The following is a 57,671-nucleotide window of genomic DNA, read 5'->3' as shown; positions in this document are numbered from 1 at the left end:
ACCCCATTGGTGTCGCCAACTGGCAACAGACGATGACCCAACAGTTACCTGAAAACCTGCGATCCAGTTTGCCCACCATTGAAGAGCTGGAGCAAGAGTTATCCGCCGTTTTGGAGGCATCAAGTCATGATGAATAAAAATGGTGCGACACTGTTGCACCTTTCTTTTCTGCCGGTTTATTTTGTGCAACGCAGCGTTGCACAATTGGTATGGTGTTGTGGCGTGTTGTTATCTGAGCGGGTGGATTTGGAAGTGGAAATGGCGGGCTACCTGAAGGAGTTGGGTTATGGCGCCTGAAGATTGGATTGATGGTCGTGTTGGTGATTTGATTCAAGGCTTAGAATCGGGAGTCAGTGTCAACGGGGAAGACCGTGCTCTTAAAAATGCTGAGAAAGGTGTGCTGAAAGTCAGCGCTGTTTCTTACGGTTACTTTGACCCTAGTGCTGTTAAGGCAATTACTTCAAGCACTGAGCTAGAGAGAGCCAAGACCGTCCCTCAAAAAGGGCAAATAATAATTAGTCGTAGCAATACCGAAGCGTTAGTGGGTGCAAGTGCATATATAGCTGAAGATTACTTTGATCTCTTTTTGCCGGATAAGCTTTGGCAGACAGTCCCTAAACAAAATACCGATATGAAATGGCTAAGCTACATCCTTGCTTCAGACCATTCACGGTATGTGTTATCGAACCTTTCCACTGGTACAAGTGGTTCGATGAAAAACATCACCAAGGGTGAGCTTTTAGGACTGAAAATTGCTATTCCCCCACTCCCAGAACAGCGAAAAATCGCCAAAATCCTTGGCACTTGGGATAAAGCCATTGCGACCACAGAAAATCTGATCGAAGCCAGCAAGCAGCAGAAAAAAGCCCTGATGCAGCAGTTGCTGACAGGGAAGAAGCGCTTTGCTGGGTTTGAGGGAGAATGGGAAGAGATACCTTTGGGAAAAATTTCTGAGTCAGTAACCAGCGGCTCTAGAGATTGGGCGAAGTATTATTCTAATTCTGGGAGTAAATTCATTCGTATGACCAACTTGCCACGAGATAATATTAACTTAAAGCTGGATGACCTTAAGTTTGTTGATGTTCAGTGTGGTTCCTCTGATGGAAGACGTACTTCTCTACAATATGGCGACATCTTAATTTCCATTACTGCTGAACTTGGTAAGATTGGTTGGGTGCCAGATGATTTAGGTGAGGCATATATCAACCAGCATGTCGCCTTAGTTCGCATAAGGCATGAGCTCTCATACTCCAAATTTATTGCGTTTCAATTATCATCCAAAGCGATGAACTATCGCATTAATCGTTTGAATGATTCTGGTGCCAAGGCTGGATTAAACCTGTCAACGATTAGATCTATTTATATAAAAATACCAGAAATAGCCGAACAGAAAAAAGTATCAACAGTTCTGGTTGCTGCTGACTTAGAAATCAAAAAACACCAAACCAAACTCACCCATCTCAAACAAGAAAAAAAAGCCCTGATGCAACAACTGCTAACAGGCAAACGCCGAGTCAAAGTGGAACCCAAGGAAGCCGCCTGATGAGCGAAATCGAGACGCACTGCGTCTCAAATTAAAGTGAGACTCTGTGTCACGAATTATCATGGAGTCACAGTGCCATCGCCAACCCGCGAAGCAAACAACGGAACAGAAGAGGCGCGACTAATGACAGATAATATCCCCATGGCTCCCCAGGGCGAATTTGTCCTTTTCCAGAGTGAAGATGGCAGAACCCGTGTGGAATGTCGTTTTGAAGCGGAAACCCTGTGGCTGTCTCAGGCCATGATCTGTGACCTGTACGGTAAGGCCAAAGCCACCATCAGCGAACACATCAGTAATATCCTGATGGAAGGGGAGCTGGAGGAAGATTCAGTTGTTCGGTTTTACCGAACAACTGCCTCAGACGGCAAACCCTACAATGTTAAATACTTCAGCCTGCCCATGGTGATTGCTGTTGGCTATCGAGTGCGTTCTTCACGTGGCACCCAGTTTCGCAAGTGGGCAACACAGACCCTGCAGGAGTATCTGATCAAGGGTTTTGCCATGGACGATGAGCGTCTGAAAAACCCTCCTGTGGGCGATTCACAGGTGCCAGACTATTTCTCGGAAATGCTGGAACGTATCCGGGACATTCGTGCAAGCGAACGCCGGGTTTATCTGCGAGTCAAAGAGATTTTTGTGATGGCGGCAGACTATGAACCCTCCAACCGGGAAACCAACCGTTTTTTCCAAACTATACAAAACAAACTCCACTTTGCCTGCACCCACATGACGGCAGCTGAGTTGATTGCCAGTCGTGCGGATGCCTCTCTGTTGAATATGGGGCTGACCAGCTTTAAAGGTGAGAGTGTCCGCAAAACTGATGTCACCATCGCCAAAAACTATTTGAAAGAAGATGAGATCAAAGAACTGAATCGTATTATCAATATGTGGCTGGATTTTGCAGAAGATCAGGCATTGCGGCGCAAGCAGGTTTTCTTGCAGGACTGGTCAGAAAAACTCGATCAGTTTTTAAGTTTCAATGATCGTGATGTATTGGATAACGCTGGAAAAATAACAAAAAAAGCAGCGGACGAAAAAGCAAAGCAGATGTTTGATCAGTTTGCAGAACAACGCCGCCGGTTGAAAGAAGCAGAAGGTGCTCAAGCCAATATCGAAGCGCTGCATGCCCTGATAAAGGATAAAGAAGAGTGATCGATGTATTACCCAGCTTCAAGGAAGAGCAAAGTGCAAAAATCCCTGCCCTGACTCTGCTCACTAACCTGGGCTATCAGTTTATTCCACCCAGTGAATGCCTGGCACAAAGAGGCAACCCCTCCACAGTTTTACTGCCTGAAGTGCTGCGAAGCCTGCTAGCCAAAAAGACGTTCCCTTTTATGGGCAAAGAACACCCATTATCAACAGCAGCTATCGACAAAATCGTCCATGAGCTTTCCAACCCTGCTATGAATGAGGGCTTGAGAGCCGCTAATGAAAAGCTCTACAACGCCCTGACCTACGGTATTGGTGTGACTGAGTTTGTGGATGGGAAAAAAGCGAACCCTACCATCCAGATTATTGATTGGGGAACCCCGGAGAATAACGTTTTCCACTTCACCGAAGAGCTGGAAGTGGAGAATAGCCAGGGCACAGGCAAACGGATTCCCGATATTGTCTGCTTTGTGAATGGTCTGCCTTGGGTGGTGATTGAAGCGAAACGGCCTGACTCTTCAACGGAAGGAAAACCTACGGTCTCAGAAGGCATTTCCCAGAATATTCGCAATCAGAAAGTGGATGAGATTCCCCATCTATTCGCCTATAGCCAGCTTTTGCTTTCGATAAACGGAAATGATGGTCTGTACGGTACCTGCGGTACACGAGACAAGTTCTGGGCGAAATGGAAAGAAGAAGAGATTACCGATACAACGTTTTCTCGCTTAAAGAACACACCACTCACAGACGAAAAACTTGATGCCATTTTTAATCATCGCCCCAAGGCTATGGGTAAGGAGTATCAGTCGCTGATGTCTGGTGGTGATTTGGTGGTAACAGACCAGGATCGTTTACTGGTGTCCCTTCTCCGCCCTGATCGTTTGCTGGAAATGACTCGTCTGTTTACCCTGTTCGACAACAAAGCAGGCAAAATTGTTGCCCGTTACCAGCAAGTATTTGGCATTAAAGCTTTGGTTGAACGGATCACGTCTTTTGATGATAAGGGCGCTCGAAATGGTGGTGTCATCTGGCATACCACTGGCTCTGGCAAGTCCTTCACCATGGTATTTCTGTCGAAAGCCCTGATCTGGTTGAAAGAACTCGCTAAGTGTCGGGTGGTGGTTGTGACGGACAGGGTCGATCTGGAAGATCAGCTTGCCAGAACTTTTGCCTCTGGTGGCGCATTGTCCAGTAAGGATAAGAAAGATGCCATGGCAACCACAGGCAAACGATTGGCTGAACAGATAGGCAAAGGTAATGAACGGATTATCTTTTCCATCATCAATAAGTTCGGTACAGCAGTAAATCTGCCTGAATGTTACAACGATAGCCCGGATATGATTGTTCTCGTAGATGAAGGGCATCGTAGCCAAAATGGTGAGAACAATGTCCGTATGCAGCAAGCTCTACCCAGGGCTGCTTTTATCGCCTTTACCGGTACACCTTTACTGCAAGGCGACAAGACAGAGAATAAGTTCGGCAAAATCATACACTCCTACACTATGCAGCAGGCTGTAGAAGATAAAACTGTTACTCCTCTGTTGTATGAAGAGCGAATTCCTGAACTCAGTACCAACGATAAAGCCATTGATGCCTGGTTTGATCGCATTACCGACAAACTGACGGAAAAACAGCGTACCGACCTGAAGAAGAAATTTGCCCAAAAAGGCCAGATTTACCAGACCGAAGGGCGCTTGGAGCTTATCGCTCATGATATTTCCGATCACTTTCAGAACTTCAAACAGCAAGGCTTGAAGGGACAACTGGCATGTGACTCTAAAGCCTCGGCTATTCAGTATAAAAAGTTACTGGACGACATTGGCAAAGTGACATCAGTGGTTGCCATGTCTCCACCTGACACCCGTGAAGGACATGATTCGGTTGATAAGGAAAGCACCGATATTGTCCAGAACTGGTGGAAGGAGAATGTTGCTGATGCGGGGTACGGACAGGACGAAAAAGGTTATACCAAGCATATCATTGCAGAGTTTGGCAAGGATGAAGGCCCTGATCTGATGATCGTGGTTGATAAACTGCTGACCGGATTTGATGAGCCAAAAAATACCGTGCTCTATATCGATAAACCTTTGAAGCAGCATAACCTGATTCAGGCTATTGCACGGGTTAACCGCCTCCATAACAAGAAACAGTTTGGCTACCTGATCGATTACCGGGGCATTCTGAAAGAGCTGGATGCAACCATTGAGAAGTATCAGGACCTGGCTGAACGTACCCAGGGCGGGTTTGATATTGATGACCTGAAAGGTCTCTATAACCGGATGGATACGGAATATAAAAAGCTTCCCGGTCTTTACGCTGAGTTGTGGGCTATTTTTGATGGCGTGAAAAACAAACAGGATGGGCAGGCGTTACGTCAGGTTCTTGCACCAAAAATCGATACTGTGGATGGTCAACTCGCAGATACCAATTTGAAAAAACGGGATGAGTTCTATGCAGCTCTCACTGATTACACCAACTGCCTGAAGGTTGCCCTGCAATCTGCCACATACTTTGAAGACAAGAGCTTCGATGACAAGCGTCAGCTCTATAAGAACACTTTGAAAATGATGTCTCAGCTGCGTAAACAAGTGAAGGAAGATGCAGAGGAGACTGTTGACTACGATGAGTACTCTGACGACATCCGAGCGCTGTTGGATAAGCATATTGGTGGTGTTGAGGTTAAGGAGTCACAGGGAGCATATCTGGTTGGCAATATGGGAAAAGAGGCCAAACCGGAGCAGATGACCGACGATGAAGCGCGAAACAAAAAAGACAAGATTACAGGTCGAGTCACTAAAATGATCGAACAGGATCTGGCTGACGATCCTTACGCTCAGGAATACTTCTCAAAGCTTCTCAAGCAAGCCATCGAAAAAACCAAAGAGATGTTTGATGCACCCGTTAAACAGTACATGCTGTTTGCGGACTTTGAAGAGCAGGTGAAAGAGCGAAAGGTGGAAGGTATCCCTACAGATCGCTTTAATGAGCTTGACCCCAAGATCAAACACCATGTGCAGGCTTACTATGGGTTATTCCTGAAACATCTCGGTGAACCTCTTCCCTCTGAAGAGCAAGGAACACTGACAGAGGAGCAATGCTTCAACTATGCCATTAAGATTGATGCTGTGGTGAGAAAGTCAGTGGCTGAGTTCTCCATTAACCCTCAGGAAATCGAGAACCAGATTACTATTGGTCTGCTGCCCTTGTTATTTGGAGACTTGGGTATTGAAAAAGCACAGGCTGTTATTACAGATATTGTTCAAATTACCCGTTTGGGTTTGTCGAGCTTGAATAAATAATGGCATCAGTGAGTTCAAACGAGCACACGAAAGAAGGGTGCACGAAAGAAGAGTACAGCTTTGTCTATGGTGACGAAGCTGTCTCTTATGAGGTTGTTCGAAAACATTTGCCTGAAGGTAAGGCAAAGAAAATCACTATACGAGTACACCCTGACTGCGAAGTTGTTGTCACCGCTCCAGATGATGCTGAGAATACCGATATTCACGAAGCTGTGATGAAGCGAGCTAAATGGGTTTGGGATGCCATTGTCGATTTCCGTAGCCATCAGAAATATGTTCAGAGCAAGAACTACGTCAGCGGCGAGATGCAGTTTTATCTTGGCAGGCGTTATGTTCTGAAAGTTGTTGAAAACAAGGAATCTACCGCCTCTGTGAAAATGGACAGAGGCAAAATTCTCGTCACGCTTCCAAGGTTCGACAAGCGAAAAACCAGTTTAACCAAGGGACTGGTGAACGACTGGTACAAGTATCGTTCCGAACGTATTTTCCATGAGCGGCTGCAATACCTACTGCCTCAAGCCTCATGGGTGAAAGGGATTCCCAGCTTCCGAATTCTTCCCATGCAAAAGCAGTGGGGGAGTTGTTCAGCCAAGGGAACCCTGATGCTTAACCCTCACTTGGTGAAAGCCCCGAAAGAATGTATCGATTACGTAATACTTCATGAGCTTTGTCATATTGCTGAGCATAATCACAGTGAACGATTCTGGCGTTTGCTGACTCAGGTTATGCCCCACTGGAAAGAAGTGAAGAGTCGCTTGGATGGCATGGCTGAGTTGTATTTGAACGAATAACCTTCAAAAAATTCTGACCAAAAGTAACCCTGTAGGTAATGTGCTGGAGAGGTTTACCTGTAGGGTGTTGTCACTTTTGTAGTACTCCTCTTGGAGAGGGGAAAGCTGTTTGGGTTGACCCGGATCAGCGGTCACAAATGGTGGAAGATTTAATGTTGTTCTCGATTAGGCACCCTGATCTTTTAGAGGCTCACTTCTCCCTGGATTCGAGTATTGAGGGGGAGAGTTCTGGTTGATTGAGTGAACCAGAATTAAAGGATTCTATTGATAGCGATGTGGGTGATTTATGAAACTCATGTCGCGTACATGTCAATCGAGTGTCACAGAGTCGTACAAAAAAGAGGGAGTCTAAAACCAAAAAAAACAGCCCTAAGTGGCTGTTTTTAAAGTGGTACCAGTGGTCGGACTCGAACCGACACGCCCGTGAAGGCAACGGATTTTGAATCCGTCATGTCTACCAATTCCATCACACTGGCGACTCAAGATGGGCGCAGTATAACATTTGCGAATAAGCATGCAAGATCCTTCCGTTCTGGCCGATAAAAAATACAATTGTTATTGATTTCAGAGGGTTGGCTATGAAACCTACGGAAGGCAACGGAGCAGTGCAACCTCCCGAACCTCCACCGCTACCTTCTCCTCTAACAGAAGAGGAGAAGAAGCAGGGAATTACAAACATTTTTGATAGGAAGAGGAGTTGTAATGCCAAGCTGGCACCTTCTGCTGCTGTTTCCCACCCTTCTGGCCGTGATGTCTCCACGAAGGAGGGTGTTGACTCTCATCTAAACCGGCTGGCAGAGTCAGATTCTGGAGACCATTCACTGACTGAATCACACCCTTTACAGCGCAGTCGCTCTGAAAGTGAGGATTCAGTTTCTTCGGGATATTCCGGTTCCCACGGCAGTGTGGAGTTTGAGCCTCCGTCCCTTGAGGAGCGCACAGTAGAAACTGTGGATGGGTTTGATCCAACAGTTACAAAAATGACTGACGAAGGTGTCAATCTGGAGCAAAGGCGCAAGACCTTACAAGTGCGTGAAAACATCATCCAAGGCATCCGTAAAGACAAAGCTGAACTGTGGATGCATGAAAACGTTAATAAAATGCTGCGCTGGATTGGTGATGAAGGTTTTGCGGAAGAAGAGGAGGTAAAAGTTATTTTGGTTGTGGGAGGGAAGTCGGTTCAGATTGTGCCACCACTACTGGGGCAGGGGGTATCTGACGAAAAAATAAAGCTTTACACCGATTACGTTTATTCCTCGGTCGCCAATGCTAGAAAAGATTTGAAGCCAGTAAAAGAGCTCAAACAGAGAGTGAAAACTTCTGAAAAGCAGCTAGAGAAAGTTAATAAAAAACTGACCAAAGAATACGGCATGGCTATTAATGGTAAAGCCGAGAAAAAGTGGATACAAAACACCCGTATTCTCCTGATCTTGGAAAATGGTACCGGCAGGGTAGAAGGTGGGCGCCAGCGTTCTTCTTATATCCCTGAGGAAGCGACTCACCAAAAACAGCCGCACCATCTCAAGCCGGACGCGCTGGTTGTTCACACCGATGCGGATTCTTTCGGAGAGTTGCCTGACCCGACAGGACAAAGAAAGCCACGTTATGCAGACAAGTATTTGAACCGTGATGATAGTGATCCAGGGTATTCAGATAACAATGAGAGTGTTTATCCACATTCTTTAAGCAGCCTTTCTGAAAGCGCAGGCAAAAAATGGATGCTCAATCGCTTTCAGGCCTCAAGCTCCTTGAGCTCCTCAGAGGAAGACAGTAACTGGAGCGACGATGAGGAACCACCTTTCCACCAGAACCCTCATCGCCGTCTTTCCAGTGTGGATGAATCACTGGCTTCCTCGACAGCTACTGGTAATACGGTGGTGACCAATCAAGATTATCATGACGTGGATGATGCAAGCTCTACATCAACCTTAAGACACGACTCCGACCATGATGCTGACTCGGAAATGGGCGATGATGACGATATAACAGACCCGTAAACATAAAACCTCTCAGGTTGTTCTGTTAGGTTGTTCTGTTTCCCTCTGAACAACCTGACATTTCTCCTGTCTTTCGGTATCCTTCCCGCCCATTTTCATGCTGTGTGAGGCTGTAGCGGCAAATGCGCGTCAGCGATTTTCATTTTGACCTTCCCGATGAACTGATTGCCCGTTATCCCATGCCGGAGCGGAGCGCCAGCCGTTTGCTGGTGGTTAATGGTGAAAGCGGCAAGCCGGAACACAAAACATTTCGGGATGTTGTTGACTATCTGGAGCCTGGTGATCTTCTGGTTCTGAATAACACTCAGGTTATTCCTGCGCGGGTTTTCGGCCAGAAAGAAACGGGCGGAAAAATTGAAGTTCTGGTAGAGCGTGTACTGGATGAGCGAATGGTTTTGGCGCAGGTTCGGGCCAGTAAATCTCCCAAGCCAGGTGCCCGGCTGTTGCTGGAAGGTGGTATGGAGGCAGAAATGGTTGAGCGTCAGGACGCGATGTTCCTGTTGCGCTTTGCCGGTGAAGAGCCTGTGGTGCAAATGCTGGAAAAGCATGGCCATATGCCACTGCCACCCTATATTACCCGTGAAGATGAGCTGGAAGACCGAGAGCGTTATCAGACCGTTTATGGTTCCAGAAAAGGGGCTGTTGCAGCTCCTACTGCGGGTTTGCACTTTGATGATGAGTTGTTTGCTGCGATTGAAGCCAAGGGCATCGAAAAAGTATTCGTAACCCTGCATGTGGGTGCCGGAACTTATCAGCCTGTCCGGGTTGATCGTATCGAAGATCACCACATGCATTCTGAATATCTGGAAGTTCCTCAGGATGTTGTGGATGCGGTGAATCGTACCCGCGCTCGAGGTGGAAGGATTGTGGCGGTAGGTACAACATCTGTTCGCAGTCTGGAAACAGCTGCCCGGGATGGTGAACTCAAACCGTTTGCTGGTGAAACGGATATTTTTATCTTCCCCGGCTTTAAATATCAGATTGTGGATGCGCTGATTACCAACTTCCATCTGCCAGAATCAACCCTGTTGATGATGGTATCTGCCTTTGCCGGCTTCGAAGAAGTAATGAATGCATACCGGGAAGCGATTGACGAACGCTATCGTTTTTTCAGTTACGGCGACTCTATGCTGCTTACCCGGAAAGCCCCTTAAAGCTCTTATAAAGAGCATTAAGACGAAAACATCATTGAGATAACTATTTTGGGCAGCCATCAGGCTGCCCAAGCTATTCAGGAGACTGCGCCATGCGTCAGGAATGTTTCATGTCATTCGACAAGCTGGGCGAAGATGGCTTGGCCCGCCGTGGTCGGGTGACTTTCCCACGTGGCACTATTGAAACCCCCTGCTTTATGCCAGTGGGAACCTACGGCACTGTGAAAGGTATGCTGCCGCGGGATATTCACGAAATCGGTGCCGAAATTATTCTGGGGAATACGTTTCATCTGATGCTGCGTCCGGGTACAGAGGTCATCAAAGAACATGGCACTTTGCACGATTTTAATGGTTGGAATAAGCCGATCTTGACTGACTCTGGCGGTTTCCAGGTATTTAGTCTGGGTGAAATGCGCAAGATTACAGAAGAAGGAGTTGCCTTCCGTTCACCCGTTGATGGTTCCAAGGTTTTCATGAGCCCGGAATCTTCCATGCAGGTTCAGCGTGATCTGGGTTCCGATATCGTCATGATCTTCGATGAGTGCACCCCCGGTGATGCCGACGGAGAGCGGGCTCGCACTTCCATGGAAATGTCTTTGCGCTGGGCCAAGCGCAGCCGTGAAGCCCATGGCGATAGCCCATCTTCCCTGTTCGGTATTATTCAGGGTGGCATGTTTGAAGATCAGCGTGCCCGTTCTCTGGACGGTCTTCTGGAAATTGGTTTTGATGGCTATGCCATTGGCGGGCTGTCTGTTGGTGAATCCAAAGACGATATGTACCGGATTCTTTCCCACACGCCTCGTCGCATCCCTGAAGAATACCCTCGTTATCTGATGGGTGTTGGTACTCCGGAAGATATTGTTGAAGCTGTTCGTCGTGGTGTGGACATGTTCGACTGTGTGATGCCAACCCGAAATGCCCGGAACGGACATCTGTTTACGGCTGCGGGCACTGTAAAGATTCGTAACGCCAAGCATCGTCATGCAGAAGAGCCTCTTGAGCCGGGTTGTGACTGCTACACTTGCCGCAATTTCACACGAGCGTACCTGCATCATTTGGATAAATGTAACGAGATGCTTGGCTCAATGCTGAATACGATTCATAACCTTCGTTACTACCAGCGTTTGATGGCTGGATTGCGGCAGGCTATTGAACAGGGTAAATTGAGCGACTTTGTTGACGAGTTCTACGCAGCGCGTGGTCAGATTGCCACTCCGTTGAGCATCTGATCAAAAGTTGAACAGAAACCGGGCTAAAGCCCGGCTTTTGTATGTAGTGAATGTTCTGGATTTTGTTACTCATTAATAGGGAGTATGGATATGAGCTTGATCAGTCAGGCTTTTGCAGCTGGTGAGACAGCAGGTGCGGCTGGCCCAGGTATGGTAGGGCAGTTGGTAATGCTGGGCGGTTTTGTTTTGATTTTCTGGCTGCTGATCTGGCGTCCACAGAGCAAGCGCGCCAAGGAGCACAAAACCCTGCTGGAAAGCATCAGTAAAGGTGATGAAGTGGTAACCACCGGCGGTATTGTCGGAAAGGTTGTTGGTGTTGCTGACGACTTTGTTACTCTCCAGGTAAGCAGTAATGTTGAGTTGAAATTCCAGAAAAGCTCTGTTGCAGCCACTCTGCCTAAGGGCACGATGAAGGCAATTAACTGAACGGGATTACAAATGGCCTGTCTCTTTGAGAAACAGGCCATTTTTATTTAAGAGGAACCTGAGGGTCCCATGAATCGATACCCTTTGTGGAAGTATTTTTCAATCTTTCTGTTTGTGGCGATAGGTGCATTCTATGCCCTGCCTAACCTTTATCCGGATGACCCGGCTATTCAGATTTCTGGTGCCAGCACATCTACCCGTGTTGGTGAGCCTCTTCTGAAAAAAGCCGTTGGTGCTCTGAAGGCAGCAGGGATTGCAGTGAAATCCTCGGAAGCTGGTGAGAAAGGTGATTCCGTACTTATCCGGCTGACAGATAATGAAGATCAGTTGCCGGCTAAGGCGATTGTCAAGGAATTGCTTGGCTACGACTATGTAGTGGCACTGAATCTGGCGCCTACAACTCCAGAGTGGCTGACTTCCATGGGGGCAAAGCCCATGAAGCTTGGTCTTGACCTGTCTGGTGGTGTTCACTTCCTGCTGGAAGTTGATAGCCTGAAGGCTGTTGAGACACGCATGGATGTTTATGCTGGTGAAATGCGTACGGCTCTGCGTAAAGAGCGTCTGCGTTATCGCACAGTTCAGAGCGGCAACCCCATTGTTCGTGAACTGGCCTTCGTTGATGAGGCAACACGTGACAAGGCTCGTAGCCTGATTATTAAAGAATTCCCCGATTTAACAGTGACAGACCGTGAAGTGAATGGCCGCTTTATTGTGTCTACCACTCTTGGTGAGCAGCAGATTCGTGATCTGGAAGATTACGCGATCAAACAGAACCTCACCACTGTCCGCAATCGTGTGAACGAGCTGGGTGTGTCCGAGCCTCTGGTTCAGCGTCAGGGCAGAAAGCATATTGTTGTAGAACTGCCTGGTGTTCAGGATACCGCAGAAGCCAAACGTATTCTTGGTAAGACTGCGAACCTGGAATTCCGTTTGGCAGCCGGTTTCGATGCGGCTCCCGGCACCTATGAAACTTTCGAATTCCGTTCCAATACCGGCCGTACTGCAAACCTGCAACGTGACATCATCATGACAGGTGATCAGGTTGCTAATGCCCGCTCCAATGTTGATATCCAGACAGGTAGCCCTGAAGTAAATATCAGCCTTGATAATCGTGGTGGCGAGCTGATGAAGCGCGCAACCCGAAATAATGTTGGTCAGGGTATGGCGGTTCTGTTCATTGAGCAGAAGTTTATGGGCAACCGCACGGAAACCCGTACCGTGAAAGGTGAGCAGGTAGAAGTCAGCGTTCCGGTTTACCGTGAAGAGAAGCGCATTATCAGCCTGGCAACCATTCAGGCGGTATTGGGCAGTAACTTCCGGATTACCGGTTTGGATTCCCGTGCGGAATCTTCTGAACTGGCATTGCTTCTACGTGCAGGCTCTCTGGCCGCACCTATGCACTTTGTTGAAGAGCGAACGGTTGGTCCAAGCCTGGGTAAAGAAAATATCCGCATGGGTATTAATTCCACTCTGGTAGGTCTGGCTCTGATCGTTCTGTTTATGCTGGTGGTTTACCGGTTCTTTGGTGTAGTGGCAAATATTGCCCTGGCCCTGAACCTGTTGCTATTGCTGGGGATGATGTCCATTCTTGGAGCAACTCTGACTATGCCGGGTATTGCCGGTATTGTGTTGACACTGGGTATGGCGGTAGATGCCAATGTGCTGATTTTCTCCCGTATTCGTGAGGAAATTAAGAGCGGTAAGTTGCCTCATAAAGCCATTGCCGAAGGTTTTGATCGGGCATTTGTATCGATCTTTGATGCTAACATCACCACGCTGATTGTGGGTGTGATTCTGTACGCTATTGGTACCGGACCAGTGAAAGGCTTTGCCGTAACACTGTCTCTGGGTATCCTGACGTCCATGTTTACCGCGGTGTTGGTCAGCCGGGCTATTGTTAATCTGACGTACGGTCGCCGTCGTCAACTTAAGAAGCTTTCTATCTAAGCCGAGGAGGATTGAGCTATGTCTAATGATGGTTCAAAACCAGAAGCGGCTTCCAGCGTGAATGCTTCTGGCAAGAAAATGTTTGGCCATACCCGGGTCATAGATTTCATGAGGCTCCGGACCATGGCAACAGTGTTGTCTGTGCTGTTGCTATTGGGTTCTGTGGGTACGCTGGCTGTTAATGGTATTAACTTTGGTCTCGACTTTACCGGCGGTACACTGGTTGAGCTGTCTTACGATAGCCCTGCCAATGTAGCAGGAGTGCGTAACCAGTTGGATGAGATGGGTTATGGTGAGGCTATTGCTCAGGAGTATGGTTCAGCCAACGATGTGCTGATTCGTATACCTGGCGGCGAAACTGACGTGACCCTTGGGGATCGTGTAGCTCGCCAGCTGGGCGCAGCCTACGAAGGTGAAATCAAGGTTAAGCGGGTTGAGTTTGTTGGGCCGCAGGTAGGTGAACAGCTCCGTGATCAGGGTGGCCTGGGAATGATGCTGGCATTGGCTCTGGTTATGCTCTACATCGCTTTCCGGTTCCAGTATAAGTTCTCTCTGGGGGCGGTTGTTGCCCTGGCACACGACAGCTTGATTGTTCTGGGTGTGTTCTCACTGTTTAACCTGCAGTTTGACCTTACTGTGCTGGCAGCCATTCTGGCGGTTGTGGGTTACTCCCTGAACGACACCATCATTGTTTATGACCGTGTGCGGGAAAACTTCCGTAAGGTTCGCCGTGGTACGCCTGCTGAGATTATCAATATCTCCCTGAGTCAGACCCTTGGTCGTACTTTGGCAACATCGGGTACAACGATCATGGTGCTGTTGTCTCTGTTCTTCCTTGGCGGAGACATGATTCATGGTTTTGCAACAGCGTTGCTGGTGGGTGTGGGTGTGGGTACTTACTCATCTATCTACATCGCTTCTAATATGCTGCTGTACATGAATGTAAATCGCGAAGACTTGATTGTTCCGGTTCGTGAAGACGAAGTTGACGATATGCCTTAAGAGCTAATTGTAAACTTAATAAAAAGCCCGGACTTATTGTGAGTTCGGGCTTTTTTGTTGGAACTACTTTTAGGCTCTTGGAAAGTTAATTGAGAGTGGGGCATATTGTGAGAGTGCGTATAGCGAAGCAGTCAGATTTGCCCAAGCTAGTTGAGACTCTTGTTCAAACTTTTGCCTCGGAACCATTGTTTCGCTGGATGTACCCGGACGATAGTGATTACTTCCGTATTGTTCCTGGCCTGTTTCGAGCCACTGTTAAACCAGCTTTGGGGCAGGGAACTGTTTATGTCTCAGCTGGTTGTCGGGTTGTATCTGTCTGGGTGCCGGATTTCGACCCGTCAGTTGAGGTTGGCTTGATGTCGGATGAGAAGCTGCAATGGCATAGGGAATATATTCCATCGGTGATGTTGCGTGAGCCTGATTGCCGGGCAGGGCTGAGCGGGTAATTCTCACTTCTGTTCAGGTTAAGGTGGGGTGAGAAATTTACTGGCGATGAAGTAGGCGATCTATTAAGGAGCGTTTAGTGTGGTGAGTCCTTATGCCTTTCTTGATCATATGGGGTGCGTAAGCCATATCGTCTTCAAGAATATGGTGGGTTAACCAGTTTTTAAGAAAGTGCAGTAGTTCAACGCTGATGGGCGTGCCGTTGACAACTTTTTCCTGAAATTCATTCAGTTGATCTGCCAGTAGCTTGTGCTGGTATTTGTGTTTTTCGTATTCGGGATAGCCCGTGATGCTCATCAGACTTTCTTCAACAGTAAAATGTATGCGGGTATAGGTGGCAAGTTCACAAAGCGTGTTTGTTGCTTCCTTGTTGCCATGATGTTCCCGAATGGCTACATAAAGATTGTTCAGCAGGTCGACAAGGGTTTTGTGCTGCTCATCTATCTCCTGAATGCCAACGCTGAATTCGTCGGTCCAGGTGATCAGTTCTCTGTTGTTGTTTGAAAGCACTTAAGTGGCCGTATGACTGTTTTGCAGCTTTCTTATCGCATATCTGCTGGTGTTGGGAGAGTGTGGCAAGTACGTAATCGTAAAGGAGTATAGTGTGCGTAAGGAGGGGCGGCGCCCGGGGTTGCCGGGCGCAACATTATTTACTTTATTTACTTTATTTACTTCATGTCTTCAGTCAGGAAAGGCTGAATCTTAGTCAGAACCTCCTTGAAAACTCGTGGTGCGCCACAAACAATCTGACCTTTTTCCAGATGCTTGTTACCACCGCGGAAGTCGGCAACCAGACCACCGGCTTCTGTAACCAATAGGCTGCCAGCAGCCATATCCCATTCCTTCAGGCCGAACTCCCAGAAGCCATCGTAACGTCCGGCAGCAACATAGGCCAGGTCCAGGGCGGCTGCGCCAGGGCGGCGAATACCGGCAGTTTCACCAACCAGGCTGCGGAACATGCTCATATAGTTATTCATGTGGGCCAGTTGACCTTCACGGAACGGGAATCCGGTACCAAGCAGGGCGCCTTGCAGACCCGTGCGGCTGGTTACGCGGAGGCGTCGGCCATTCAGGGCTGCGCCATGACCGCGACTGGCCGTAAATTCTTCGAGGCGCATGGGGTCGAATACAACGGCGTGTTCAATGCGGCCACGATACTGGCAGGCAATGGATACTGCAAACTGAGGCAGGCCGTGAATGAAGTTAGTGGTGCCGTCCAGTGGATCAATGATCCACAGATAGTCTTCGCCTTCACCGGAGCCAGGCTGGTGGCCAGACTCTTCTCCGAGGAAACCGTGATCTGGATAGGCCTTTTTCAAGGTGGAGATAATGGCGCGTTCAGCGGCTTTGTCGATTTCTGTAACGTAATCATTGGCTTCTTTCTTCTGAACCTTGATGACGTCCAGCTGCTCGTAGCCCTGAACAATAATCTCGCCAGCCGTACGCGCAGCGCGCAGGGCAATAGTAACCATCGGTTGCATATCGGGATGTGTATTCTGTGAGGTAAAAGAACATTATTAACCGGCGGATTATATCAGCTGTTTGTGGTTTGCGCAGTGTGTTCGGTGTGAAATAGGTGTATTGACGGTTTTATACAGGGCTGGGGTAGGTGATGGTGCTTGGCTGGTTATGGGTTGGCAATGGATTTTGGCAGAATTTTCACTCACGCATTCTGATAGAATGCGTACATCTTTTTACTTGATGGGCCTTTCTTTCGAAAGGGTGACTGGTTGTTATTGATGTCTTCTGAACAAAATCCCTGCAAAAATATTCGGGTCGTGCTTGTTAATACCACTCATCCCGGCAATATTGGGTCGGCGGCCAGAGCCATGAAAACCATGGGGCAGTCCTCTCTGTATCTTGTTGATCCGGTTGATTTTCCTTCTGGTGAGGCAAGGGCTTTGTCATCCGGTGCTACTGACCTTCTCGAAAATGCCGTTGTCACCAGTACTCTTGAAGAGGCTATTGCCGATTGTGAACTGGTTGTTGGTGCCAGTGCCAGGGTAAGAGGGATTTCTCTTTCTCTGACTGATCCGCGGGATACGGCTCAAGATGTTGTGGCAGAGGCGAAAGACGGTGCAAAAGTGGCGCTGGTTTTTGGTCGTGAAGATCGTGGTTTGACTAATGAAGAGTTGCGTTTGTGTCACCGTCAGGTGCATATTCCATCTGTTGCGGAATTCAGTTCCCTGAATCTCGCCGCGTCTGTTCAGGTTTTGAGTTATGAGTTGCGAATGGCTGTTCTGGCTCAGGAAGGCTCCAGTAAGGTGCCTGAGGTAAGAGAGCATGCGCCAGCATCCTCTGAGCAGATGGAGGGGTATTACAAGCACCTGAGAGAAACTCTGGAAGATGTTGGTTTCTTTAAGAGTTGTAATCCAGAAAAAATCATGACGAAGCTGCGTCGCCTCTATGCCCGCAGCCGTCCAGATCGGGTTGAGTACAATATTCTTCGGGGTATTCTCTCCGAGACGCAGGTGGCCCTTCGTAGTCTGCGTAAATAGTTGTTGGTGCGCAAAGAACTGTGCAAAAGTGGGTCTTGCGCAACTTATCTACTTTAAATAAAACGTTACTCTACTTTAAATAAAACGTTACTTTGGAAATAGAGTCTGGCGCCATTCGGTAAGATGGTGTCGTACAACAATAGGAATGTGTAGTCATGTTTGAAAGAATTCGTGAAGATGTTCGCAGTGTGTTGGATAGGGATCCCGCAGCGCGTAACACTTTTGAAGTTCTGACCAACTATCCGGGGCTGCATGCACTGTTATTACATCGTTTTGCCCACCCTCTCTGGTGTAGAGACTGGAAGTGGCTGGCGAGGGTGATATCGACATTCTCTCGCTGGTTTACTGGGATTGAGATTCATCCGGGAGCAACCATTGGGCGACGCTTTTTTATCGACCACGGTATGGGAGTGGTTATCGGGGAGACTTCCGAGATTGGTGATGATGTCACTCTTTATCAAGGGGTGACTCTCGGTGGTACCAGTCTTGATGGTGGTAAGCGTCACCCAACTTTGGGAAATGGTGTCGTTGTTGGTGCTGGAGCTAAAGTGCTGGGGCCGTTCACTGTGGGTGAGGGGGCTAAAATCGGCTCTAACGCGGTAGCGGTAAAAGAGGTGCCGCCGGGTGCAACGGTTGTTGGTGTTCCTGGTCGCATTGTCAGACGCCAGTCTCCAGTAGGGGAAGAGCATCAGGCCATGGCGGAAAAGATTGGCTTCGATGCTTACGCAATCACTAAAGAAATGCCTGACCCGACTGTGCATGCTATCAACGCCATGCTTGAGCATATTCAGGTTGTAGATTCTCGTTTCGAGGCGCTTTGCTGTGCGCTGAAAGACAAGGGGATAGATTGCGGCGATATATCCTTGCCAGAGTTGAATGCAGAAGATTTTGCTGTGATGGCGGAAGAAGATACTCCCGATAATGTTAAGGCTTCTTAGCAATCAGTTATGCCCTTTAACTTTTGAGAAGCCGCCTTGTGCGGCTTTTCTGTTTCAGTCGAACTTTCCTCTGTGTTTGGAGACTAAGTAAGGGAAGTTGTGTGATGAACTTAAACTGATTCAGGTGACAAGGAGTTTGCTATGAGTATGGGAGTTGGGGTATACGGTGTTAATGGTGGCAAAGATGTTCCAGGGGCGGATGCTGCCTCTAACTCTAGAGGGGGATCGCAGTTTTCAGGGTTTGGGGGATATCTCGTAAGGGGTTGTTTTGCTTCAGTGCAATCTTTTGTTCATTACCAAACAAGAAACTTCTTTCGTTCTTTTGAGGAGCTCTTTAATGCAGTTGGCCATCTGTCATTGCGTCAGCGTGAAGTTGATCCCTTGCATGTTGAGTTTCTTCAGTTCAAACGTGGAACTGTTAAAAGCGCACCAGAGCTGGTTGGTGCGGTAAAGCCTCATGTTAATGCGCTTGTGTTGATACTTTGGGGATGCAGTAGCCAGGTTGAAGGGGTGGAGCGGGGTAAAAAGGTGAAAGAGCTCCTGTTACTAATGAAAAATCTAGAAAACCGTCCTGATGCTTATTTTGCTTTGTTGAAAGAGGTGGTCTCAGAGGCGGTAAATCGTGCAGGAACGGAGGGTGAATTTCTGCGTGAGAGTTTGAGGATGTTGCATAGTGTTTGTTCGCAATTGACCTCCGGAGAAGGGCAGTATGATAGGAATGCAGTTTCCTCGAATGTAAGCTCATCTCTTGATTTCATAGTGGCGAATGCAGATAAGTTTAGAAACCCACAAGACGTTTAAGTGAGGAGGGTAAGGGATTTTCTTCTCTTCGGTTTCGACCTTCTGTCTCCGGTTTCGACTTTCTGATTGTGGTGCTTGATCTTTGCCGGCAAGCGCTGCAATCAAATCACAACCCCCTAGTAACCTTCGGTTATTTCTCCCTTGTTTGTTATACTCCCCGGCACTAAATACATGTCAGGCATAGCTGTTCTATTAGTTGACTAAAATGGTCGGTTATTAGATAATTCAGCTCATGCGCCCAAATACCACCTTTCATAAGAAAAAAGGTGTTTTGAACCGGTGGTTTGAGGCTTCTTTCTTTTTGTGCTGAGTAAGCGCTTCCGGGTAGGTTAAGCGGTATGCGTCTGACTACAAAAGGCCGTTATGCGGTCACTGCCATGCTTGATCTGGTGCTGCATTCCAATAGCGGCCCTGTGGCGTTGGCCGACATTTCTGAGCGTCAGGGGATTTCCCTGTCCTACCTTGAGCAGCTGTTTGCCAAGCTGCGTCGTAGAAATCTTGTAACCAGTGTTCGTGGCCCCGGTGGCGGCTACCGCCTCGGCGATGCCGGTGAGAACGTTGGTATCGCAGAAGTGATTGATGCAGTGGATGAATCCGTTGATGCGACTCGCTGTCATGGAACTGAAGGCTGCCAACAGGGTGATGTGTGCCTGACCCATCATCTCTGGTGTGATCTCAGTCAACAGATACATGGATTCTTGAGTGGTATCACTCTTGCTGATCTGGTGAAGCGGAAGGAAGTCCGCTCCGTTGCCGAACGACAAGATCGGGAGCAGGAAGAATCCCGATTGCTGGAAACTGAGGAAAAAGGGCGTCGCATAGTTGTTGAGTCGCTCTGACCTGTTGTCCCCGTGTTTAAAATAAGGTTGCCACAAATCAAGGCGCTTTAAACGACGGGCTGAAAATACTTGGGAGAAAACAGAACATGAAACTGCCGATTTATCTCGATTACGCCGCGACAGCGCCGGTTGATGCACGAGTGGCAGAAAAAATGGTGCAGTGTCTGACTACTGAAGGTAACTTCGGAAATCCTGCATCTCGCTCCCATGTATTCGGCTGGAAAGCAGAAGAAGCGGCTGAGAATGCCCGTCTGCAAGTGGCTGAGCTGATTAATGCCGATTCCCGTGAGATTGTCTGGACTTCTGGCGCTACAGAGTCTGACAATCTGGCTATCAAGGGTGTTGCCCACTTCTATAAAAAGAATGGTAAGCACATCATTACTTCCAAGCTGGAACACAAGGCTGTTCTCGACACTTGTCGTCAGCTGGAGCGTGAAGGTTACGAGGTGACTTACCTTGAGCCAGGTTCTGATGGCATCATTACGCCAGAGCTGGTTGAAAGCGCGATGCGTGAAGACACAATCCTTGTGTCCCTGATGCATGTAAACAATGAAATTGGCACAGTGACAGACATCGCAGCTATTGGTGAGCTGACCCGTTCCCGCAAGATTATTTTCCACGTTGACGCTGCCCAAAGTCTGGCACGCCTGCCAATCGACATGCAGGAAATGAAGGTGGATCTGATGTCCTTCTCCGGGCATAAAATCTATGGTCCTAAAGGTATTGGTGCTCTGTTTGTACGCCGTAAGCCACGTATTCGTCTGGAAGCCCAGATGCACGGTGGCGGTCATGAACGCGGCATGCGCTCCGGTACTCTGGCAACTCACCAGATTGTTGGTATGGGTGAAGCCTGCGCAATTATTAAAAATGAGCTTCAGGCCAACACAGATCATGCAGAAAGCTTGAAGCAACGTTTCATGTCTCATTTTGCTGATATGGAAGAAGTCCACGTAAATGGTTCCGCTACTCAGCGCGTACCTGGTGTTCTTAATGTCAGCTTTGCCTTTGTAGAAGGCGAATCTCTGATTATGTCTCTGAGGGATATTGCTGTTTCCTCAGGTTCTGCCTGCACATCTGCCAGCCTTGAGCCTTCTTATGTTCTGCGGGCTCTTGGCTTGAATGATGAGCTGGCTCACAGCTCCCTGCGTTTCAGCTTTGGTCGCTTCACCACAGAAGAAGAAGTTGACCATGCCGCTGATCAGGTGAAAGCAGCGGTAGAAAAGCTGCGTGAACTCTCTCCGCTTTGGGATATGTACAAAGACGGAGTTGATCTCAATAAGGTTGAATGGGTTGCCCACTGATCTGTTGAGTCAGGCAAATATGTACACGTTCTCTGAAAGCAGAGACGCCGCTGAATAGAGAATGCCTGTTGTTGAGTGCAGCGGGCAGGAGGAATGAGTCATGGCTTACAGTGAAAAAGTAATCGACCACTACGAGAATCCTCGTAACGTTGGCAAGATGGACGACGAAGACCCATCTGTTGGCACCGGTATGGTGGGGGCGCCCGCCTGTGGTGATGTTATGCGCCTGCAGATCAAGGTTGATGGTGAAGGCGTTATTGAAGACGCCAAGTTTAAAACCTATGGTTGCGGCTCTGCGATTGCCTCCAGCTCTCTGGCTACAGAGTGGATGAAAGGACGCACTCTTGATGAGGCGGCTGAAATCCGTAATACCGAAATCGCGCAGGAGCTGGCTCTGCCTCCGGTAAAAATCCACTGCTCAGTATTGGCAGAGGATGCTATCAAGGCGGCTATCGAAGACTATCGCACCAAGCAAAACGATAGTGCAGCCTGAGTGAAATTACTCAAGGCAGTTAACGTTTAATATTTACGGCAGGTATTTATTGAAATGATAATGCCTGCCGAGACATGTCATCAGGATTATTCATGGCAGTAACAATGACTGAAGCCGCTGCAGGCCACATTCGTCGGCAGCTAAATGGACGGGGCAAGGGCTTGGGTATTCGTCTCGGTGTAAAAACCAGCGGTTGCTCCGGTATGGCGTATGTTCTGGAATTTGTGGATGAGGCGAACCCTGAAGACCAGGAGTTTGAGTTCCACGGCGAAAAAGTCTTTGTTGATCCCAAAAGTCTTGTTTACCTCGATGGCACTGAACTGGACTTCGTGAAAGAAGGCTTGAATGAAGGCTTCCAGTTCAACAATCCAAACATTTCCAGTGAATGTGGCTGCGGCGAAAGTTTTAATGTCTGATCACGCCTCTTTGCAGGGTCTTCTCGAAGGGGTTGATCTGCGAGCCAGTTATTTTGAGTTGTTTGGCATTGAGGCTGGCTACGATGTTGATTTAAATGCCATTCAAGGGCGCTACCTTGACCTTCAGCGTGTAGTGCATCCAGATCGCTTTGCTGGAATGGGCGAGCGGGGGCAACGTATGGCTGTACAATGCGCGGCCTTCGTGAATGAAGCCTATGATACCCTGCGCTCTCCACTGAAGCGCGCACTCTATTTGCTTGAATATTCCGGCCACCCTGTAGATATCGAAACCAATACGGTGATGGATGCTGGCTTCTTAATGGAGCAGATGTCTCTGAGAGAAGATCTGGGCGATGTGCGTGAAAGCAGTGATTCGGAAGCTGCTGTAGCTGAAGTTGTGGAGCGTGCGGAAGCTCTGATGAGCAACATGCAGCAGGGTTTTGTTTCTGCGTGGCAGGAGCAAACCGAAGGTGGTTATAAAAAGGCTGCCGATTTTGCCCGCAAAATGCATTTTGTTGAAAAGTTGATCTCTGAAGCTGAACAGCTGGAAGAAGAGCTTCTCGACGATTGACTTTCATTTTCAGGATAAGTCAGCCCTTAATATCAGCATCAAGCAGCCATGAGCCGACAGCGCGAACAACAGGCTGATAGAATGCGGATGATGCAGATTAACCGGCTGTTTAGGACAAATCATGTTACTGCAGATATCCGAGCCTGGGCAAAGCCCTGACCCTCATCAGCGAAAGCTGGCTGTTGGTATTGATCTTGGAACAACCAACTCTTTAGTTGCTACTGTACGCAGTGGTAGTGCAGAAACTCTCCCCGATGCTGGCGGAGAGCATATCCTTCCTTCTGTTGTTCATTATGGTGCCGAATGCACTATGACCGGTGTTGAGGCGCGCCGCCTTGCTGCGGAAGATCCTCTCAATACTATTATTTCCGTAAAACGCTTTATGGGGCGTGGTGTCGATGATATTCGTGCACTGGGCGATGTGCTGCCTTATCGTTTTACCCGTGCAGATCAGGGGATGCCGTTTATTGAAACGGTTCAGGGAGAAAAGAGCCCTGTTCAGGTTTCAGCAGAAATCCTGAAGTCCCTGCGTCGCCGCGCAGAGGAATCCCTGGGGGGGGATCTTCTCGGTGCTGTGATCACAGTGCCTGCCTACTTTGATGATGCCCAACGTCAGGCGACAAAAGATGCTGCCCGCCTTGCAGGGCTTGAGGTTCTTCGTCTTCTGAATGAGCCAACTGCGGCAGCTGTCGCCTATGGTCTGGATCAGCAGGGTGAAGGGATTATCGCTGTTTATGATCTGGGTGGTGGTACTTTCGATATTTCCATACTTCGTCTGCACCGTGGTGTTTTTGAAGTGCTGGCCACTGGTGGTGATACTGCTCTGGGTGGCGATGATTTTGATCAGGTGGTCGCGGGCTGGATTCTGGAGCAGGCAGGAATGGAAATGTCTGCCCTGACACCGGAGCAGCAACGAAAGCTTCTTGATTCTGCCTGCGCTGCCAAAGAATCTCTGACTGATGCAGACTCAACTGAAGTGAGCTTCGAAGGCTGGGTTGGAACAATTGGCCGTGAAACCTTTGATGCTTTGGTTGATCCACTGATTGACCGCACACTTAAGAGTGTTAAGAAATCCCTGCGCGATGCCAAACTGAAAGCGGCAGATGTTCAGGAGGTGGTCATGGTAGGTGGTTCCACCCGTGTGCCAAGAGTGCGTGAACGTGTAGCGGAACTGATTGGTAAACAACCAATGACGGGTATCGACCCTGATCGTGTCGTTGCTGTTGGCGCTGCTTTACAGGCGGATGTGTTGGCAGGAAATAAGCCTGCCGATGATCTCCTGCTTCTGGATGTTATTCCGCTGTCTCTTGGTTTGGAAACCATGGGTGGGCTGATGGAAAAGGTTATCCACCGGAACACAACTATTCCTGTTGCCAGAGCTCAGGAGTTCACTACCTTCAAAGATGGCCAGACAGCTATGGCTATCCATGTTCTCCAAGGTGAGCGAGAAGTTATTGATGTGAACCGCTCATTGGCTCGCTTTGTTCTTAATGGTATTCCTCCAATGCCTGCTGGCATGGCCCGGATTCGGGTAACATTTCAGGTGGATGCGGACGGTTTGCTGAGTGTCAGTGCTACCGAACAGTCTACCGGTGTTGCTGCCAGTATAGAGATCAAGCCTTCTTATGGTCTTTCTGAAGGTCAGATTACCGATATGTTGCAGTCTTCTTATACCCATGCTCAGGAAGACCGCGAAGCCCGTAAGCTTCTGGAAGCACGGGTTGAAGCCGAACGTATTTTTGAAGCTCTTGAGAGTGCGTTGCGTAAGGATGGTGATATTCTTCTCAGCAAAGAAGAGCAGGTGCATCTTGCTGGAGAGGCTCGCCGCCTTGCAGAAGCAACCAAGAGTACAGATTCGGCATTTGTTGTGAAGGTGACCGAAGAGGTGGCCAAAGCATCAGAAGTATTTGCTGCACGCCGTATGAATGAAGGTATCCGGGCGGCCTTGTCCGGACAGGCGGTGGAATATTTTGAGCCTGATAATAGTCAGAATGACAGGCCTGAGGAGTAAACATGTCTGAGAAAACCCGGGTTGTCTTTCTACCCAATGAAGAGTTGTGCCCAGAGGGGGCGGTGGTTGAAGTAGAGCCCGGCACCACTGTTTTGGACGCAGCTCTGTCTGAAGGGATAGAGATTGAGCATGCCTGCGAGAAATCCTGTGCCTGCACAACTTGTCATGTCATTGTCCGCGAAGGGTTTGACTCGTTAGGAGAGTCTGACGAACTGGAAGATGACATGCTGGATAAGGCCTGGGGTCTTGAGCCCGAGTCCCGTCTCGGGTGTCAGGCGGTAGTGGGCAACGAAGAACTGGTTGTAGAGGTTCCTCGTTATACCATTAACCAGGTGTCGGAGAAGCACTGATGAGATGGTCTGATATTCAGGATATCGCTATAGAATTGGCTGACGGAAAGCAGGATGTTGATCCCCGTTACGTAAACTTTGTTGATTTGCGTAAATGGGTAATAGATTTGGAAGGCTTTGATGATGATCCAGATCGCTGTGGTGAGAAGGTTCTGGAAGCTATTCAGGCTGCCTGGATTGAAGAAGTGGATTGATTTTCCTGGCCTTGCGTTTCAAGTCTCAAATAACCCCTTGCAGTAATCTGTGAGGGGTTTTCTCTCTAGGGTGTATTCACCGACTCGGTGGCACTCAGAGCCACCGGGGGCAACCCTCAAGGCTAGATGATTCGATCGTCTTATGATGCCAGCGGTGGTGTTTATGGTTCCCTCGTGTTTTTCTGGATTTAAGGGTTCGTCCACTGAATCGTGGGCAGTCCATCAGTCATGTAGATAACGAAACTCTGATACAGGCACAAAAACACCCCGAGGATTGTCGTGGGTTGATCGTGCGGGTTGCGGGTTACAGTGCTCTCTTTGTTGGGTTGTGCAAAGAAGTACAGGGCGAAATCATCAATCGCACAGCGCTGGGAGAAGAATAGTAGCGTGTGATGTTTGTATGAGGGAGTGTGTCTTATGCCAAATCTACGGTTTTACGCATAAATATGGCCTATTTTCGTGATCGGGCGTACAATGCGCGCCCTTTTATAACGCTGTTCAGCAATCCTGTTCGCTGGTCAGCTTATGCCAGTTCCCCATGTAGTAGCCCTGTGCGGCAGGTGGTTCATGAAGTTTCCCGGCCAGCGGAAAATTAAACATTATTTTCCTGTAAATGCAGATAACCGTTTTGATCGCGAAAGTGTCACCTTCGGTCACGTAAATACCTATGTCACAGGTATCGATCAGAATATTGTGGATGTTACTGCCCGGATAGATGAGAGCGTGTTGCATGACTTCGGTCTGAAGAAAGGTGCTTCACAGTTATTGTCCGATGATGCAGCTGCCCAAAGACTTTATGCCTACCTGCTTGAAAACGAGCTTATAGAAGAGGAATTTGCTGGCGGTACTATCGGCAACACCCTGCACAATTATTCTGTTTTGGCAGACGACAGCTCCGTTCAATTTGGAGTGATGAGTGAAAATATCGTTATTGGTACATCCGCTTATCGCTATCTGTGCAATACCAGCAGTAAAGTTGATCTGACTTATTTGCAGCCTGTTCCTGGGGCCATTGGTCGTGCCTTTGCCCTGATTACTCCAGATGGTGAACGCACGTTTGGTATCAGCTCCGGTGCAATGAACCAATTAAGCGCGGACTTTATTCCAGAAGATAAAGTGGCCAGCAGTTCTGCTTTGTTGCTGTGCGCTTACACTCTGGCTAATCCAGATCTGCCTATTTATGGAGCCACCATAAAGGCTGCTCAGGTTGCTAAAGCTAATGACGTTCCTGTCATTCTGACTCTTGGTTCTCATTTACTGGTGGAAGCGCGTAAGAAAGAGCTTAGAGAATTTATCGCTGAGTACGTGAATGTTGCCGCTATGAACGAAGAAGAGGCGGCTGCTCTGACCGGTCACAGTGATCTATTGTTGGCCAACGAAGAATTGTTGAATATGACCGATATGATTCTTTTGACCGCTGGGCCAGAAGGTTTGTATCTGAGTGGTTATGCGGATAAAGACGTTCTTCGTCAAACCAGTAACCCAATTCGCTCTGGGTCGATCAGCGACTTTAATCGCTTTGAATTCAGTCGTCCGATGGCGCGTAAGGCCTGCCAGAACCCGGTCAAGGTTTATGCGCAGATTGACCCTTATATGGGTGGGCCAAAGCGTATCAGTAACACCAATGGCGCAGGTGATGGTGCGCTGGCTGCCGTTGTTCACGATCTGGCGGCGAATGCGTTTCATGCCAAGGTGTTGCCGACTTCTGGAAAACATATCCGCTCTTATCTTACGTATTCGTCCTTTGCCCAAGTTTGTAAGTATGCCAACCGTGTGAGTTACCAGGTTCTTGCCCAAAGTTCTCCGCGTTTATCTCGTGGTTTGCCAGAGCGTGAGGATAGCCTTGAAGAGGCGTATTGGAGTCGTTAACTGTATTGTTGACGGAAAATCCGCATAGAGTTGAAAGAACTCAGTTTCTAGAATGTCGCAAATTTTTTATTACCCTGCCGTTTCGCTCCGGCAGGGTTTTTGTCATCCAGACCATCAAATATCAGGAAACCGCCATGGCTGAAGGCGCATACCATCAGGAATTACATATTTCCTGGGAAGAGTTTCACCGCGATACCCGTGAGTTGGGTGCAAAATTAAAGGATCGGGAGTGGAAAGGCATGCTGGCCATTACCCGTGGTGGTCTTGGCCCTGCGACTGTTTTGTCTCGGGAGTTGGATATTTCCCATGTCGATACAGTCTGTATTGCCAGCTACGACGGTCAAGACCAGGGCGAACTTCAACTGCTTAAGAGTATATCTCTTGAAGATGGTGGTGATGGCTGGTTAGTTGTGGATGATCTGGTTGATACTGGAAAAACCATTCGCTTAGTACGAGAGATGCTGCCACAGGCTCACGTGACTACTATTTATGCCAAACCTGCTGGTTTGGATATGGTTGACACATGGCTGAAGAAAGTGGATCAGGATTGCTGGGTATTTTTCCCCTGGGAAGAGTAAGTGGCGATCGGCTCTAGGTAGGTGTTTGTCCTGATGTTTGCTCGCTAATAGGAGGGGCTTCGGTTAGAATCGCCCCGAATAAAAAGTCAGCAAGATCTGGGTTCTGAAATCAGTATTCGGAGCTAGCTGTAACAAGCAAATGTCAGGAGAAAGCAAATGGCCGTAGAGCGTACATTATCCATTATTAAGCCGGATGCTGTTGCCAAAAATGTTGTTGGCAAAATTTACAGCCGTTTTGAGAAAGCCGGTCTTAAAATTATTGCGGGTAAGATGCAGCACCTCTCTCAGGAGAAGGCTGAAGGTTTTTACGCAGAGCATAAAGAGCGCCCTTTCTTTGGTGATCTGGTGTCATTTATGACCTCCGGTCCGGTGGTTGTATCTGTACTGGAAGGCGAAAATGCTGTTGCTCTTCATCGTGAATTGATGGGCGCAACCAACCCTAAAGAAGCAGCAGAAGGCACTATTCGTGCCGATTTTGCTGAAACTATTGATGAAAATGCTGTTCACGGGTCTGATGCCCCTGAATCTGCAGCCCGGGAAGTGGCTTACTTCTTCGAGGACAGCGAAATCTGTCCACGTACCCGCTAACTCTTTGTAAAAGCAAGATAGCGAGTGCGGTTTGATACCGAGGTGATGAGATCGATGAGTGTTGAGAAAGTTAATCTACTGGGGCTGACAAAGGATAAGCTTGCCGCTTTCTTTAAGGAAATTGGTGAGAAGCCTTTTCGTGCCCAGCAGGTTATGAAGTGGATCCATCACTTCGGTGTCGAAGATTTTGACGCTATGACCAATGTCAGTAAGGCCTTGCGTGCCAAGCTGAAAGAGGTGGCCGAAGTTCGTGGCCCGGAAGTTGTTTCCTACAAGATTTCCGAAGATGGTACCCGCAAGTGGGTAGTGCGTGTTGCCAGCGGCAGTAGCGTGGAAACTGTTTATATTCCGGATGGCAAGCGCGGAACTCTGTGTGTGTCTTCTCAGGCCGGCTGTGCTCTGGATTGCAGTTTTTGCTCTACCGGAAAACAGGGCTTTAATTCTGATCTGACCGTCGCTGAAATTATTGGTCAGGTATGGATGGCGGTGAAATCCTTTGGATTTCCGTCTTCCAGTGAAGAGCGTTCCGTAACCAATGTTGTGATGATGGGCATGGGTGAACCTCTGCTCAACTTTGAGAACGTAATGGATTCTATGGAACTGATGATGGACGATTTTGGTTATGGTCTGTCCAAACGCCGGGTAACCTTAAGTACCTCTGGCGTAGTTCCAAACCTGCGTAAAATGATTGGTCGTACCGATGTATCGTTAGCCGTTTCCCTGCATGCGCCTAACGACGAGCTGCGTAATGAGTTGGTGCCGATCAACAAAAAATACAATCTGAAAGAGCTACTGACTGCCATTGATGAATATATGGCCAGTCTTCCGGATACCTCACGGGTTGTTACCATTGAATACACGTTGATGGCTGGTGTGAATGACCAGCCTGAGCATGCCAGACAGACGATCAGCCTGCTGAAAGATGTACCCTGTAAGATTAACCTGATACCCTTCAATCCATTCCCTCATTCGGGATATGAGCGTCCCAGCAATAATGCGATTCGACGTTTCCAGGTTGCGTTGATGGATGCCGGCTTTAACACTACAGTTCGTAAGACACGTGGTGATGATATTGATGCAGCTTGTGGACAACTGGTTGGATCGGTCATGGATAAAACCCGTCGCAGCGCCCGTTACGAGGCTATGCGACAGGAAGCCGCCCAGCAACCGGAAGTTGTGAGAGTCATAGATAGAGCTTCCTGAAAATAGCATGGATAGACCCATACATTACTTGTTGAAGGTCCTCATTTTTGGCGTAGTGCTGTCTGTATCCGGGTGCGTGAGCACTTTGCCGGATGAGAAAGCTACACGCGATCCTGCAGTGTATGAGCAGAAGAACCTGGGGATTGCCTTTGGTTTTCTCCAGCAGGGCTATCCTGCGCGTGCTATTGGGCGACTTGAGGAAATTCTGAAGGTTAACAGTAATTCCGCACGGGCTTATGGCATGTTAGGTGTCGTTTATCAGTCCCAGGGGGAATATGATCTGGCCGTCAAGAATTTCTCCCGTTCTCTCAGTATTGATTCCTCAGCCTCGGATGTGCGGAATAATTATGGGGTACTGCTCTATGAAACAGGCAAGTACACTCAGGCACGCACCCAGTTTGAGAAGGTTACAGAGGACGTTTATTACCAGCAGCGAAGCCGGGCTTTTGAAAATCTTGGTTTTGTTGCACTGAAAATGAGTGATTCGGAGCAGGCAAAAAAACAGTTTGAACGAGCTTTGCGCCTTGATCGGAATCTTCCAAAAGCCAGTCTTGAAATGACTGACCTTCTCATTGAAAGCGGCAACTATGTAGAAGCAGAGCGTTTTTTTGAAAACTATCAACGGTTGAGTGATAGTCGACCTGAAGCGCGTGGTTTATGGCTGGGAATTAAGCTGGCTCGGGTTTTCAAAAAATATGATCAGTTGGATGAATACGCAGACCAGCTGACTCGTTTTTACCCGGGGTCACAGGAATATCGCAATTATCGGGCTTCATTGCGGAATGACTGAAGAAAATTTTGCACAATCAGAAGGCTCTGAAGATAACTTTCAGAGAGCAGGGCAAGCACTGGCTGAGGCCAGAAAAAACAAAGGGCTGAGTCTGGAAGATGTATCAGCTCGTTTGAAAATTTCCCTTCCTTACCTCCGGGCACTGGAATGCTGTGATTATGACCAGCTGCCAGGAACGGCATTTATTCGAGGTTATCTGCGCAGTTACGCGCGTCTGGTAGAGTTGGACGAAACTCATATCCTGGGTCTTTATGGCGAAACTGTGCAGGCTGATGAACAGGTTGCTCGGCTACTTCAGGAAAAGCCTCTCGACAATCATGGTTTCCCCGGAGGCAAGTGGCTGGCTATTGTTTCACTGCTTCTGCTAATCGCTTTTATGGCAGGCAGTGTGTTTTGGTGGAATAATCAAGCGAAACCTGATGTACCGGAGCCGGTCAGCAGTCTGTCAGTTCCTGTGCAGGAACTGACAGAAGCAGAGGAGCCTGTTGAAACTGTTATTCAGGCCGCGCCGGAAATCAGTGTTCAGGAAACAGATATTCAGGAGTTGGCTCCTCAGATTGTTGAAGAACCAGAGATTCCCGCAGTTGTGGATGTTGAGCCTGTTGTTATTGAACCTGCTGTTATTGAGCCTGCTGTTATTGAGCCTGTTGTTATTGAAGAACCAGCGGTAGACACTCCCGACATTCAGCTTTCAGCGCCTGTAGCCACGATTGAACAAAGTCAGCCCACAGAAGAGCCTCTGGCTTCTTCTGGAAAAAATGAACTGTTGGTTCGCTTCAGTAATGAATGTTGGGTTGAGGTTCGGGGTGCTGATGGCCATATTCTTTTTTCTGGCCTGAAACCCGCTAACAGTGAACTAACATTGACCGGTGATGGCCCCCTGAATATCAAATTTGGCAATGTCGACTCCGTAGCCGAGGTTGTCTTTAATGGGAAGCCTGTAACACAGGATATACCGGCTTCCAGCCGAGGCATTGGTCGGCTGACGCTTGGCTAAAGCATCCGGCCTCTAACTATTTTTTGAGTAACAAGTAAGGACAGTACGTTGGCGAAACAGCTGCAAGCCATTCGCGGCATGAATGACATTCTCCCTGAGCAAACCCCCACTTGGGGCTGGCTGGAAGAGCATGTTCGCCATACTCTGGCTCAATACGGCTACCGTGAAATGCGGGTGCCGATTGTTGAATTTACCAGCCTTTTTGCCCGTGGTATTGGTGAAAACACCGATGTTGTGGAAAAGGAAATGTATACCTTTGAGGATCGTGGCGGCGACAGCCTGACCCTGCGCCCTGAAGCGACTGCCTGCTGTGTACGCGCAGGTATTCAGAATAGTCTGTTTCATAACCAGCAGCAGCGGATCTGGACCTCCGGCCCCATGTTCCGCTACGAGCGTCCACAGAAAGGCCGCTACCGCCAGTTTCACCAAGTGAGTGTGGAAACTTTCGGTATGGATGGCCCGGATATTGATGCTGAACTGATTCTGTTGACCTGGTCTCTGTGGCAAAAGTTGGGTCTGGATAAGCATGTCACTCTGGAGCTGAATACTCTGGGTGATCTAGAATCCCGCAAGAAGTATCGTGAAGCCCTGATTGCTTACCTTGAGCAGCACAAGGACAGTCTGGACGAAGACAGCAAGCGCCGTATGTACGCCAATCCGCTGCGGGTTCTGGATAGCAAAGACAGAGGTACCCAGTCTGTTCTCGGTGATGCTCCCAAGCTGCATGATTACATAGATGATGAGTCCCGTGAACATTTTGTAAAATTGTGCGCCATCCTTGATGATGCCGGGGTAAAGTATATTGTTAACCAGCGTCTGGTTCGGGGGCTGGATTACTACAACCGAACCGTGTTTGAATGGATCACTTCCGCCCTGGGTTCCCAGGGAACTGTCTGTGGTGGCGGTCGCTACGACGGCCTGGTTGAACAGTTAGGCGGAAAGCCGGTCAAAGCCTGTGGTTTTGCCATGGGAGTAGAGCGCCTGATCCTGCTTCTGGAAACCTGTAACCTGGTTCCGGAAGGTGTGAACAAAACAGTTGATGCTGCGCTGGTTACATTCGGTGAGGTGGGTACTTATGGCATGGTGTTGGCGGAGCGGCTGCGTGAAGCCTGCCCAAATTTGCGTCTTCAAGTGAGTTGTGGCGGTGGCAGTGTGAAAAGCCAGATGAAGCGCGCCGACAAATCCGGTGCAGCTATCGCTCTGGTGGTTGGTGAAGACGAAAAACAAAATGGTACAGTGACAGTAAAATTCCTGCGGGAAGACAAACCTCAGCTGACCTGTACTTTTGACGAACTGGTCGCCCGCGAGGAGCTGGCGGGTTAAGAAGTCCGGAGATGGTTCTGCGGATTTCAGTAGCGGATACTGATAGAAAGAATTCGGGAGTTTAGAGTGGATAGTTTGCGTACCGAAGAGGAACAGGTCGCGGCCCTCAAGCAGTTCTGGAAGGATTATGGTTCAGCCATCCTTTTGGGTATTCTGTTGTCTCTGGGGGCAGTGTACGGCTGGAAAGCCTGGAAGAGTAATCAGCTGGAACAGGCCCAGCTGTCTTCAGGTATTTATCAGGAAATACTGGATCTGTCTCTGCGTCAGGCCGGCCAGCCGCTGAGCGAAGATCAGCAGGCTTCTTTTGATAACCTGATGGAAACTCTTCAGACTGATTACAACGATACTGTGTATATGCAACTGTCTGCTCTGCTCAAGGCTGGTAAAGCTGTTCAGTCTGACGATTTGAACACGGCTCGCAATCAACTGGAGTGGGTGCTGTTACAAAATCCTGGCCCTGAAATTGAGATTATTGCCCGTATGCGTCTGGCTCGGGTTCTGCTGTCTCAATCTGGCGGCGATATTAAAGCCAACGCAGAAGAAGCTCTCGTACTGTTAAACCAGATTGACCAAGCAGGTTCTTTCAAAGCATCCTATGAGGATGTTAGAGGTGATGTGCTACTGGCGCTAGGGCGCCGCGATGAAGCTCGTGAGGCTTATCAGCGGGCAATTGATGTAGCTACTGAATTTGGCGAACAACGTCCACTGGTCTCAATCAAGCTGGATGATCTGACCAAAGCTAAGGGAATATAATTAGTCATGCTGAATCCTGTCGCCCGGAACAAGAAAACTTTCGTATCAGCTGTTATCGGAATGGCTCTGCTGGGGCTTGCCGGTTGTAGCAGTGACGGTGAAGAGGCTATAGAGCCTAATCCGCTTCCTGACTTTAATCAGGAGGTGAAGGTTCATAAAGTCTGGGATAAAGGCGTTGGTAGTGGTCAGAAAGATTCCTGGCTGCACCTGACCCCTGTGGTTTCCGGTGACAGGATTTTTGCTGCCAGTGCGTCCGGCCGGGTGACAGCCCTGAGCAGCGCTACAGGTAAAGAGAAGTGGGAAGTAGACCTTGAGACCCGCATTACCGGCGGTGTTGGCGCAGGTGAGGGTCTCGTCCTGGTTGGTACTCGAGATGGGCAGGTTATTGCTCTGAGCGAGCGCGATGGCAAGCAGCTTTGGAAAGCCCCTGTAACCAGCGAAGTTCTTGCCGCTCCTCAGGTGGAGCGTGGAGTTGTGATTGTTCAGGCTATAGATGCCAAGCTGATTGGTCTCGATGCGAAAGATGGCGAAAAACTCTGGCAGCAGGAAGTTCTGCAACCTGTTCTGACTTTACGTGGTACTTCAACTCCTCGCATCAGTGACGGTGTTGTATACGCAGGTTTCTCCAATGGCGAAGCCAGAGCTTACCGGCTTGATACCGGTATCCAGTTGTGGGATGCCAAGGTATCCGTACCTCGCGGTTCTTCTGAGCTGGAGAGAATGGTTGATGTTGATGCCGAGCCGCTGATCAGCAGTGACCGTCTCTACATGGTCAGCTATCAGGGTAATGTTGTTGGGTTGGATCGCGACAGTGGTCGTGTACTCTGGGCCCGTGAATCTTCCAGCTATGAGAGCATGACCGAAGGATTCGGTAACCTTTACCTGAGCGATGCAGGTAGCGTGGTTTCCGCTGTTGATCAGCGTACAGGCTCTATCGTCTGGAGTCAGAAAGACTTTGCTCATCGTAGCCTTTCTGGTCCGGCAGCATTTGGCAGTTATGTTGTAGCTGGTGATTTTGAAGGTTACTTGCACGTAATCTCTCAGGTGGATGGTCGTATTGTTGGCCGTACAAAGGTTGATTCTTCCGGTATTCGTTCCCGCCCTGTGGTTGTTGATGACATGATTTATGTCTACACCAATGGCGGCGATCTGACGGCTTTGACTATCAAATAAGTCGCCAGCAAACAGCTTTTACGCAGGTTCGCCTGCGAAGTTTAAGTCAAGGACGGCTGCCGTAAGGTGGCCGTTTCCTGTTTTCTGCCTGCAGGTCTGGTTTGTCCTGCGGCCTGATTTTTGGATAGATATAGAATGCTTCCCGTCATTGCCCTGGTAGGGCGACCCAACGTTGGCAAGTCAACGCTTTTTAATCAGCTGACCCGCAGTCGGGATGCGCTGGTAGCCGATTACTCTGGTTTGACCCGTGACCGTAAGTACGGCGAAGGTCGTTTGGGTGAGCGTGAATATATTGTTATTGATACTGGCGGTATCAGTGGTGATGAAGAGGGTATTGATTCCCATATGGCGGAACAGTCTCTGGCGGCCATAGAAGAAGCTGATATGGTTCTGTTCCTGGTGGATGCACGTTCCGGGATGACAGCGGCTGATGAGATGATTGCTGATCACCTGCGTCGCAGCCAGAAAAAGGCCTGGTTAGTTCTGAACAAAACTGATGGCATTGATGCCGATAGCGCTGCGGCTGAGTTTTACAGTATGGGTATGGGGCAGCCGCTTCCTATTGCCGCTGCTCACAGTAAAGGTGTTCGCCAGCTTGTTGACCTGATTATGGAAGAATTTCCTGAGGTCGAGGAAGAATATGATCAGGAGCCTGAAGAAGCTGGAATTAAAATGGCCATTGTTGGGCGCCCCAACGTTGGTAAATCTACACTCGTTAATCGAATGCTGGGTGAAGACCGGGTCGTTGTTTTTGATCAGGCCGGTACAACCCGGGATAGCATTTACATTCCCTACGAGCGCTTGGAAAAACGTTACACTCTCATTGATACAGCGGGCGTTCGTCGCCGTGGCAAGGTTCATGAAACAGTAGAAAAGTTCTCTGTTATCAAAACCCTGCAGGCCATGGAAGATTCCAATGTTGTGATTCTGGTGCTGGATGCCCGTGAAGGTATTGTTGAGCAGGATCTGCATCTGTTGGGCTTTGTCCTCGACAGTGGCCGTTCTCTAGTTATTGCTGTGAATAAATGGGATGGTATGACCAGTGATGAGCGTGAAGATGTGAAGCGGGAGTTGGAGCGTCGTCTTGGATTTGTGAACTTTGCCAATATCCACTTTATTTCTGCCATGCATGGTACCAATGTTGGTCATCTGTATGAATCTGTGGAGGAAGCTTACGAGTCGGCCATGGGGCGTTGGTCATCTAACCAGTTGACCCGAATCCTGGAAGATGCTGTTGCCAGTCACCAGCCGCCAATGGTTCGTGGGCACCGTATTAAACTGCGTTACTGTCATATGGGTGGTAACAACCCACCAGTTCTCGTTGTGCATGGTAACCAGGTGGATTCTGTTCCTGCTTCTTATGCCCGTTATCTGGAAAATACTTTCCGTACTGTGCTGAAGCTGATGGGGACGCCCCTGAAGATTGAATTCAAAGGAAGCGATAACCCTTATGCAGATCGCCAGAAGCCTGTAAAAGCGCAAAATGCCAAGCGTCGTCAGCTGGATAATCGTGAAAAGAAAATGCAGCGTCGCGGTGATGAAATGAAGGCGAAAAACCCAAAGAAAAAAATCAAGCAGGCCGGACCGAATAAAAACAAGCTGAAGAATAAAGCTCGTACTATTTGATAACGCTTCATAAATTTCTTAAGGCTTGTTGGAGTTTTTCTCCAGCAAGCTTTTTACCTCCTCAAACTCAAATTTCTTTTTGAGTTTGAGCTCTTCTATAGCAGCCACTTTTTTTCGGTTGTTTCTTTGTAGTCGATCCCGTGCCAAGGTTAGCGTTTGCCTTAAATCATCAATGGCAAACTTGTTCTGGAAACGTTTCATCAAACCCCAACTGATCATAACTGTAACCGCTGCTGCCTGAAGAAGATGTTTTCCCATGTCCAAATGATCAACTGCAGTCAGGTAGTATTTGTGGGCAGGTGCAATTCGATTCAGCATTGCTGTGGTGCTTGAGAAAAATGGGGTTACTTCCTGTCTGCGCCACAAAAGTGTTTTTACTCTTAAAAAAAGAACACCGTATAAAGTCGCGACCCCGGTAGCTATTGCTGCTATATGAGTTGCAGAATCATAAACTGGCAGAGAGGGAAGGGATGCTCCGTTACCACTGAACCAAGCGGCGATACCCATGGCTAGTGCTGGTGCATGGCCATGTTCGAACGTATAGCTGAGATAGTGTTTCAGAATGTCCTTTACATCATTTTTATTGTTGAGAGGGCGGCCATACAGGTAGCTTGGGCTGTAATAGGCGATCATGCCCGAGTGAACAAGTTCCAGAGCAATGTCCAGAAGAGCCACTGCTCCAAAAGTGAGAAGTTTGTCGTTAAAGGAGTTTTCTTTTTCTAGTTTTTGTATGTGGAAACTGAGTTTTTCGTAATCCCGCTGGAGGGGGGTTATTGGGGCGATATCCCCATAAGGTTCTTCCTGAGCAAATCCACAGGAAATGTAGAGGGTTGGAGTGGCGAACAGGAAAAGTAGAGTAAGAAGCCAGATTTGATGTTTTACATAACCCACTGATGCCCGGCTCCCAAAGGCTTGTATTGTTGGAAAGCGACAAGCCTAGTGGAATTGAACAGAAGTGCCAGTGAGTGAATGAGTCATTCTATAATGACCTTATCCACAGTACATTCAAGGTGACCTCTGGAGAGACGGGCCTTTAATTTGTCCCCAGGAGAGATCTGGGAAGCATCAGAGGCAACTTTCTCATCCGCAGTCTGAACAATTGCATAACCACGTGACAAGGTTGAAAGAGGGCTGTAGGCATCCAGCTCAGCAATGGATGAAGCCAGCTTTTGCTTGTGTTTGTTCAAGTTGGCAGTAATTGCCTGTGTTAAGCGCTGATCAAGCTGTTTCTGAAGAGTGCTAAATCTGGCCACAGTGTTCAGTGGTGTGTGTTGGTAAAGCTTTTCTCTGTTGTTATCAAGGCGTGCAGTTACCTTGTGAAGGTGAAGCTCCATAGCTTTGCGCAAGCGGATATCAAGATCATCAAGTCGCTGGCTTTGCTCTCGCAGGCGCTCTCCGGGATGCCGGAGGCGGTTGCACAGGTGTGAAAGTTGTTGCTGGTTGTTCTGCAGGCGATGGTTGATCAAGCGGGTCAACATCTGCTGATAACCCAGCAAGGTATTGTGCAGCTCTACCTGATCCGGGCTCAGTAGTTCTGCAGCAGCAGAAGGCGTTGGTGCTCTGTGGTCAGCGGTAAAGTCGGCAATGGTAAAGTCTACTTCGTGGCCCACAGCGCTGACTACCGGGATTGAACATTGGGCAATAGCCCGGGCAACGGTTTCTTCGTTGAAAGGCCATAAGTCTTCCATTGAGCCACCACCTCGCCCGGCAATTATTGCGTCTACCCCTGGAATTTTCTCGGCGAGAGACAGGGCGTGGACAATCTGCGGAGCAGCCTCATTACCTTGAACGGCTGTTGGGATAACGGTCACTTTCAAAGCCGGGAAACGCCGTTGAAAAACGGTTAAGACATCCCGGATTGCTGCGCCTGTCGGGGAGGTTACAACAGCCACATGTTTTGGCATGGCGGGCAAAGGCTTTTTGTTTTCAGCATTAAAAAGCCCTTCCTGTGCCAGCCGGTTTTTCAGCTCTTCAAAGGCTCTCTGGAGCGCCCCTGCACCAGCTTCCTCCATATGTTCGGCAATCAGCTGATAATCGCCCCGGCCTTCATAGAGGCTGACTTTTGCACGAATCAGAACCTGCTGGCCTTCTGCCGGCTGGAAACGAACTCCCAGATTGGCACCACGAAACATAGCGCAGCGCACCTGTGCCCCGGCGTCTTTGAGGGTGAAGTACCAGTGGCCGGAGCGGGGGCGGGCAACATTGGAGAGTTCACCTTCAACCCAAATAGAAGGAAAGGACACCTCAAGCAACCGTTTGGCTTGGCGGTTCAGATCACTGACCGAGAGGATTTTTCTCTCGCCGGGTGTTTGAGGGGAATAAGCTAAAGGATCGAAGTGGTTGTGCATGAGGCACCTGAATAGATTCGGTTCTTGCTCATCCAGGCTGTTGCCTGAGCACCCGAGGTAAAGCAATTAAAGGCTTTTGCACAGGCAAACTGCGTTATTATCCCTGAAAAAAACAGAAAATATAAGAATTGTCGAGTGGTTTCAGGGGTTTTATAATTGAACGAATTTACCTCGCTTAACTGCTCTTTTGGTGTTTCCCAGCGCGATAAGAGCAGTTCTGGTGTATGTTTTACGGTTATCTGTCGGGATGATGGGTAATAAATAGAATGAACACTGGTTTTTACACCCAGCTTTTCCTTAACCGGACGGCAAACAAAAATGTTACGTATCGCTCAAGAAGCTCTCACATTTGATGATGTTCTTCTCGTACCCGGCTACTCGGAAGTTTTGCCCAAGTCGGTGTCCTTGAAAACCCGCCTCACCCGCGGAATTGAATTAAATATTCCTCTGTTGTCCGCTGCAATGGATACAGTCACCGAAGCTCGCCTGGCTATTGCCATGGCGCAGGAAGGTGGCATCGGTATTATTCATAAGAATATGACCCCTGAAGAACAGGCAGCTGAAGTGCGCAAAGTTAAAAAGCACGAAAGCGGTATTGTGCGTGATCCAATAACCATTGAAGCAAATGCGACTATTCGTGAACTGATGGTTTTGCGTCAGCAACATAATATTTCCGGTGTGCCAGTTATTGAACAGGGCAACCTTGTCGGAATTATTACCAGCCGCGATGTGCGCTTTGAAACAAATCTGGATAAAACTGTCACGGCTTTGATGACTCCTCTTGATCGTCTGGTCACAGTTCTGGAGGGTACCAGCCAGACTGAAGTTCAGAGTCTTCTACAGAAACATCGCATTGAAAAAGTGTTGGTAGTTGATAAGAACGGCGTTCTGAAAGGCATGATGACCGTTAAGGATATCCAGAAAAACCAGGACTATCCCAACGCTTGTAAAGACGAAAGCGGAAGTCTTCGTGTTGGCGCTGCTGTTGGTACTGGCCCAGAAACTCCTGATCGTGTTGCTGCTCTGGTTGATGCCGGTGTTGATGTGATTATTGTTGATACTGCCCATGGTCACTCTAAAGGCGTTATTGACCGTGTTGCCTGGGTAAAGAAACATTACCCGAATGTTCAGGTTATTGGTGGCAATATCGCTACGGCTGAAGCTGCCAAGGCTCTGGCGGAAGCTGGTGCGGATGGCGTGAAAGTGGGCATTGGGCCTGGCTCCATCTGTACAACCCGTATTGTGACCGGTATTGGTGTTCCACAGATTTCTGCTGTTTCCAATGTAGCTGAAGCTCTTAAAGGCACAGGTATACCTGTCATTGCTGATGGTGGTATTCGTTATTCCGGCGACCTTGCTAAAGCCGTTGTTGCCGGGGCGAATGTGGTGATGATTGGCAGTATGCTGGCAGGTACTGATGAAGCTCCTGGTGAAATTATTCTGTATCAGGGACGAAGCTATAAGAGTTACCGTGGTATGGGTTCTCTCGGAGCCATGGCGCAAAGTCAGGGTTCCAGCGATCGTTACTTCCAGGATGCTAATGCTGGTGCCGATAAGCTGGTTCCAGAGGGTATTGAGGGTCGTGTACCCTATAAGGGCCCGATTAGTGCGATTGTTCATCAAATGATGGGTGGCTTACGTGCCTCTATGGGTTACACCGGTTCCGCAGATATTGAAACCATGCGTAGCCGTCCGGAGTTTGTTCGAGTGACAAATGCCGGCATGCGTGAGTCCCATGTTCACGATGTAACAATTACTAAGGAAGCACCAAATTACAGAGCTGGTTGATAGCTCTGTTCTTGGTCGTTAATAAATAGCCGCTAAATAACCGACTGCTGTCTTTCACCCGGGCAGCAGTCATTGCAGGTGTCAGGACGCTCATGAGCCAGGATATTCATTCCCAGCGTATTCTTATTCTCGATTTTGGTTCCCAGTACACCCAGCTGATTGCCCGGCGTGTGCGGGAGATCGGGGTTTATTGTGAAATTCGTGCTTTCGATATGGATGAACAATCCATACGTGAGTTTGCTCCCAAGGCTGTTATTCTTTCCGGCGGCCCTGAGTCAGTGACCGGAGACGACACTCCTCGTGCTCCAGACGTAGTGTTTGATCTGGGTATTCCTGTATTGGGTATCTGTTATGGCATGCAGACCATGGCTGAGCAGCTGGGCGGAAGTGTCAGCACTTCTGATTTGCATGAGTTTGGTTATGCCAATGTCAATGTTGGTGAAACCTCTGCCCTTCTTCACGATATACAGGATCATGTAGCCGACGGTGGTCAAACCAGTCTTGATGTCTGGATGAGTCATGGTGATAAGGTTGCTTCTCTTCCGGAAGGCTTTGTGCGTATGGCCTGGACGGACAGCTGTCCGTTTGCCGGTATGGCCGATGAAAAACGCAGATTTTACGGTGTTCAGTTTCACCCGGAAGTGACCCATACCAAGCAGGGTGGGCGCGTTCTTGAACGTTTTATCTGTGACATTGCTGGCTGTGAAAAACTCTGGACAGCCGCTGGGATTATTGACGACGCCATTGCTCGTGTGCAAAAGCAGGTTGGTAATAAAACCGTTTTGTTAGGGTTGTCCGGCGGGGTTGATTCCAGCGTAGTTGCGGCACTTTTGCATAAGGCTATAGGCGATCAACTGGTTTGTGTTTTTGTTGATAACGGTCTGCTTCGCAAGAATGAAGGTGATCAGGTTATGGCCATGTTTGCAGAAAACATGGGCGTAAAAGTTATTCGTGTTGATGCTGAAGAAAAATTCCTTTCCCGTTTGGGAGATGTGAACGATCCGGAGCAGAAGCGAAAAATTATTGGTAACACCTTTATTGAAGTATTTGATGAAGAATCAAGTCGCCTCAATGGCGTCAGCTTCCTTGCCCAGGGAACAATTTATCCTGATGTGATTGAATCGGCTGCCAGTAAAACCGGCAAAGCTCATGTGATTAAATCCCACCATAATGTTGGTGGCTTGCCTGATGATATGGCTATGGAACTGGTTGAGCCGTTACGCGAACTGTTTAAGGATGAAGTGCGTAAAATTGGTCTTGAACTTGGTCTGCCTTACGACATGGTTTATCGTCATCCTTTCCCTGGCCCGGGTTTGGGGGTGCGGATTCTTGGTGAGGTTAAACGGGAATATGCTGATATTCTTCGTGAAGCTGATGCGATCTTTATTGAAGAGCTGTATAACGCTGACCTGTACCATAAAACCAGTCAGGCATTCGCCGTATTCCTGCCAGTCAAGTCTGTCGGTGTTGTGGGAGATGGGCGCCGTTATGAATACGTGATTGCTCTGCGAGCGGTAGAAACAATTGACTTTATGACGGCTCGTTGGGCTCATCTGCCTTATGAGTTTCTGGAAAAGGTTTCCAGCCGGATTATTAATGAAATCTCCAAGGTTTCTCGAGTGACTTACGATATCTCAAGTAAACCACCTGCGACTATTGAGTGGGAATAACCCCTCAACCTATCGTTGTGCTTAAGAAATGCCGCCAGGAAACTCTGGCGGCATTTTTTTATCTGTATGTATGGCAGGCAGCTTTCCGATTTGTTGCTACATTTCTATCCAGTGGTTAGTGGATATGACAGATTTGTCATTGTGGTAATGGCTTATTAGGGTGTGGAATGTGCGTGTTTTGTTGAGTGTTGCATTGTGGGTGCGGTTTTCCGTGGGCATAATGCGAACAGGTTTCGAATGGTAGAGGCGCGAAATTCATCAGTCCCTGTTTCTGGAGTAACGTCTACGAGAAACGGTAAAAGGGGATTTCGCCGAAGCTGGCAGAAGGTTAAAACTGCTGGCTGGGGTGTCGCCGAATAGGTGTCACACTGTCACGGTGTTGTTGGATAACAGTTGTCAGATGACGACTTGTTATTGGCAGTACATTCGCCATCTGGGCTTGCCCGGGATGTTGTGATAACACACTTGGGGCAACCGTGGAGTGCTACCAAATCTTGAAAGAAACCTCACAGCCGCAAAGTGCCGAGTTAGGTGTGGGTGGCTGTTCGGTTTTTTTCATATTTGCGCTCCTGATCGTCTAATGTCAGGACGTTACCAGCTGAGTGTTTTCGCTGGTTCTGATCCTGCTCTGATAAATAGAGATCAGTAGTATGGAATTAACAAGCTTTTCTTTTTCCCCTCTTTCGCTTTTGGCACCGGCGGTGGCCATTGGCCTTGCAGTGCTTACCCGTAAAACTCTTCTTTCTCTTGGTGCTGGTATTGTTGTTGGCGCTCTACTGCTGACGGGCTTTTCGCCAATGAATACTGTGCAGTATCTGGTTGATGCTCTGGTTTCCGTGTTCTGGAATGACGGAATCAATACCGGCAGTGTCTTTATTCTTCTGTTCCTGATCAGCCTTGGAATTATGACTAGCTTCATTTCTCTTGCTGGTGGAACCCGGGCCTTTGGTGACTGGGCTCGAAGAAGAATCAAGACTGCCAAGGGGTCTCAGCTGCTTACAGTACTTCTTGGGGTAATTATCTTTATCGATGATTACTTCAATGCACTGGCTGTGGGGAATATTTGTCGACCACTGACAGACCGCAACCGGGTTTCCCGAGCCAAGCTGGCTTACCTGATTGATTCAACGGCTGCTCCTGTGTGCGTGATTACACCGATTTCCAGCTGGGGTGCATATATTATCGCTCTGATCGGAACAATTTTAGCGACTCATGAAGTGACCGACATCACTGCTTTCTCAGCGTTTGTCTCCATGATTCCCATGAACCTGTACGCCATCTTTGCACTGGCAATGGTGATTGCAGCAGCGGCTATGGATTTGAATGTTGGTCCAATGCGCACTCACGCAGACCGGGCAATGCAGGGTGAGTTGTTTGATAGCAGTCGTGGTCAGCCTATGGGAGCCAGTGAAATCGAAGATACTGGCAAAGGCTCAGTTGCTGACCTTGTTGTTCCTGTAGTTGTCCTGGTGTTGTCGACTGTGGCAGCGCTGATTGGTACTGGTGCAGAAGCTCTGGCTTCCGCCGGACAGCCTTTCTCTGTACTTGGTGCCTTTGAAAATACCAATGTTGCTAACTCCCTGCTGTTTGGTGGTTTGGTGGGCCTGATTGTCAGTTTTGTCATGCTGGCCCGTCAGCGAGTAGCTGGCAGTCGGGTTATGGATGCTCTGACTGCGGGCGTGAAGTCCATGATGGGAGCGATCTACATTCTGATCTTTGCTTGGGTACTGGTGGATGTTATTGGTAATCTGGAGGCTGGTAAGTATCTGGCCAGCCTGGTGGGGGACACTATTAGTACTTCCTGGCTGCCTGCACTGGTGTTCCTGATTGCGGGTGCCATGGCTTTTGCAACCGGAACTAGCTGGGGAACCTTCGGTATTATGCTGCCAATTGCTGGAGATATGGCTGCAGCCACTGACCTGATGCTGATCATGCCAATGATGGGAGCTGTACTTGCTGGAGCGGTGTTTGGTGATCATTGTTCACCAATTTCAGATACCACGATTCTTTCCTCTACCGGGGCATCTTGCCACCATATTGATCACGTAATGACTCAGCTTCCTTACTGTACCACTGTGGCTGCTATCTGTTTTGTGGGTTATCTGGTGATTGGTACTACAGCTTCCGTTGCTCTCGGTGTTCTTACTAGCGCTGTACTGTTTGTGCTGGTATTGCTGGTTTTCCGTAAGCTCTCGTTTATGGGTAAGAAAGTACAGACACAAACCTTTGCCTGATTCTCAACTAATTTGATCCGATAGCTAAGCCCGCAATTCTGCGGGCTTTTTACTTTGCAGTCCTGACGATTTCGGCCGACATTTAAGAAGAGCCTGGCAGGGATGCAACAGATGAATCTTGATGAGTTAATAACCAAATTTTCAAGAAATAATGGTATTGATAAACTCGAAAATAATAATGGCCGTTACCTTATAGAAATGGAGGGAGTGGATGTCTCCTGCTATGAGGATGGTGGTAAATATTATCTGCTATCTGACCTTGGGCCTTTGTCTAAAGCGACAGGGCAGAGACAGAGTGACACCCGCCTGTTATTGGACAAAAGCCTTGGCCTGATTCGTGACCAACGCAGTAGCTTGACTTTGGATGAGGCTGCCGGTGTTTATCAGCTCTATCAGCGCCTGCCCTCGGATGTGCTTATCGAAGACTTTCAGGAAGCGATAGAAAGCTTTGGTGGTTGTTGTCTTTATTATCAGGGGCTTCTTGGGCAAAACTCAGGGAGCGGCGGCGTAGTTCCCCCCGCTGGCGGTATGATGCTCTGATGGCTCTTTTCGGAACAGTTCTCCCTGCAGATAAAGGTGTTCTGGATGGTTATATCAATGGCCTGCGTGAAGCTAACAGCAGTTTTCTGATTTCGTTGATCCGTTATTCTGATTTCTTTGATCAATTTCATTTCTTTGCTGCAGAGGGCGATGTTGAAGCCCGGCAAATGTGTTGGGATCAGTGGCTGGAAACGGAACAGTTAGAAAAAACAGTTCAAGTATTCCCCGTTGAACTGCTACCCGCCAGTTTTGCGGCTTCAAATTACGATCTGTTTTACTCTGGTGATCCTTACCTGAGCTACCTCCTGGAATTAAGAGATGCTTTCGCTTCGCAACCCTTCCCTATTGTTGGGCGTACTCATGCGTTAAGTCAGGATATTACTCTTGGTGTATGGAAAAACTTGCTTCTCTCTCCTTCACAATCTTATGACTCGATTTTGTGCAGCAGCCAGGCATCTATTCGTGTTGTTGGAAACTTGCTAGAAGAGGCTGGAGTAAGGGTTGGAAAAGAATTTCATGGAAGCCTGAAAAAAATGCCTCTTGGTGTGGAGGCTCTTGATTCTTCAGTAGGTCAAAACAGGGCACGGGAAGCTCTTGGTTTGCCTGAAGGTGGAATAATTATCCTGTGCCTGGGAAGGCTGTCACCTGTAGATAAGTCTGATCTTCATCCTCTTCTCAGGGCATTTGCTGATCTTTATGACCGCTATGGGCAGGAAAACTGCTATCTCTATATCTGTGGGCAGGCCAGTGCAGATGATGACTATGTTACTTCTTTGGTTAATCTTGCGGGACAATTAGCGATTGAGTCCCAAGTGTTGTTTAACTTTGATTTAGCCCATGAAGATAAACATCTTGCATTTAATGCCGCGGATATTTTTGTTTCGCTGGCAGACTCTGTTCAAGAAAGTTTCGGTATTGCGCCAGTTGAAGCCATGTCTGCAGGTATTCCAGTCGTATTGTCTGACTGGAATGGTTATCGTGAGTTGATAACTCACAGTCAGGAAGGCTTGTTAGTACCAACAGTATGGGGAGATGTTGATGGTTTGATTGCTCCCGGAGCTTATTTTGAGCCTGGGAAAGCCCAGTTGGCTCAAGCTCAGTCGGTAGCAATATGTGTTAGTTCGCTATCCGCAAACCTTAACACTTTAGTAAGTGACTCTTCCCTCAGGAAAAAAATGGGAGTCTGTGGGCAAGAAAGATATAAACAAAACTATGCCTGTAAAAATGTTATCCGTGAGTTTGACGTTTTTAGTCGTGAGTTAGCTACGCAAGCTCGTGAGGATGTTGTTCAGCCAAGTGGGAAGTTGAAATCTCTGCATTACGGTCGAGTTTTCAAAGGTTATGAATATGAAGAAATAAACAGTGGTCAATTATTGAAAACCTCTCTGGCTGGCCGGCAGATGCTTTCTGGGATTGTTGCACCTGTTTGTCTGGATGCTTTGGGAATGATTTTGCCGGTTCAGCATTTGCCCTTTGTATTGAAGGCTTGTCTGACAGGTTGCGCTGTTGAAACTGTGCGAAGCTCCAGTGGTATGGCTCGAGCCCAGACAGATATGTTGATTCTTTGGGCACTTAAACACGACCTGTTAGTAAGGCGGGATTCACCTGAGCTTTCTGGTGCGGCATTACAGGTTAGGTACCAGAAGAGTAGAAATATTTATGTTGTCCGTGTGCTGAATAATATTTATCGGCGTGTGCTGGAGTGCCGTACAAGGTTCTCTTCAGTGTTCGGTATTCAGGGAGCGCTCAGCACAATAAAGCCTCTATCGGAAAAGGGTTATGGGGGAGCGTGCCGTATCTCCTTTAGCTGTGGTGGGAATCTCGTTTACAAACCTGTAGATATGCGGTTGGAGGAAGCTCTTGTTAAAAAGTCGGGGCTGAGCGGGCTTTTTAATAGCGGGGTGGGAAGGCCGGTTTTTGCAGAAGGAGGCGAGATTCTCTTCGAGAAGGATCGAAGAGGGAGGTATGGATTTCGTCGTTACCTCGCTGGAGATAAGATCTCACCTTCTACTGATATGAAAGCTTTGGGGTATTTGTCAGCTTTTGTATTGTTGACGGGGATGTCTGATGCTCATTTGGATAATTTTTTGGTTTGTGAAGATAAGATTCACCTTCTTGATGCCGAAATGGTGTGTTATCCGGAGGTTCTGGAGCGCTTATCTGCTGAATTGTCTAATAATATCCTTCCGGAAAGCTGGTTACAGTCCAGCCTTTCTTTGACTCGCATTGAAATTCTTTGGGATAACATTCTGGCTCAAGGGTGGATGCCAGAAGGTTCTGATGTAGATGCTGTTATCTCAGGATTTGAACAGGGGCTTAGAGTCTTCCAGTGTGTATCGGATCAGTGGCGTGAAAGTATGCTCCGGTTTGCAGAGTTACCCTGTCGCATTGACCCTGTGCCCTTCAACTCCGCAGATCCAATTATTGAGCAGGTGAAAGCTCTAGATTTGCAGGCACTCAATTCGTTGTCAGAGCTTAAGGCCGATATTCGTGTTCAAGCTCGGAGAGTGCTGCGACAGTTAGGCGTTGGGGCTGAGCAGCAGACAATTGAAAGGTTGGTGAGAAGCTGGATGAAAGGTCAGCATTTGGTTGATTATCTTGTGCCTGACTCGAAAGTGAAGGAACGAATCCGCAGCATCTCTTCAGCTATGTCTGATGAAAGGTCTCCTGATACAAGTTTTGCCATAGGGTCGTCCTGGTTGGCAGTACTATACCGGGAGTGGCTTATGGAAAGGTGTGGCCTTGACTGAAAATCAGTGAAGGCCGGGAGCAGCAGGTTTCTTATTGGCGTGCTGGCGAAGTTCGGAAAGAAGGTTCGATGCCAGAGATGCGGCCAGCGTATCATCACTGTCGGTAATTCCATTCAAACAGCGTTCGCTTTCACTGCTTCTGCCTAGAAGCATCAGGGCCATCCCCATAAATGCCTGAACAGTGGCATTGTCTGGTTCCAGTTTCAGAGCTTTTTTCTCAAGTGTGTCGAGAGCTTCCTGGTGCATATTCAGGTTCATATAGTTCAGGGCTGACCCGATATGAGGTAGAACACTGTCTGGTCTGGCAAGTTCAATGGCATCGAACAGGGCTCTTGCCTGCTTGGAAAAGCCGCCGCTTGTTGCCATAAAACCGATATCGGCCAGGAGTCTGAGTGTTTCTGCGCTTACCATTTTGGGCTTCCCTGCTCAGATGCTTTTAGTCGTTAGTTGATTTTCTGAATGATGCTTTGTCCAGTGTCCTTAATGGACTTGATCACACCACTCTCGAGGCTGTACATCATAGTCAGCTTATTAATCTCTTGTTGGAACTGAATCAGGTCTGCCATGTTGCTGGGATCCAGGTTTTCCATTCGGGCTTCAACTTGGCTTTCAAAATCTTTCAGCTTGTCGTTAAGGCGTGCGGTAGTCTCATTAAAACTGAGATTTGCAGAACCTGCTGCGCCATAATCTTGTCCTGACATATCCTTCTCCCTTCAGGGTCATAAATCAGTTTAGCTGCTTCAGCCTGGTAAATAATTTAGTGCTGCTTTTCTGGCATATGGTGCTTAAACCAAGTCAATTCTATAACCTTGATTGCATGTTCTATGGCGCCGATCAGAGCTTCGGTGCTGGCAAACTGGTCGGGAGAAAGCCCGGAATTCTTTTTGCTCTTCAGTGTTTCGGTATCAGCGTTCAACTGGTCAATCAGTTGGTTCTTGTAGCTGCCATCTGAATCTGTTGCCAAGCGATCTTCCGTAACTGACAGAGAAACAAACTCATTGTCCGCCATTGCCCCCTCCTATGAAGTACTTAATTCGTTCCTGACCTAACTTGAGGGTCAGATATTCCAGATTGATATTTTCAAGTATATATCCGTTTTTCAGCTTCGCCCCCCGCAGATACTTCTCCCCGTTATCAAGGATGACATAGGGAATTCGCCCCAAGCTGACACTTTTAATTTTTAGAAGTGGCTGCATGGTGGCCAGATCTGTAGCCGGTAGGGTGACATCAATTACCAGTTGAGGGCGATTACTGTACTTTTCTCGGAAATTCTGGACGATTTCCTTCAGGTAGTAACCCTGCGAAGCATCGCCAAGACGCCCTTTCAAAATGACTTTGCCCGGAGTTTCCAGCAAGCGGATTTTCTGGGATAAGCCTCTCTCTTTTAGCATGGTGCGAAGGGTTTTCAGGCGAGTGACTTGATATTCTACCTGGTCGACGATTGAAACCAGTCCATGGACTTCCTGCTGCAGAACTTCACGAATTCGACCCACTTCCTTGGGGTTGGCTGCGTAACCACTGAGGACAAGAGAGCCTGGGGTTGTATCGAGTTCAATGCTCATCTGCTTAAAGTCATACTGTTCGAGAACTGCTGCGGCGTTTGCCCGCATTTCGTTCATTACTACCGCTTGAAAGGTGTAGGGAACCTGGGCATCGTTAAGGGCTTTTTGCAGGCCATCTTTCACATTGTTGTCTGCGACATAACCTGAAATGATGACCGAACCATCAGGCAGTTTCTTTAAAGACACATCCTGGATATTCATTTGTGTGATGATGACTTCAGCGGTTTGTGCTGGAGTGATGTTTTCAAGGGCTGTCTTTTCGGGATCGGTCATCGTCCATAGCCAGAAGAAGCCACCAATCAAAATAGAGAAGAAACCACCCAGTGCCATACCGCCTAAAACAAAGGGGTGTCGCTTGCACCAGCCAAAGAAATCAAAACTTACCGAAGCACTGTTCATTGAGTTGAATAAAGATGAAAACACCCCCGGTTTACTTCTGGCTGCTTTTTCTTTCAGGCCTCTCTCTTCTTCAAGATCTGAAAGCTCATCGTCATCAACTTGATCGTCAATGATGGGAATATTGTCTTCGAGCACGATTTCTTCAGGGGCACTGGCAGTATGTGAAGTAGCAGTGGGTTTTGCGGGCTGTTGAGGCGTTAAGGTTGCTGGTGGGCCAGAAAGGCTCAGCTCGGGCCATGGCTGGCCAATAGCCCCCACGGCAAAGTAGAGGCTGCCAGCCATAACCACAGTGTGAGGTTGCAGGGCGAAACTGTCGGGCTGAGGTTCTCCAGAGAGGTAAATACTCTGTCCCTGAGCCAGATTAGTCACCTGAACTTCTTCAGGGCTTATATTCAACTCAATATGGCGCTCGGCAAGAGTGTCATCGGTTAAAACGAGGTCGCACTCTTCATGCCGGCCAAGTGTCCAGGTACCGGAATCAAGGGGTATCTCAGCCCCTACATGGGGGCCGGAAAGAATTTTCAGAGCCCAGACTTCTGCCATTTCCGTTATCCGTAACGTGCTGACGTGGCAAACTATTCCTTAGTTATCGGCTAGGTGGCGCTCCTGCTGATAGACCACTCCCGATTAAAAAAGGTTATGTGAGAGAAGTGGATATTTCCACTGGTAATAAATATTGGCGTTAATAAAGGGGAAATAGGCTCGCAAAAGCGAGCCTTGTGAAGATAATTAAAACCGTATCTGCTTGCTGTTGATCTGTTGATACATATCGCCAGTCAGAGGCTGATAGCGATTATCTTCTGGAAGCAGAGCCAACACTGGCTCATTGATAGCTTCAATATCATAAGCTTCTTTTTTTAGATCACCCTTCTGGGCTTTAAAGGTTGAGGTGATCTGCTGCTGTTCCCTGATGCGAAGGAACAATGGAATGGCATAGCCGGGCAGTTCGTTACGAACGTAGCTGGTAAGGTCGCTCAGGCACAGTTCGGCAATTGTGCAGTCCAGTGTCAGGGCAGCCATTCCTGCGCGGCCATCAGCGCCGGGGACGCTAACCCCGTAAACAACAGCATGTTCAACCCCCGGAAATTTATTCAACACACCTTCGACTTCAGCTGTTGCCACATTCTCGCCTTTCCATCGGAAGGTATCTCCAAGACGGTCGGCAAAGTCGATATGCATCCAGCCCTGTTTAACAACCAAGTCTCCGGTATTGATAAAGCAATCGCCCTTCTTGAACACATTACGGAATAGTTTGTTTTCAGTGGCGTCACTGGATGTGTAACCATCGAATGGGCTTTTGTCCGTCACCTTGGCCAGTAGCAGGCCTTTTTCACCGGTCTTAACCTTGATCATATGACCTTTCCTGTTAAGAAACGGTTTGTCGTTTTCCACATCCCATTTGATAATTGCGTGGGGGAGTGGGCAGCAGCCGGTTGTACAGTCCAGGTTCATAGCGTTGGTGAACAGCAGGTTTACCTCACTGGCACCATAAAACTCGTTAATATGCTTAATGCCAAAGCGTTGTTTGAACTCCATCCAGATATCAGGCCTCAGGCCATTACCGAGAATGATCCTGACGTTGTTCACATTGTTATCGGGTTGTTCTGGCTGGTTGTAGAGGTAGCGGCACAGCTCTCCGATATAGCAGAATGCAGTGGCCTGATATTTACGAACATCCTGCCAAAAACGGGAAACGCTGAACTTCCTGGCTATCGCCAGACAGGCACCATTCCCCAGAACTGCTGAAAGAGTCAGTGTCAGGGCATTGTTGTGATAGAGGGGCAGGGAGCAATAAAAAACATCATCTTCACGGATACGCATAGATGCCATACCGATACCTGCCATCGCCTTGAACCAGCGATAGTGGCTCATGATTGAGGCTTTAGGCATGCCGGTGGTTCCGGAGGTGAAAACGTAGAACGCTCTTTGGTGCAGCTGGATATTTCCGGTTGTCCCCGGGTTTTCGTCAGGCTCTATCTTTACCTTCCGTGCTAAGTCTTTGTAGTTATCTGGAGCAGATTTACTGCTGTTGTCAGCAACAAACCAAAGGTTTTTAGCCACATTTTCAGGAAGCTTTTCGTGCACTTCATCAACGGCGTGGGTCAGTTCTTCACCAACAATAATGGCGCTCGGAGAAGTAATGCGCACACTGTGTAACAATACTTCCTGACGTTGGCTGGTGTTCATCATGGTAGCGATGCCACCCAGTTTCAGCGTGGCAAGGGCGGTCAGCAGTAATTCCGTCCTGTTCTCCAGCAGCAGACCAACAACATCTCCCGTGCCGATTCCATTTTTCTGGAGGACGTGAGCTATACGGTTTGTTTCCCGGTTAGCTTCATCGTATGTCAGGGTGCGAGTTTCATCTCTCAGGAATGGTCTGTTCGGGTAACGCTGCGCCTGTTGCTCCATAAGTAAGCCAATAGACTTCTTCTGTGTTGGCTTCAGGGTGGCGAGATGGAACAAACCCTTCGCGATCTTGGGTATGTCACCAATCAATCCAAACTGGGATTTGAAAATATTAAATAGGTTGACATGTCTCGGGGCCGGTTTTGCGGCCGTTGTTTTTATTGTTGTCATGAGAGTTAACCTGTTACATCGTGAATAAATAGTTATTTACTTCAATTCAGCCGACGTTTTTTCCAGTACTCGCCTGGCGATTATCAGCTTTTGTATTTGTTGTGTCCCCTCAAATATGTCAAGGATTTTGGAATCTCTTGCCCATTTTTCCAGTAATTCATCCTCAAGATAACCGCTGGTGCCACATAAGGCTGCACAATCCAGAGTAACCTTGTTGGCAACTCGGCCGGCTTTGGCTTTTGCCATAGACGCTTCTTTAGAGTTCGGTTGCCCGTTATCCGCCATCCATGCGGCTTTCAAGGTTAGCAGCCGTGCAGATTCCAGGTTGGCTTCCATATCTAAAAGAGCTGCTTCAATAGCGCTCTGATCCTGGCTGGCTTTAGTATAAGAAAGCTTATTGTTAAGCAGAAGCTCACGGCTTTTTTCCAGTGAGGCTCTGGCAACACCTATGGCCATAGCTGCAACAACGGGACGGGTATTGTCGAAAGTCTGCATCACTCCGCCAAACCCTTTCTGGGTATCGATTTCTGGATTTCCGAGAAGGTTCGATTTTGGAATACGGCAGTCGGTGAAATTAATGGCTGCTGTATCTGAGGCCTTGATGCCAAGCTTTTTTTCAAGGCGGACCACTTCCATCCCGGGGGTTCCTTTTTCAACAACAAAGGACTTGATAGCCGCGCGTCCAAGAGATAAGTCAAGGCTGGCCCACACAACAACTGCTTCAGCCCGTTCACCACTGGTCACATAAATTTTTTCACCGTTGAGGATGTATTCGTCACCATCCTCAACCGCAGTGGTTCGAATCGCTGCAGAATCTGAACCTGCTGAAGGTTCAGTAATTGCCATGGCAGACCACTTGTGACCAAAACGAGCCATCTGCTCATCGTTTGCGACCGCAGCAATAGCTGCGTTACCCAGTCCCTGGCGGGGCAGGCTAAGGGCTAAACCGGTATCTCCCCAGCACAACTCTGTGAGGCCAAGAACAGTAGACATATTGGTGCCGTTACGGACACCTTCACCATGCTGCTGCTGGCTGAGTTTTCCGGCTCCGGCAGCACCACCGGTGGCATCATTCATGGCATCTAAAAGAGAGGCCAGCATATCCAACTCTACCGGATAAGTGTGTTCTGCCCGGTCATATTTACGGGAAATAGGGCGAAACACTGCCTGGGCGACTTGATTGGCCTGATTGATCAGGCCTTTGAATTTTTTGGGAACTTCCAGATACATGGCTTTTGTTCTCTACCTTTCCGTTCTAAATAATTAGACTGCCAGCGAGCAGGGGAATAGCGCGTAAGTCTCGATACCAGCGTTCAACAGGGTGTTCCTGAATAAAGCCATGGCCACCAAGAAGCTGTACGCCGTCGGTACCTATCTCCATACCTTTGGTGCAGCAGAGGTAATGAGCCAGGCGGGCTTCCCGGGTGCAGCTATCTCCACGTTCAGCCCGGCTTGCTGCTCGTGTGGTAAGCAGGCGCATGCCTTCAAGCTCTGTGGCTATATCCGCAATCATAAAAGCCACAGATTGGCGATGACTGATGGGCTCACCAAAAGCCTCACGCTCATTGCAGTAGGGCACTGTGTAATCAAGAACAGCCTGAGAGGTTCCGCAGGCAAGTGCAGAAGCGGCTATCTGGCTGAGAGAAAGCCACTGCTGAAAGCAAAAGCTGTTAGCATTCAGCTGGTGGTCTTTGGGGATATCAACATTCTTAAGAGTCAGTGAGCCGGTGTCCGCACTGTGCAAACCCATTGCCGGAGTTGGAGATACCGTCAGCCCTTTGCTGTTTCTGGGGATAAGAAATAAGCCATTTTCCTTTGTTGAAAGTGCAGCAGTGACCAGGAAAAACTCAGCAGTGGAGCTCAGTGCAACAAGGGTTTTGGTTCCATTAAGTCGGTAACCGGATGATTTAGCTTTGGCTATACAGTTCAGGGAAGCTTGCGTTTGTGTTGTGCCTGGCTCTTGGTGAGCCAGTGTCCCTTGAATACGCCCACTTTCAGCCAGTTTGTCCAGCCAGTGTTTTTTCAAGGATGGCTGCCCCCAGCGGGTAATGCATAGCGCTGCAGAAACAGGGGAAAGAAGTGCTAACGCCTGCCCCATATCTCCACGGGCAAGTTCTTCAGTGAGCAGTTGCCAGGTTTCTGAAGCGTGAGCCATTTCCATGCCTTCGAAGGATTCTGGCAGCACGAAATATCCCATGCCCAGCTCATCGCTTTCCTGCCAGGTTTGTTCGCTGGGCTGACGTGCTTTCGCAGCACTTTCTGCATTTGTTCGCAGGTTTTCGGCCAGTCGTTCAGCGTTATCGCGAATCATAAGCTGTTCGTCTGAGAGATTCAGATCGAACAAAAGAGAACTTCTGCTCTCGGCTTTTTGCGGATTGCTGCTGGAAGAATTTTTACGCTTGTTTTTGAGCGTTTCCTGCCCTTTGATAAGAGCTGTGAATCCCTGCTTGGTAACTGTATAAGCTAGCTTTTCTGCAGGTTTTCTTAGACCCAGGCGACTCACAAGCGGAGAGCCAGCAAACCGGTTTGTAAGGTTAAGAGCGAAACCAATGGCATTCATAAATAGGCGTGTTTCTGTTTTTTATTGGTAAAAATACGAACAATCTTAGAATTAATGCTTAATTGTCGCTATCATACGCACGTCGTTTGTCAGCCCATTAGGCTGGCAGACAGTCAGGGGGCAACCAATGACTGCCGGGCAGGGGGATGTTGGCACTGGTGTCAATCACTTTGAGAGTGATTGCCAGGCTGACTTGACTCGTTTCGGGTCACTACCGGTGGGATGCGGGGTTGCCGCGAAATGATAAATAACAAAAAAAGTGATTCGCTTATGGATGCTCAGTTCTGGAATGGCAAGCGTGCTCCGGGCGTTCAGGATGCCATAAACCCTGATGAGTACTCTTCAATCCTTGAAGTGTTTGAGGAGTCAGTAAAGAAACATGCGTCCAGACCAGCGTTTACTGGTATTGGCCACACTCTGACTTATCGTGAAATCGATGAGTTAAGTACTCAATTTGCGATTTATCTGCAAAATTACACAGATCTCAAACCTGGAGATCGAATTGCTATTCAGATGCCAAACCTGCTGCAATTTCCAATTGCAGTTTATGGGGCGTTAAAAACCGGCCTTGTTATCGTGAATACCAATCCGCTCTACACTGCCCGGGAGATGCATCACCAGTTCAATGATTCCGGAGCCAGAGCTCTGGTATTCATGGATGTATTCGGACATATGGTGGAAGAGATCATTGCGGATACGCCTGTTGAACATCTTATTGTCACCAGTATTGCGGACTGTCTTCCCGCTCCCAAGCGGCCTTTAATTAATTTTGCAGCCAAGCATGTGAAGAAAATGGTTCAGCCATTCAACCTTCCCGTGGCAGTGAAATTCCGTAAAGCGCTGAACCTGGGTGGCAAAAAAACCTATGTTCGCCCACCCTCTGCACAATCCAGTGATATCGCCGTGCTGCAGTACACTGGTGGTACGACAGGCGTGGCTAAAGGTGCGATGCTGACTCATCGTAATATTATTGCCAATATGCAGCAGGCTAAGGCGCATCTTTCCCAGCTGGATCATGATGGCAACCGGATTAACGAGCCGGGTAAAGAGACTATCGTGGCACCGTTGCCCCTTTATCACATCTACGCTTTTACAGTGCACTTGATGGCGATGGTGGAAGAAGGTAATCACAGTATCCTGATTGCCAACCCTCGTGATACTGGCATGTTTATCAAGATGATTAAGCCTTGGCAGTTCACAGCCTTTATTGGTTTGAACACATTGTTTGTCAGCCTGATGAATCACCCTGAATTCAAGAAGCTGGACTTCAGCAAGCTCAAGCTGACTCTTTCTGGTGGTACTGCCCTGCAGGGAGATACAGGTACTCGTTGGAAGGAGGCAACAGGAACTGTTGTATCTGAGGCCTATGGTCTGACTGAGTGTTCTCCGGCAGTAACAATCAACCCTGTCCTGGATCTGGCTCAGCCTGGCACGGTTGGTCTGCCTGTTCCAAGTACAGCGTTAAAAACTGTTGATGCTGACGGCAATGAAACACCTGTTGGTGAGCGTGGTGAACTGTGCGTGAAAGGCCCTCAGGTTATGAAGGGTTACTGGAAGCGCCCAGATGCTACTGCTGAAATCTTCGATGAAGATGGCTGGCTTAAAACTGGTGATGTGGCTGTTATCGCTGAAGATGGTTTTGTGAAAATCGTAGACCGAATCAAGGATATGGTTCTTGTTTCCGGGTTTAACGTTTATCCAAACGAAATCGAAGATATTGTGGTTGCACATCAGGGGGTTGAGAACTGCGCAGTTATCGGGATTCCAGATGACAAAACCGGCGAAGCTGTGAAACTGTTCGTAATACCTTCTGACAAGTCTCTTACCGAAGCAGCGGTTAAAGAGTACTGCAAGATAAATCTGACTGCGTACAAGGTACCCAAGCAGATTGAGTTCCGTGATGAGTTGCCCATGACCCCAGTTGGTAAGATTCTGCGCAAAGATTTGCGCGCAGAGGAGCTGGCTAAACAGGCAGGTTAATATTGATCGGTGGGCGCCAGCAGATGCTGGCGCCCATTGGTCGATAGCCCAAAATCCTCTCGCCTATGGCTCCCTAGCCAATACAAGTTGTTCCCCCCTTTTCCACAATGCTTGCGTCTGAGTTAGCCCTTTGTTCTGGGCTGTACACCGTTAAGGAGATGCAAAGCATGCCTGAGTACAAAGCGCCCCTAAGGGATATGAAGTTTCTGATGGATGATGTTCTTGATATGGACTCCCATTACAAAACACTTCCCTCTGCGGATGAAATGAGCCCGGATCTGATTGAGGCCATTCTCAATGAAGGGGCCAGGTTTTCCGAGAATGTTCTTTCGCCACTGAATCAGACAGGTGATGAGGAAGGTTGTCACTGGGAAAACACAGAAGTTCGTACTCCCAAAGGTTTTAAAGAAGCCTATCAGCAGTATGTTGATGGTGGTTGGCAGTCGTTGGCTCATCCTCCTGAGTATGGCGGTCAGGGGCTGCCGTTGTCTCTGGGTATGATGGTTTCAGAAATGGTGGGAACCGCTAACTGGTCCTGGGGTATGTATCCTGGTTTGACCCTTGGCGCCATGAATACTGTGTATCTCCATGGTTCGGAGGAGCAGAAGCAGACTTACCTTACCAAAATGACCTCTGGTGAATGGGCGGGCACCATGTGTCTGACTGAACCTCAGTGTGGTACAGACCTTGGTCAAGTGAAAACCAAGGCTGAGCCCCAGGAAGACAGTTCCTATCTTATTACTGGAACCAAGATCTTTATTTCTGCTGGTGAGCACGATCTGACAGATAATATTGTCCACATTGTTCTAGCCCGGTTGCCCAATGCTCCTAAAGGAACTCGTGGTATTTCCTTGTTTATTGTTCCCAAATTTAATGTCGCTGAGGATGGTGGCGTTGGCGAGCGTAACGGTGTTAGTTGTGGTTCTCTCGAAAAGAAGATGGGAATCAAGGCTTCTGCGACCTGTGTTAT

General features: G+C 48.4%; 53 protein-coding genes, 1 tRNA gene and 1 riboswitch (1 of these 55 running past the window's edge). Of the genes, 42 read left to right on the top strand and 12 right to left on the bottom strand.

Annotated features, from left to right (window positions below):
- The 6 genes from QMA35_RS06245 to QMA35_RS06220 form a co-directional block, all read left to right on the top strand.
- A protein-coding gene (locus QMA35_RS06245) for a PDDEXK nuclease domain-containing protein (protein ID WP_281646276.1) crosses the window boundary here: on the top strand, positions 1 to 137 show its 3' end. Its footprint begins 994 nt before the window's first position; 137 of the gene's 1,131 nt are visible here — the last part of the coding sequence; its start codon lies off the left edge, out of view; its stop codon occupies positions 135 to 137.
- The gene (locus tag QMA35_RS06240) at positions 127 to 297 is read left to right on the top strand and encodes a hypothetical protein (RefSeq protein WP_281646275.1); all 171 of its coding nucleotides are present in this window, start codon (positions 127 to 129) and stop codon (positions 295 to 297) included. The genes QMA35_RS06245 and QMA35_RS06240 overlap by 11 nt, the downstream gene beginning before the upstream one ends.
- The gene (locus QMA35_RS06235; protein ID WP_281646274.1) at positions 287 to 1,543 is read left to right on the top strand and encodes a restriction endonuclease subunit S; all 1,257 of its coding nucleotides are present in this window, start codon (positions 287 to 289) and stop codon (positions 1,541 to 1,543) included. Before QMA35_RS06240 ends, QMA35_RS06235 begins: the two co-directional genes overlap by 11 nt.
- A 72-nt stretch (positions 1,544 to 1,615) precedes the next feature.
- Entirely contained in the window at positions 1,616 to 2,695 is a 1,080-nt protein-coding gene (gene rhuM / locus QMA35_RS06230; RefSeq protein ID WP_281646273.1) for a RhuM family protein, read from the top strand.
- Positions 2,692 to 5,991, top strand: coding sequence for an HsdR family type I site-specific deoxyribonuclease (locus QMA35_RS06225; protein ID WP_281646272.1), 3,300 nt, complete (start codon positions 2,692 to 2,694; stop codon positions 5,989 to 5,991). The genes rhuM and QMA35_RS06225 overlap by 4 nt, the downstream gene beginning before the upstream one ends.
- Positions 5,991 to 6,782: a SprT family zinc-dependent metalloprotease gene (locus tag QMA35_RS06220; protein ID WP_281646271.1), complete on the top strand. Its 792-nt coding sequence runs from the start codon at positions 5,991 to 5,993 to the stop codon at positions 6,780 to 6,782. The genes QMA35_RS06225 and QMA35_RS06220 overlap by 1 nt, the downstream gene beginning before the upstream one ends.
- Positions 6,783 to 7,171: 389 nt before the next feature.
- Here QMA35_RS06220 and QMA35_RS06215 read toward each other — a convergent pair.
- Positions 7,172 to 7,258, bottom strand: a tRNA-Leu gene (locus tag QMA35_RS06215).
- A gap of 102 nt (positions 7,259 to 7,360) precedes the next feature.
- On the opposite strand from QMA35_RS06215, the gene QMA35_RS06210 reads away from it, so the two are divergent.
- From QMA35_RS06210 to QMA35_RS06180, 7 genes are all read left to right on the top strand, one after another.
- On the top strand, positions 7,361 to 8,779 hold the full coding sequence (locus QMA35_RS06210) for a hypothetical protein (protein WP_281646270.1): 1,419 nt from the start codon (positions 7,361 to 7,363) through the stop codon (positions 8,777 to 8,779).
- Positions 8,780 to 8,901: 122 nt separating this feature from the next.
- Positions 8,902 to 9,933: a tRNA preQ1(34) S-adenosylmethionine ribosyltransferase-isomerase QueA gene (gene queA, locus QMA35_RS06205; RefSeq protein ID WP_281646269.1), complete on the top strand. Its 1,032-nt coding sequence runs from the start codon at positions 8,902 to 8,904 to the stop codon at positions 9,931 to 9,933.
- Positions 9,934 to 10,025: 92 nt separating this feature from the next.
- Entirely contained in the window at positions 10,026 to 11,162 is a 1,137-nt protein-coding gene (tgt, locus tag QMA35_RS06200) for a tRNA guanosine(34) transglycosylase Tgt (protein ID WP_281646268.1), read from the top strand.
- A 90-nt stretch (positions 11,163 to 11,252) separates the two neighbouring features.
- On the top strand, positions 11,253 to 11,588 hold the full coding sequence (gene yajC, locus QMA35_RS06195) for a preprotein translocase subunit YajC (RefSeq protein WP_281646267.1): 336 nt from the start codon (positions 11,253 to 11,255) through the stop codon (positions 11,586 to 11,588).
- A 69-nt stretch (positions 11,589 to 11,657) separates the two neighbouring features.
- Entirely contained in the window at positions 11,658 to 13,535 is a 1,878-nt protein-coding gene (gene secD, locus QMA35_RS06190; protein WP_281646266.1) for a protein translocase subunit SecD, read from the top strand.
- 18 nt (positions 13,536 to 13,553) lie between these two features.
- Positions 13,554 to 14,537, top strand: coding sequence for a protein translocase subunit SecF (gene secF, locus QMA35_RS06185; RefSeq protein ID WP_348650932.1), 984 nt, complete (start codon positions 13,554 to 13,556; stop codon positions 14,535 to 14,537).
- A gap of 137 nt (positions 14,538 to 14,674) precedes the next feature.
- Entirely contained in the window at positions 14,675 to 14,983 is a 309-nt protein-coding gene (locus QMA35_RS06180; protein WP_281646265.1) for a hypothetical protein, read from the top strand.
- A 37-nt stretch (positions 14,984 to 15,020) separates the two neighbouring features.
- On the opposite strand, the gene QMA35_RS06175 is transcribed toward QMA35_RS06180, so the two are convergent.
- Together QMA35_RS06175 and QMA35_RS06170 are read right to left on the bottom strand one after the other, a co-directional pair.
- Positions 15,021 to 15,491 carry a bacteriohemerythrin gene (locus QMA35_RS06175; protein WP_281646264.1) on the bottom strand — a complete coding sequence of 157 codons (471 nt, stop codon included), beginning with the start codon at positions 15,489 to 15,491 and terminating at the stop codon, positions 15,021 to 15,023.
- Between the two features lie 158 nt (positions 15,492 to 15,649).
- On the bottom strand, positions 15,650 to 16,462 hold the full coding sequence (locus QMA35_RS06170; RefSeq protein ID WP_281646263.1) for an inositol monophosphatase family protein: 813 nt from the start codon (positions 16,460 to 16,462) through the stop codon (positions 15,650 to 15,652).
- Positions 16,463 to 16,720: 258 nt separating this feature from the next.
- Between QMA35_RS06170 and QMA35_RS06165 the strand changes: the two genes are divergently transcribed.
- The 22 genes from QMA35_RS06165 (at position 16,721) to der (ending at position 36,293) form a co-directional block, all read left to right on the top strand.
- Positions 16,721 to 17,479 (top strand): RNA methyltransferase, encoded by a 759-nt coding sequence (locus tag QMA35_RS06165; protein WP_281646262.1) that lies wholly within the window; start codon positions 16,721 to 16,723, stop codon positions 17,477 to 17,479.
- Positions 17,480 to 17,634: 155 nt separating this feature from the next.
- The gene (gene cysE, locus QMA35_RS06160) at positions 17,635 to 18,417 is read left to right on the top strand and encodes a serine O-acetyltransferase (RefSeq protein WP_281646261.1); all 783 of its coding nucleotides are present in this window, start codon (positions 17,635 to 17,637) and stop codon (positions 18,415 to 18,417) included.
- Positions 18,418 to 18,558: 141 nt separating this feature from the next.
- On the top strand, positions 18,559 to 19,218 hold the full coding sequence (locus QMA35_RS06155) for a hypothetical protein (protein WP_281646260.1): 660 nt from the start codon (positions 18,559 to 18,561) through the stop codon (positions 19,216 to 19,218).
- Positions 19,219 to 19,556: 338 nt separating this feature from the next.
- A complete protein-coding gene (iscR, locus tag QMA35_RS06150; RefSeq protein WP_281646259.1) occupies positions 19,557 to 20,057 on the top strand; it encodes a Fe-S cluster assembly transcriptional regulator IscR in 501 nt (166 codons plus the stop codon).
- Positions 20,058 to 20,143: 86 nt separating this feature from the next.
- Positions 20,144 to 21,358, top strand: a complete 1,215-nt coding sequence (locus tag QMA35_RS06145; RefSeq protein WP_281646258.1) for an IscS subfamily cysteine desulfurase — start codon at positions 20,144 to 20,146, stop codon at positions 21,356 to 21,358.
- A 100-nt stretch (positions 21,359 to 21,458) separates the two neighbouring features.
- Entirely contained in the window at positions 21,459 to 21,851 is a 393-nt protein-coding gene (gene iscU / locus QMA35_RS06140; RefSeq protein WP_281646257.1) for a Fe-S cluster assembly scaffold IscU, read from the top strand.
- Between the two features lie 92 nt (positions 21,852 to 21,943).
- A complete protein-coding gene (iscA, locus tag QMA35_RS06135; protein ID WP_281646256.1) occupies positions 21,944 to 22,267 on the top strand; it encodes an iron-sulfur cluster assembly protein IscA in 324 nt (107 codons plus the stop codon).
- A complete protein-coding gene (hscB, locus tag QMA35_RS06130; protein ID WP_281646255.1) occupies positions 22,260 to 22,838 on the top strand; it encodes a Fe-S protein assembly co-chaperone HscB in 579 nt (192 codons plus the stop codon). The genes iscA and hscB overlap by 8 nt, the downstream gene beginning before the upstream one ends.
- 121 nt (positions 22,839 to 22,959) lie before the next feature.
- Complete coding sequence (hscA, locus tag QMA35_RS06125) at positions 22,960 to 24,849, top strand: Fe-S protein assembly chaperone HscA (protein ID WP_281646254.1); 1,890 nt, start codon at positions 22,960 to 22,962, stop codon at positions 24,847 to 24,849.
- Positions 24,850 to 24,851: 2 nt separating this feature from the next.
- Positions 24,852 to 25,199 carry an ISC system 2Fe-2S type ferredoxin gene (fdx, locus tag QMA35_RS06120; RefSeq protein WP_281646253.1) on the top strand — a complete coding sequence of 116 codons (348 nt, stop codon included), beginning with the start codon at positions 24,852 to 24,854 and terminating at the stop codon, positions 25,197 to 25,199.
- Positions 25,199 to 25,393: a Fe-S cluster assembly protein IscX gene (gene iscX / locus QMA35_RS06115; RefSeq protein WP_281646252.1), complete on the top strand. Its 195-nt coding sequence runs from the start codon at positions 25,199 to 25,201 to the stop codon at positions 25,391 to 25,393. The genes fdx and iscX overlap by 1 nt, the downstream gene beginning before the upstream one ends.
- Positions 25,394 to 25,575: 182 nt before the next feature.
- Complete coding sequence (locus QMA35_RS06110; protein WP_348650933.1) at positions 25,576 to 25,776, top strand: glycine radical domain-containing protein; 201 nt, start codon at positions 25,576 to 25,578, stop codon at positions 25,774 to 25,776.
- A 184-nt stretch (positions 25,777 to 25,960) separates the two neighbouring features.
- Positions 25,961 to 27,262 carry an inosine/guanosine kinase gene (locus QMA35_RS06105; RefSeq protein ID WP_281646251.1) on the top strand — a complete coding sequence of 434 codons (1,302 nt, stop codon included), beginning with the start codon at positions 25,961 to 25,963 and terminating at the stop codon, positions 27,260 to 27,262.
- 134 nt (positions 27,263 to 27,396) lie between these two features.
- Positions 27,397 to 27,840 (top strand): xanthine phosphoribosyltransferase, encoded by a 444-nt coding sequence (gene gpt / locus QMA35_RS06100; RefSeq protein WP_281646250.1) that lies wholly within the window; start codon positions 27,397 to 27,399, stop codon positions 27,838 to 27,840.
- A gap of 156 nt (positions 27,841 to 27,996) precedes the next feature.
- Positions 27,997 to 28,428, top strand: a complete 432-nt coding sequence (ndk, locus tag QMA35_RS06095) for a nucleoside-diphosphate kinase (protein ID WP_281646249.1) — start codon at positions 27,997 to 27,999, stop codon at positions 28,426 to 28,428.
- A 54-nt stretch (positions 28,429 to 28,482) separates the two neighbouring features.
- Positions 28,483 to 29,631 (top strand): 23S rRNA (adenine(2503)-C(2))-methyltransferase RlmN, encoded by a 1,149-nt coding sequence (gene rlmN, locus QMA35_RS06090; protein ID WP_281646248.1) that lies wholly within the window; start codon positions 28,483 to 28,485, stop codon positions 29,629 to 29,631.
- A 7-nt stretch (positions 29,632 to 29,638) separates the two neighbouring features.
- On the top strand, positions 29,639 to 30,421 hold the full coding sequence (pilW, locus tag QMA35_RS06085; protein WP_281646247.1) for a type IV pilus biogenesis/stability protein PilW: 783 nt from the start codon (positions 29,639 to 29,641) through the stop codon (positions 30,419 to 30,421).
- A complete protein-coding gene (locus QMA35_RS06080; RefSeq protein WP_281646246.1) occupies positions 30,414 to 31,418 on the top strand; it encodes a RodZ family helix-turn-helix domain-containing protein in 1,005 nt (334 codons plus the stop codon). The genes pilW and QMA35_RS06080 overlap by 8 nt, the downstream gene beginning before the upstream one ends.
- A gap of 48 nt (positions 31,419 to 31,466) precedes the next feature.
- Positions 31,467 to 32,741: a histidine--tRNA ligase gene (gene hisS / locus QMA35_RS06075; protein WP_281646245.1), complete on the top strand. Its 1,275-nt coding sequence runs from the start codon at positions 31,467 to 31,469 to the stop codon at positions 32,739 to 32,741.
- Between the two features lie 66 nt (positions 32,742 to 32,807).
- Positions 32,808 to 33,494, top strand: coding sequence for a tetratricopeptide repeat protein (locus QMA35_RS06070; RefSeq protein WP_281646244.1), 687 nt, complete (start codon positions 32,808 to 32,810; stop codon positions 33,492 to 33,494).
- A gap of 6 nt (positions 33,495 to 33,500) precedes the next feature.
- Positions 33,501 to 34,667: an outer membrane protein assembly factor BamB gene (bamB, locus tag QMA35_RS06065; RefSeq protein WP_281646243.1), complete on the top strand. Its 1,167-nt coding sequence runs from the start codon at positions 33,501 to 33,503 to the stop codon at positions 34,665 to 34,667.
- Between the two features lie 135 nt (positions 34,668 to 34,802).
- Positions 34,803 to 36,293, top strand: coding sequence for a ribosome biogenesis GTPase Der (der, locus tag QMA35_RS06060; RefSeq protein WP_281646242.1), 1,491 nt, complete (start codon positions 34,803 to 34,805; stop codon positions 36,291 to 36,293).
- An 18-nt stretch (positions 36,294 to 36,311) separates the two neighbouring features.
- Here der and QMA35_RS06055 read toward each other — a convergent pair whose 3' ends face one another.
- A complete protein-coding gene (locus QMA35_RS06055; protein ID WP_281646241.1) occupies positions 36,312 to 37,184 on the bottom strand; it encodes a hypothetical protein in 873 nt (290 codons plus the stop codon).
- 83 nt (positions 37,185 to 37,267) lie between these two features.
- Positions 37,268 to 38,641, bottom strand: a complete 1,374-nt coding sequence (gene xseA / locus QMA35_RS06050; RefSeq protein WP_281646240.1) for an exodeoxyribonuclease VII large subunit — start codon at positions 38,639 to 38,641, stop codon at positions 37,268 to 37,270.
- A gap of 318 nt (positions 38,642 to 38,959) precedes the next feature.
- Here xseA and guaB point away from each other — a divergent pair, with 318 nt between their 5' ends.
- The 5 genes from guaB (at position 38,960) to QMA35_RS06025 (ending at position 47,623) form a co-directional block, all read left to right on the top strand.
- A complete protein-coding gene (gene guaB / locus QMA35_RS06045; protein WP_281646239.1) occupies positions 38,960 to 40,429 on the top strand; it encodes an IMP dehydrogenase in 1,470 nt (489 codons plus the stop codon).
- A 92-nt stretch (positions 40,430 to 40,521) separates the two neighbouring features.
- On the top strand, positions 40,522 to 42,099 hold the full coding sequence (gene guaA, locus QMA35_RS06040; protein WP_281646238.1) for a glutamine-hydrolyzing GMP synthase: 1,578 nt from the start codon (positions 40,522 to 40,524) through the stop codon (positions 42,097 to 42,099).
- 233 nt (positions 42,100 to 42,332) lie between these two features.
- Positions 42,333 to 42,594: riboswitch (Lysine riboswitch) on the top strand.
- 155 nt (positions 42,595 to 42,749) lie between these two features.
- Positions 42,750 to 44,333 carry a Na+/H+ antiporter NhaC family protein gene (locus QMA35_RS06035; protein WP_281646237.1) on the top strand — a complete coding sequence of 528 codons (1,584 nt, stop codon included), beginning with the start codon at positions 42,750 to 42,752 and terminating at the stop codon, positions 44,331 to 44,333.
- Positions 44,334 to 44,435: 102 nt separating this feature from the next.
- Entirely contained in the window at positions 44,436 to 44,873 is a 438-nt protein-coding gene (locus QMA35_RS06030; RefSeq protein ID WP_281646236.1) for a CesT family type III secretion system chaperone, read from the top strand.
- A complete protein-coding gene (locus tag QMA35_RS06025; RefSeq protein WP_281646235.1) occupies positions 44,873 to 47,623 on the top strand; it encodes a glycosyltransferase family 4 protein in 2,751 nt (916 codons plus the stop codon). The genes QMA35_RS06030 and QMA35_RS06025 overlap by 1 nt, the downstream gene beginning before the upstream one ends.
- A gap of 3 nt (positions 47,624 to 47,626) precedes the next feature.
- On the opposite strand, the gene QMA35_RS06020 is transcribed toward QMA35_RS06025, so the two are convergent.
- From QMA35_RS06020 to QMA35_RS05990, 7 genes are all read right to left on the bottom strand, one after another.
- Positions 47,627 to 48,034, bottom strand: coding sequence for a tetratricopeptide repeat protein (locus QMA35_RS06020; protein ID WP_281646234.1), 408 nt, complete (start codon positions 48,032 to 48,034; stop codon positions 47,627 to 47,629).
- A 32-nt stretch (positions 48,035 to 48,066) separates the two neighbouring features.
- Positions 48,067 to 48,324 carry an EscF/YscF/HrpA family type III secretion system needle major subunit gene (locus QMA35_RS06015; protein ID WP_281646233.1) on the bottom strand — a complete coding sequence of 86 codons (258 nt, stop codon included), beginning with the start codon at positions 48,322 to 48,324 and terminating at the stop codon, positions 48,067 to 48,069.
- A gap of 56 nt (positions 48,325 to 48,380) precedes the next feature.
- The gene (locus tag QMA35_RS06010) at positions 48,381 to 48,632 is read right to left on the bottom strand and encodes an EscE/YscE/SsaE family type III secretion system needle protein co-chaperone (RefSeq protein ID WP_281646232.1); all 252 of its coding nucleotides are present in this window, start codon (positions 48,630 to 48,632) and stop codon (positions 48,381 to 48,383) included.
- On the bottom strand, positions 48,619 to 50,127 hold the full coding sequence (sctD, locus tag QMA35_RS06005) for a type III secretion system inner membrane ring subunit SctD (RefSeq protein ID WP_281646231.1): 1,509 nt from the start codon (positions 50,125 to 50,127) through the stop codon (positions 48,619 to 48,621). The genes QMA35_RS06010 and sctD overlap by 14 nt, the downstream gene beginning before the upstream one ends.
- Before the next feature lie 186 nt (positions 50,128 to 50,313).
- Complete coding sequence (locus QMA35_RS06000; protein ID WP_281646230.1) at positions 50,314 to 52,161, bottom strand: long-chain-acyl-CoA synthetase; 1,848 nt, start codon at positions 52,159 to 52,161, stop codon at positions 50,314 to 50,316.
- A 36-nt stretch (positions 52,162 to 52,197) separates the two neighbouring features.
- Entirely contained in the window at positions 52,198 to 53,391 is a 1,194-nt protein-coding gene (locus QMA35_RS05995) for an acyl-CoA dehydrogenase family protein (RefSeq protein ID WP_281646229.1), read from the bottom strand.
- A 25-nt stretch (positions 53,392 to 53,416) separates the two neighbouring features.
- Entirely contained in the window at positions 53,417 to 54,721 is a 1,305-nt protein-coding gene (locus QMA35_RS05990) for an acyl-CoA dehydrogenase family protein (protein ID WP_281646228.1), read from the bottom strand.
- Between the two features lie 270 nt (positions 54,722 to 54,991).
- Between QMA35_RS05990 and QMA35_RS05985 the strand changes: the two genes are divergently transcribed.
- Both QMA35_RS05985 and QMA35_RS05980 read left to right on the top strand, forming a co-directional pair.
- Positions 54,992 to 56,701 (top strand): AMP-binding protein, encoded by a 1,710-nt coding sequence (locus tag QMA35_RS05985; RefSeq protein ID WP_281646279.1) that lies wholly within the window; start codon positions 54,992 to 54,994, stop codon positions 56,699 to 56,701.
- A 167-nt stretch (positions 56,702 to 56,868) separates the two neighbouring features.
- Positions 56,869 to 57,671, top strand: an 803-nt coding sequence (locus QMA35_RS05980) for an acyl-CoA dehydrogenase family protein (RefSeq protein WP_281646227.1), incomplete at its 3' end; no start/stop codon positions are given.

The sequence above is a fragment of the Parendozoicomonas sp. Alg238-R29 genome (assembly GCF_947331445.1).
Lineage (GTDB): Bacteria > Pseudomonadota > Gammaproteobacteria > Pseudomonadales > Endozoicomonadaceae > Sansalvadorimonas.
This window is presented reverse-complemented; position numbering and strand designations above follow the sequence as displayed.

Excerpts from the sequence above, each read along its gene's own strand:
- QMA35_RS06080 (WP_281646246.1), top strand. The coding sequence starts at position 30,414 with ATGACTGAAGAAAATTTTGCACAATCAGAAGGCTCTGAAGATAACTTT.
- fdx (WP_281646253.1), top strand. The coding sequence starts at position 24,852 with ATGTCTGAGAAAACCCGGGTTGTCTTTCTACCCAATGAAGAGTTGTGC.
- iscU (WP_281646257.1), top strand. The coding sequence starts at position 21,459 with ATGGCTTACAGTGAAAAAGTAATCGACCACTACGAGAATCCTCGTAAC.
- QMA35_RS05990 (WP_281646228.1), bottom strand. The coding sequence starts at position 54,721 with ATGAATGCCATTGGTTTCGCTCTTAACCTTACAAACCGGTTTGCTGGC.
- hscB (WP_281646255.1), top strand. The coding sequence starts at position 22,260 with ATGTCTGATCACGCCTCTTTGCAGGGTCTTCTCGAAGGGGTTGATCTG.
- bamB (WP_281646243.1), top strand. The coding sequence starts at position 33,501 with ATGCTGAATCCTGTCGCCCGGAACAAGAAAACTTTCGTATCAGCTGTT.
- rlmN (WP_281646248.1), top strand. The coding sequence starts at position 28,483 with ATGAGTGTTGAGAAAGTTAATCTACTGGGGCTGACAAAGGATAAGCTT.
- QMA35_RS06145 (WP_281646258.1), top strand. The coding sequence starts at position 20,144 with ATGAAACTGCCGATTTATCTCGATTACGCCGCGACAGCGCCGGTTGAT.
- iscX (WP_281646252.1), top strand. The coding sequence starts at position 25,199 with ATGAGATGGTCTGATATTCAGGATATCGCTATAGAATTGGCTGACGGA.
- QMA35_RS06165 (WP_281646262.1), top strand. The coding sequence starts at position 16,721 with ATGTCTTCTGAACAAAATCCCTGCAAAAATATTCGGGTCGTGCTTGTT.
- QMA35_RS06155 (WP_281646260.1), top strand. The coding sequence starts at position 18,559 with ATGAGTATGGGAGTTGGGGTATACGGTGTTAATGGTGGCAAAGATGTT.
- ndk (WP_281646249.1), top strand. The coding sequence starts at position 27,997 with ATGGCCGTAGAGCGTACATTATCCATTATTAAGCCGGATGCTGTTGCC.
- QMA35_RS06000 (WP_281646230.1), bottom strand. The coding sequence starts at position 52,161 with ATGACAACAATAAAAACAACGGCCGCAAAACCGGCCCCGAGACATGTC.
- QMA35_RS06235 (WP_281646274.1), top strand. The coding sequence starts at position 287 with ATGGCGCCTGAAGATTGGATTGATGGTCGTGTTGGTGATTTGATTCAA.
- iscR (WP_281646259.1), top strand. The coding sequence starts at position 19,557 with ATGCGTCTGACTACAAAAGGCCGTTATGCGGTCACTGCCATGCTTGAT.
- QMA35_RS06035 (WP_281646237.1), top strand. The coding sequence starts at position 42,750 with ATGGAATTAACAAGCTTTTCTTTTTCCCCTCTTTCGCTTTTGGCACCG.
- secD (WP_281646266.1), top strand. The coding sequence starts at position 11,658 with ATGAATCGATACCCTTTGTGGAAGTATTTTTCAATCTTTCTGTTTGTG.
- QMA35_RS06105 (WP_281646251.1), top strand. The coding sequence starts at position 25,961 with ATGAAGTTTCCCGGCCAGCGGAAAATTAAACATTATTTTCCTGTAAAT.
- sctD (WP_281646231.1), bottom strand. The coding sequence starts at position 50,127 with ATGGCAGAAGTCTGGGCTCTGAAAATTCTTTCCGGCCCCCATGTAGGG.
- QMA35_RS06170 (WP_281646263.1), bottom strand. The coding sequence starts at position 16,462 with ATGCAACCGATGGTTACTATTGCCCTGCGCGCTGCGCGTACGGCTGGC.
- tgt (WP_281646268.1), top strand. The coding sequence starts at position 10,026 with ATGCGTCAGGAATGTTTCATGTCATTCGACAAGCTGGGCGAAGATGGC.
- der (WP_281646242.1), top strand. The coding sequence starts at position 34,803 with ATGCTTCCCGTCATTGCCCTGGTAGGGCGACCCAACGTTGGCAAGTCA.
- QMA35_RS06030 (WP_281646236.1), top strand. The coding sequence starts at position 44,436 with ATGCAACAGATGAATCTTGATGAGTTAATAACCAAATTTTCAAGAAAT.
- QMA35_RS06240 (WP_281646275.1), top strand. The coding sequence starts at position 127 with ATGATGAATAAAAATGGTGCGACACTGTTGCACCTTTCTTTTCTGCCG.
- queA (WP_281646269.1), top strand. The coding sequence starts at position 8,902 with ATGCGCGTCAGCGATTTTCATTTTGACCTTCCCGATGAACTGATTGCC.
- hscA (WP_281646254.1), top strand. The coding sequence starts at position 22,960 with ATGTTACTGCAGATATCCGAGCCTGGGCAAAGCCCTGACCCTCATCAG.
- QMA35_RS05995 (WP_281646229.1), bottom strand. The coding sequence starts at position 53,391 with ATGTATCTGGAAGTTCCCAAAAAATTCAAAGGCCTGATCAATCAGGCC.
- pilW (WP_281646247.1), top strand. The coding sequence starts at position 29,639 with ATGGATAGACCCATACATTACTTGTTGAAGGTCCTCATTTTTGGCGTA.
- yajC (WP_281646267.1), top strand. The coding sequence starts at position 11,253 with ATGAGCTTGATCAGTCAGGCTTTTGCAGCTGGTGAGACAGCAGGTGCG.
- QMA35_RS06020 (WP_281646234.1), bottom strand. The coding sequence starts at position 48,034 with ATGGTAAGCGCAGAAACACTCAGACTCCTGGCCGATATCGGTTTTATG.
- guaA (WP_281646238.1), top strand. The coding sequence starts at position 40,522 with ATGAGCCAGGATATTCATTCCCAGCGTATTCTTATTCTCGATTTTGGT.
- QMA35_RS06210 (WP_281646270.1), top strand. The coding sequence starts at position 7,361 with ATGAAACCTACGGAAGGCAACGGAGCAGTGCAACCTCCCGAACCTCCA.
- cysE (WP_281646261.1), top strand. The coding sequence starts at position 17,635 with ATGTTTGAAAGAATTCGTGAAGATGTTCGCAGTGTGTTGGATAGGGAT.
- QMA35_RS06025 (WP_281646235.1), top strand. The coding sequence starts at position 44,873 with ATGGCTCTTTTCGGAACAGTTCTCCCTGCAGATAAAGGTGTTCTGGAT.
- QMA35_RS06015 (WP_281646233.1), bottom strand. The coding sequence starts at position 48,324 with ATGTCAGGACAAGATTATGGCGCAGCAGGTTCTGCAAATCTCAGTTTT.
- gpt (WP_281646250.1), top strand. The coding sequence starts at position 27,397 with ATGGCTGAAGGCGCATACCATCAGGAATTACATATTTCCTGGGAAGAG.
- QMA35_RS06220 (WP_281646271.1), top strand. The coding sequence starts at position 5,991 with ATGGCATCAGTGAGTTCAAACGAGCACACGAAAGAAGGGTGCACGAAA.
- xseA (WP_281646240.1), bottom strand. The coding sequence starts at position 38,641 with ATGCACAACCACTTCGATCCTTTAGCTTATTCCCCTCAAACACCCGGC.
- QMA35_RS06010 (WP_281646232.1), bottom strand. The coding sequence starts at position 48,632 with ATGGCGGACAATGAGTTTGTTTCTCTGTCAGTTACGGAAGATCGCTTG.
- QMA35_RS05985 (WP_281646279.1), top strand. The coding sequence starts at position 54,992 with ATGGATGCTCAGTTCTGGAATGGCAAGCGTGCTCCGGGCGTTCAGGAT.
- iscA (WP_281646256.1), top strand. The coding sequence starts at position 21,944 with ATGGCAGTAACAATGACTGAAGCCGCTGCAGGCCACATTCGTCGGCAG.
- secF (WP_348650932.1), top strand. The coding sequence starts at position 13,554 with ATGTCTAATGATGGTTCAAAACCAGAAGCGGCTTCCAGCGTGAATGCT.
- guaB (WP_281646239.1), top strand. The coding sequence starts at position 38,960 with ATGTTACGTATCGCTCAAGAAGCTCTCACATTTGATGATGTTCTTCTC.